Below are 56,146 nucleotides of genomic sequence, written 5' to 3' on the forward strand. Positions count from 1 at the left end.
ACCCCAAGGGCTGGAACCTCAGCACCCCCGAGGCCCCCGACTCCTTCTTCGGTATCCCGAACCTGAGCCTCGTCGGCAACGTCGACCTGTTCGGCGCGTTCACCCGCATCGGCGTGATCGCCGCGACCCTGCTCGTGTTCACCCTCGTCCTCGCGAACTTCTTCGACGCCATGGGCACCATGACCGGTCTCGGCAAGGAAGCCGGCCTGGCCGACAAGAACGGCACCCTGCCCGGCATCGGCAAGGCCCTCGTCGTCGAGGGCACCGGCGCCATCGTCGGTGGCGGCGCCTCCGCCTCGTCGAACACGGTGTTCGTCGAATCGGCCTCGGGTATCGCGGAAGGAGCCCGCACCGGTCTGGCCAACGTGGTCACCGGCGTGCTGTTCCTGCTCGCGATGTTCCTGACCCCGCTGTACGAGGTGGTACCCATCGAGGCGGCCTCCCCGGCACTCGTGGTCGTCGGCGCCCTGATGATCGGTCAGGTCCGCGACATCGACTTCACCAAGTTCGAGATCGCCCTGCCGGCCTTCCTGACCATCATGGTCATGCCGTTCACCTACTCGATCGCCAACGGCATCGGCGTCGGCTTCATCACCTGGGTGATCCTGCACGCCGCCAGCGGCAAGATCCGCACCATCCACCCGCTGATGTGGATCGTCGCAGTGCTGTTCGCCCTGTACTTCTCGGTCGATCCCCTCACGGAACTGCTCACCTAGACGGCCGACGCGTGTTTCGGGCGATGTGACGTATTCTGCACGCCATGATCTCGGATACACGCGCACTCGCCGGTGACCTCTCACTCGCCGTAGTGCGTCTGACGCGTCATTTGCGGGGGAGACGCAGCGATTCCCGAGTTTCCCTGACCCAGATCTCGGCAATGGCCACCCTCGCGCAGGAGGGTGCGATGACCCCGGGGGCGCTGGCGGCGCGCGAACGCGTCCAGCCACCCTCGATGACCAGGGTCATCGCCTCTCTCCACGAGCTCGGGCTCGTCGAGCGGACGCCGCACCCCACGGACGGACGACAGATCATCGTGACGCTGTCCGAAGCCGGGACCGAGCTGCTCGCCGACGAGGCCCAGGCACGCGAAGTGTGGCTGACCGAACGGCTCGAGAAGCTCGATCCCGACTCGCTCGGGACGCTGCGCGGAGCCATCGGAATCCTCACGGCGCTGGTCGCGGAAGACGACTGACGGCACCGCGGTCGAGGGGGATGACCGCACCGCGGTCGAGGGGGATGACCGCACTGCGGTCGTGACGGCCGACCCGGTGCGGGAGGGCGCGTGGACGCTGGGAGAATGTCCCGGTGGTTCACGTCATCGACATCGACGATCCTTCCGACCCCCGGGTCGACGATTTCCGCGGTCTCAACTCCGCGGATCGTCGGCCCGACCTTCCCGGTGGCAAGGGGCTGGTGATCGCAGAGGGTGTGCTGGTGGTCCAGCGCATGCTCGATTCCCGGTTCGCTCCGACGAGCCTGTTCGGGGTGGGTCGGCGGCTGGACGAACTCGCCGACGACCTGCGCGACGTCGACGTGCCGTTCTACCGCACCGATGCGGCGACCATGGCGGAGGTCGTCGGCTTCCACCTCAACCGCGGGGTGCTCGCCGTAGCGCACCGGCCCGAACCGCTGTCGCTCGACGACGTCCTCGACAAGGCGACCACGGTCGCAGTGCTCGAAGGGGTCAACGACCACGAGAACATCGGCTCGATGTTCCGCAACGCCGCCGGGCTCGGCGTCGACGGTGTGCTCTTCGGGAAGGGATGCGCCGACCCTCTGTACCGGCGTGCGGTGCGTGTGTCGATGGGGCACGTCCTCCGTGTCCCCTTCGCGCACGTCGACCGGTGGCCGTCCGACCTGGATCTGTTGCGCAGCAGTGGCTTCCAGCTGATCTCGCTGACCCCGGACCCGCAGGCGATCCCGCTCGCCGAAGCGATGACGGGGGAGAAGGTCGCGCTGCTCCTCGGTGCCGAGGGCCCGGGCCTGACCGAGCATGCGATGCGGGCGACCGACGTGCGCGCCCGCATTCCCATGGCTCCCGGCACCGATTCGCTGAACGTGGCCACCGCTGCTGCGATGGCGTTCTACGAGCGGGTGCGGCTCCCGCGATGAGCCAGGCCCGCGGCCCCGCGCCCACCCCCTGGGCGACGGGGCTCACACTGACGGCATTCTCCTTCGTCGCCACCGTCATCACCGTCGTCGCCTGCGGGCAGGCGCTCGGACGGATCCATCCGGCCCTCGCCGTCGTCGTCAATGTCGTGACGGTCGCGGGAGTCGCGCCGACCGTGTGGTCGTGGCTCCGGGTGCAGGTACTGCGCTGGCTTGCCGCCGGTTTCGTGGCCGGTGTGCCGTTCGGCTGGCTCGCGCTGATCGTGTCCTGACCGTCCCTGCGGAGTATTCCTCCCACGGCAGGCATTCCGCAGAACGTCTCCGAAGCGCACACTCGGAAATGTCGGGTGGGCCGAAAGGAGCATCATGTCCCACGGTGCGCATGCCGAACAAGAGCACATGACGATCGGTCAGGGTCTGGCAGCCGGGATGTCGGTGGGAGCCGCCATCATCCTGACCTTGATCGGCGCGCTGCAGATCCTCCAGGGGATCGCTGCTGTCGCCGGCGACGAGTTGCTCGTCGCCGGGCCGGAATACACGTTCGCGTTCGACCTCACGACATGGGGATGGATCCACATCGTCATCGGGGTCGCGATGGCGGTGGTGGGAATCGCATTGATCGCCGGTGCGACCTGGGCGCGCGTGGTGGCGATCGTCATCGCCGCACTGTCGATCGTGGCGAATTTCCTGTGGCTACCGAACTATCCGGGCTGGGCGATCCTGATCATCGCGCTCGACGTGATGGTGATCTGGGCCATCTCGGCGTGGAACCCCCGAGCGATCTACTCCTGAACGACCCGGTCGTGCGCCGGGCGCACGATCAGCGAAAACAGGTGCCCTTCACTCGTGATGGGCGTATGGTTTATGCGTTCCTTCCGGACGGGAGGGACGGAGGTCGTCATGGCTTGTAGAGACACCCGCCGACGCCGGAGTCGGACAGATGCCACGATTCGATCCGGTGTCGACGAGCGGATGAGCCGTGACTGGTGGTGGTGCCGGCAACGGCACGCCGCAGGGGGAAACAGGATTCGAGATCTTCAATTTCCGGGCGGTTTCGCGGGCATCGTTCCGTCCCCCGGTCCGGCCGAGGAGGTTCGGCTATGGATTCATTCTGGGACTACGTGTGGTACACAGTCGTCGTATTCGCATTCGTGGCATACCTGATCGTCCTGTTCCAAATCATCGTCGACCTCTTCCGTGATCACTCCGTGTCCGGCTGGGTCAAAGCGGTGTGGGTCATCGGACTGGTGATCCTCCCGTACCTCACGGCACTGGTCTATCTGATCGCTCGGGGTCGCGGGATGGCATTGCGGGCGCAGCAGGCCCAAGCGGAGGCGAAGCAGGCCACCGACGAGTACATCCGGACCGTGGCGGTCGGGAAATCCCCGGCCCAGCAGATCGCCGACGCCAAAGCCCTGCTCGATTCGGGTGCGATCACACCCACGGAGTACGAACACCTCAAGGCGCAGGCGCTCGGCAACGTCACGACCGGACGCGACGGCGTGCCCATCGCGTGAACCATCGGTGCGGGGAGGGCATCGAAGGACGGTGCCCTCCCATGGTCGGCTCGTGCGATCGTCGTGTCGCGTCGGGGCAGCCGGCGGTTGAAAATGCAAGGGTGACAGCGTAACCCGCAGCACCCTTGTTCCTCCGAATCGGATCGTGACCGCTCCTCGCGAGGGTCGGTGCACGATCGATGTCTCCTTCGTACACGAGAGGATCGTCATGTCGCATGACGTACGTCCCGACAGAGACGGGATGAGTGTGAAACAGGGCATCGCCGCAGGCACCTCGATCGGGGCCGCGATCATCCTGGCAACGGTCGGCGTCGTCCAGCTCTTCCAGGGCATCGCTGCGGTGGCCGAGGACGAAGTGTTCGTCCGGGGCGTGGAATACACGTTCAAGTTCGACTTCACCACGTGGGGATGGATCCACATCGTCCTCGGTGTCGTGATGCTGGTCGCCGGTCTCGCGTTGATGAGCGGTGCCACCTGGGCCCGTGTCACGGCGATCGTCCTCGCGGCGTTGTCGATCATCGCGAACTTCCTGTGGTTGCCGTACTACCCGTGGTGGTCGATCCTGATCATCGCGCTGGACGCGGTCGTGATCTGGGCGATCTCGACCTGGAACCCGCGCCCCGACTACTACTGACGCGACCGTGCAGGAAGACGGCCGCAGCGTCCGGGGCGATCCGGTCGCGAACGTCGCGGCCGATGACCCCCGATCGCGGACACGACGGAAAGCGCTGCACCTCACACTTCCCGGGTGTTGGGGTGCAGTGCTTTTCGCGTGCCTGTCCTTCACGCCGTCGCTGCTCCCGCGCGGCGGGATCCTGCAGGGGATGATCTGCGGGATCACCGCTGCGATCGGATACGGTCTCGGTGTGCTCGTCGCGTTCGTGTGGCGTGCGTTCGCCGACCGTCCTCCTCGGCCTCCCAAGGCGACGTCGTGGTGGACCTTCGGTGTCTGTGCGGTGGTCCTCTTCGCGGTCTTCTTCGGGCTCGGTCAGTACTGGCAGCACGAGATCCGTACTCTGATGGGGGGTTTCCGAGTACAACCTGGCACTTGCGGTCCTCTCCCCGCTCGTCGCGGTCGTGATGTTCGCTGTGCTGCTGGCGATCGGACGCGGTATCCGCGCTCTGTACCACTGGGCGGCACGGACACTCGACCGGTCGATCGGGCAGCGGGCCGCGAACGTCGTGGGGTGGGTTCTCGTCGCGGGACTCGTGTACGCGATCGTCTCCGGAGTGCTCCTCGGCGGCTTCATCGACGCCGCCAACGCGGCGTTCTCGGCGCGGGACACGAGAACCGAGGAAGGTGTGCAGCAACCGACGACCGCACTCCGCTCCGGTGGACCGGATTCGGTCGTTCCGTGGGATTCTCTCGGGTGGCAGGGTCGGATCTTCGTCGGGCAGGGCCCGACCACCGAGCAACTCGGCGAGTTCGCGGAAGGTCCTGCTCTGGAACCGATCCGGATCTACGCCGGCCTGGCATCGGCGGACGACACCGAGGATCGCGCGTCCCTCGCGGTCGAAGACCTCACGCGGGCAGGTGGATTCGAGCGTGAGAACCTGGTGGTGGTGACGACGACGGGCAGTGGATGGGTGGACCCGGCTCTGGTGGACTCGGTCGAGTACCTCACCGGCGGTGATGTCGCGACCGTGGCGATCCAGTACTCCTACCTGCCCTCGTGGATCTCCTATCTCGTCGACCAGTCGAAGGCGAGGGAAGCCGGACGCGACCTGTTCGACGCGGTCTACGACGTCTGGTCCAAGCTTCCCCAGGACGCCCGCCCCCGACTGCTCGTGGCCGGGGAGAGCCTCGGTTCGTTCGGTGGGGAGACCGCCTTCAGCGGCGAGTACGACCTGCGCAATCGCACGGCGGGCACGGTCTTCGCCGGACCGCCGAACTTCAACGTCCTCTTCCGGGAGTTCAGCGATCACCGTGACGACGGCAGCCCGGAGATCGAGCCGGTCTTCCGGGACGGCCGCACGGTGCGATTCACGAACGATCCGCAGGCGGGGATCCCGCCCGCGGACAGTCCGTGGGAGGGAAGTCGGGTGCTGTATCTGATGCATCCGTCCGACCCGATCGTCTGGTGGAGTCCACGTCTGATCACGAGAGAACCGGATTGGATCGGCGAGGCCCCCGGGCGCGACGTGCTCGAGGACATGGTGTGGATACCGTTCGTGACCTTCTGGCAGATCACGGCCGATCTGCCCTTCTCCACGGGCGTTCCCGCCGGCCACGGCCACAAGTACAGCACCGAGTACGTCGACGCCTGGGCCGTCGTCCTCCAGCCCTCGGACGTCACGACCGAGGACCTCGACTCCCTGAAAAGTATTGTCGGAGAGGAAGAATGAGACGGAAAGGCGAGGAGCCGGGTCAGGGAGAGGTCAGCGCGCCACGAGACGCCGCCACCAACCGGTCTTCGGCTCCGGGACGGTGATCTGCGGGACCGGGGTACGCAACGTGAAACTCCACGTCTCGATCTCGCGCGGGTCCGGCTCGTCGGCGCGACGACCGACGTAGCGGAATCCGAGCCACGCGCCGTGGGCCTCCTCGACGAGCTTGCGCGGGTGGAAGGGGAGGGACTCCGGGGGCGGCGGGATGTTCGGCGGCCAGCGGAGCGGGTGTTCACCCGCCCAGAACGGTCGTTCCCACACGAACGGCAGGCCCTCGTCCTCGAAGAACTCGACCGTGTTCGCCCCGAAGCTGCGCCGCAGCCTGCCGCACTCCCACACGGCGAACGATCCCCACGCGCCGCCCGGATCGGAGGCCAGCAGGCAGGTGCGTTGCGCGGCGGGTGTACGCAACCACATCGCGGGAAGCTCCGACGGGTGGCGCAGGGCGAATCGGTGGCTCGATACGACCGTCACGCCGGGGTAACTGCCGACCCAGAATCGTTCGACCCCGTCCTCGCCGGCTGTGCCCGGCCCGTCGGTACCACCGACCTCGGTCAGCGGTACCCGCACGCCGGGGTCGACCTGGAGATCGGGGAACAGGCGCGACAGAAGTGCTTGCGCCGCATCGCGATCCGGGGCGAACTCACGCAGGACCGCTGCGGGATCGGGTGCGTCGACGTACCAGAGCGTCGACACCGTCGCCGACATCGCCGACGTCTTCCTCAGACGCGTCCGTTACTGCGCACACCGAGCAGCACGTCGTCCCACGAGGGGAGCGCGGGCTTGCCGCGCTTGTCCTTCGCGGGAGCCTGGGACGTGCGCGAAGCGTCGGCGTCGTCGGGCACCGTGACGGCGACGGTGGTCTCCTCGGCAGCGACCGGCTCGGGAGCCGGTTCTTCGGCAGCGGGGGACTCCAGTGCGATCGGGGCGTGACGCTCGGCGTTCTCGGCCTCGGTGGAATCGTCGACGTCGCGCGCCGAGTAGACCGGGGTCAGGTAGCGCAGGGGCCGGCCGCAGTCGGGATCCACCAGGTCGGCCGCGATGTCGTCGAGCGCGGTGATCGTGCCGCCGTGTGCGTCGGGCTGGTACCGCCAGTGGGCGCGGTTCGTGGAACGACCGGCATGCCACCGCAGCTGCGCGACCCAGAATCCTTCGTCGTCGCGCCAGGCATCCCATTCGGCCTCGTCGAGGCTGTGCCCACGGGCGCGGAACGCCTGCGTGACGACTTCCTGGAGGGTCTCGACGGCGGGACCGTCGGGGCGGATGGGATGGCCCTTCTTGGCCATGTCGGCGGCCCGGGACCGCTCGAGCAGGACGGGATAGGCGAACCGTTCGACCTTGGCGACCGGGATCCCGGCCTCGTCGGCCACCTGTTCGACCGAGGCGCCGCCGCGGATGCGGGCCTGGATCTCGCGAGGGCGGAGCTGGCTGGTCGTCTCGATCTGGATCTGCCCGAGACGGGCCAGATCTCCGCGAGCGGCCGCGCGCAGGGTGTCGTCGACGGGAATGCGGAACTTGTCCCCCGTCGTGGGATCGGCGAGCACCACATGCTTAGCATCGGGCTCGAGACCGACCACTCGAAGCTCTCGCACCTTGACCTCCTCGCGCCGATCGCGATTGACCCGCCCGACTGTAACCGACCTGGATATTTTTCGTGGCCGGACACGCCGCGCCACGCCGAGCGACATCGCAAGAAATCCGACGCGGCGCGTTATCGTCCAGGGTTCGCCGAAATGTCTCGATGCGAGGTCGAGACTATGACGACAACGGGGCCGGGTCCGACATCGGACCCGGCCCCGCTGCGCGAGGTGCTCAGAGCTGGGAGACGACCCAGTCGATGCTCTTGGTCAGCTGCGTGACGTCCTCGGGATCGATGGCCGGGAACATGCCGATGCGCAGCTGGTTGCGGCCGAGCTTGCGGTACGGCTCGGTGTCGACGATGCCGTTGGCCCGCAGGATCTTCGCGACCTGCGCCGCGTCGACGGAGTCGGCGAAGTCGACGGTGCCGACGACCTGCGAACGCAGCGACGGATCGGCGACGAACGGCGTCGCGTACTCGGACGCCTCGGCCCACTCGTACAGGCGCGAGGACGAATCCTTCGTGCGCGCGACGGCCCAGTCGAGACCGCCGTTGCTGTTGAGCCACTCGATCTGGTTGGCGAACAGCAGCAGGGTGGCCAGCGCCGGGGTGTTGTAGGTCTGGTCCTTGCTGCTGTTGTCGACGGCGATCGGCAGCGACAGGAACTCGGGGGTGAAGCGACCCGACTCCTTGATCTCGGCGACACGCTCGAGCGCGGCCGGGCTCATCAGCGCGATCCACAGGCCACCGTCGGCGGCGAAGCACTTCTGCGGGGCGAAGTAGTACACGTCGGTGTCGGAGATGTTCACCGGCAGGCCGCCGGCACCCGAGGTCGCGTCGATCGCGATCAGAGCGTTGTCGGAACCGGCAGGACGCTGCACGGGAACCGCGACACCCGTCGAGGTCTCGTTGTGCGCCCAGCCGATGAGGTCGGCCGACGCGTCGGCGACGATCTCCGGAGCCGAGCCCGGCTCCGAACCCACGACGATCGGATCGCCGATGAACGGGTTCTTCTTCGCGACCGTCGCGAACTTCGACGAGAACTCGCCGTAGGTGAAGTGCTGCGAGCGCTCCCGGATCAGACCGAAGGCCGCGGCGTCCCAGAAGGCGGTGGTGCCACCGTTGCCGAGGACGACCTCGTAGCCCTCGGGCAGGGAGAACAGGTCGCGCAGACCCGAGCGGACACGGGCGACGACGTCCTTGACCGGCTTCTGCCGGTGGCTGGTGCCGAACACCGAAGCGCCGACGTCGACCAGCGACTGCAGCTGCTCGGGACGAACCTTGGACGGGCCGCAGCCGAAGCGGCCGTCTGCGGGCTTGAGGTCGGCGGGAATGATCGGTGACGCGTCTGCCATCGGAATGCGTGTCCTAAGAGTCGAGGGACATGGTGCACAGGTAGTCTAGACCGCCCCCTCGGAGCCCCCGCCGGGCGCTGGTCGGCCCGGCAGGGGAAGAGGCATCAGCGATGCGTGATCGAATCCCAGCCCGTGACCTCGGAGGCAGGGCGCGGATCGGGGCCGGTGTAGATCGCCGCGGGACGCACGAGCTTGCCCAGACGCTTCTGCTCGAGGATGTGGGCGCACCAGCCGGCGGTCCGTCCGCAGGTGAACATCGCGGGCATCATCGCTGCGGGGACCTCGGCGAAATCGAGGATCACCGCGGCCCAGAACTCGACATTGGTCTCGATCGCCCGGTCGGGACGACGCTCGCGCAGCTCGGCCAGGGCGGCCTGCTCGAGCGCGGCCGCCGCCTCGAAACGAGGAGCGTCGAGCCGCTGGGCGGTGCTGCGCAGCACCCGGGCGCGGGGGTCCTCGGCGCGGTAGACGCGGTGACCGAAGCCCATGAGCTTCTCCTTGCGGTCGAGGATGCCCTTGACCAGGCCGCGCGGATCGCCGGTGCGTTCGGTCTCCTCGATCATCGGCAGCACGCGCGCCGGGGCGCCGCCGTGCAGCGGGCCGGACATCGCGCCGACCGCGCCCGAGAGCGAGGCGGCCGCGTCCGCGCCGGTCGAGGCGATGACCCGGGCGGTGAACGTCGAGGCGTTCATGCCGTGCTCGGCCGCCGACACCCAGTAGGCGTCGATCGCCTCGACGTGCTTGGGATCCGGGTCGCCCTTCCAGCGGACCATGAAGCGTTCGGTGACGGTGCTCGCCTCGTCGATGCGCTGCTGCGGCACGGCGGGCTGGTAGATGCCGCGGGCGGACTGGGCGACATAGGACAGGGCCATCACCGCGGCGCGGGCGAGATTGTCGCGGGCGGTCGCGTCGTCGATGTCGAGCAGCGGACGGAAGCCCCAGATGGGTGCGAGCATCGCGAGACCGGCCTGGACGTCGACGCGCACGTCGCCGGTGTGGATCGGGAGGGGGAACGGCTCGGCCGGGTGCAGGCCGCGACCGAACTCGCCGTCGACGAGCAGGGCCCACACGTCGCCGAAGGTGACTCCCTTCTCGACGAGCTCTTCGATATCGACCCCGCGATAGCGCAGTGCGCCACCGTCCTTGTCGGGCTCGGCGATGTCGCTCGTGAAGGCGACAACGCCTTCGAGTCCTGCGACGAAATCCTCGGGAACTGACGCGCTCGCTGCCATGACGGTTGGGCTCTCCTCGTTCGAGCACGGCCCGGTCCGGGCCGCGCTGCCGGTGGAATGAGGTCACCGTCAGGTGTGATCGGCGCCCCACTCGGGTCGTCGTGAAAACTGTAGCCTCCGTGGTCCGAGCGCCGCCGCCCGGATGCCGGGAGTACCGTCGTCGTTCGTGCCGTCCGATTTCCCGTTGCCGCGCCCCGAGGGTGACGACCTCGCGCGTATGCGTGTCGACTACAGCCCGGCGGGGCCGACCGACGAGTCCCCGGCCGACCGCGATCTCACTCCCGGCGATGTCGCCGAGGGCTGGCTTCCGCTGTGGCGTACGTGGTTTGCGAATGCGGTCGCCACCGCGGTGCCCGAACCGAACGCGATGGTGCTCGCGACCGTCGACGAGCACGGCCACCCCGCGACCCGCACCGTGCTGTGCAAGAAGATCGACGCCGACGGCCTGACCTTCTTCACCAACTTCGAATCCGACAAGGGCCGTCATCTGGCCGGACACCCCTATGCGTCGGCGACCTTCCTCTGGCTGCCGGTCTACCGGCAGGTGACCGTCCGCGGGCCGGTCGTCCGCGTGTCCGACGAGGAGACCCTGGCGTACTGGCGGACGCGGCCGCGCGGATCCCGCCTGGGCGCATGGGCGTCGCAGCAGTCGCGTCCGGTGGCGGAACGCGCCGATCTCGAGCACGCCCTCGTCGAGGCCGCCGAGCGGTACGAGGTCGACGACGACATCCCGGTACCGCCGTTCTGGGGCGGGTTCCGCATCGTGCCCGAGTCGGTCGAGTTCTGGCAGGGCCGGCCCAACCGGTTGCACAACCGGATCCGCACCCGCCTGGTCGACGGTCGCTGGATCACCGAGCGTCTGCAACCGTGAGGCGCCTGCTCGCCGACACCACACCGCTGCGCAACAAGGACTACGCCCGGCTGTGGTGGGCCGGGATCGTCACCGTCATCGGTGCGCAGATGGCGGTCGTCGCCGTACCCCAGCAGATCTACGAGATCACCCGCAACTCCGCCTATGTGGGGCTCACCGGTGTGTTCGGGCTCGTGCCGCTCGTGGTGTTCGGCCTGTGGGGTGGGGCGCTCGCCGATGCGATGGACCGCCGGAAACTGTTGCTCATCACTTCCACCGGTCTCGGTGTCACGTCGTTGTTGTTGTGGGCGCAGGCCGCGAGCGGACTGAACAACGTGTGGGTGCTGCTCTGTCTCTTCTCGGTGCAGCAGGCGTTCTTCGCCGTCAACCAGCCCACCCGGGCGGCGGTGATCCCGCGGTTGCTGCCGGTCGGGCAGATCGCGGCGGCCACCTCGCTCAACATGACGGTCGTGCAGTTCGGGGCGATCGCCGGCCCGTTGTTCGCCGGCGCTCTCATTCCCGTCGTGGGGCTGCCCACCCTCTACCTTCTGGACGCGATCTTCCTGCTCGCCACGCTGTGGGCGGTGGTCCGACTCCCGGCGGTCCCACCGCTCGGTGAGGTCACCAAGGCCGGACTGCGTGCGGTCTTCGACGGTTTCCGATACCTGTCGGGCCAGAGGATCCTGCTGGCGTCGTTCGTCGTCGACATCGTCGCCATGGTGTTCGGGATGCCGCGCGCCCTGTTCCCGCAGATCGCCCACGAGTCGTTCGGCGATCCGGCGCAGGGCGGCTTCGCCCTCGGCCTGCTGTTCGCGGCGATGTCGGTCGGCGCGGTGGTCGGCGGCGTCTTCTCCGGATGGCTGCCGCGGGTACAGCGCCAGGGTCTCGCCGTGATCGTGTGCATCGTCCTGTGGGGCGTGGCGATGGTCGGTTTCGGCGCCGCGGTGTGGTGGGCCGAGCCCGACCGCGGCGGTCTGCTGCTATGGGTCGCCCTGTTCTTCCTGGCCTTCGGCGGGGCGGTCGACATGGTGTCCGCGGCCTTCCGCTCGACGATGCTGCAGACCGTCGCCACCGACGAGATGCGCGGCCGGTTGCAGGGCGTGTTCATCGTCGTCGTCGCGGGAGGACCGCGCATCGGCGACGTGCTCCACGGCGCCGCCGCAGCGGCTGCGGGCACGGCCGTCGCGGCTGCTGGTGGCGGCGTCCTCGTCATCGTCGGCACGCTCGTGTGCGTCGTCGCCTTCCCGGCCTTCGTGCGCTACCGGGTCTCACGCACTCTCGGCTGACGGGCCCGCGGGGTCGTCCGGCAGGGGAGCCCGCAACTCCGTGACGGCGATGCGCGCGGCCTCTCCGATCGCCGCGTCGACCACCGGCAGTACGGGGTCCGCGCGGGCGGCGCGGGTGAACACCGCGACGGCGATCGGATACTCGCCGGGGAACTCGACGACCGCCACCTCGTTGCGGATGATGCCGATCGTGCCGGTCTTGCCGGCGATCGCGACCCCGCGATGCGGGAAGCCCGATGCGATGCGGTGCGGCCAGATCTGGGCGCGCATCACCTGTTGCGCGAAGGCGGTGCTCTCGGGCGAGAGCGCCGAGCCCGACCACACGGCCTCGAGCAGCCGGGTCATCTCCTCCGGGGTGGTCGCGCTCGTGTAGGCAGGGTCGTACGCCGAGACGGTCCAGGCCGCGTCGATATCGGTGAGCGCCCGGAACGCCTCGACGGTGGTGCGGGTGTCCGTCTCCTCGACGAGGCGCTGATAGACGTCCGCGGTCCCACCGACGATCCGGGTCCGCGTGAGTCCGAGGCGCGTGAGGAGTTCCTCGACGGCGGTCGTGCCGATCTCGCCGAGCAGCACGTCGGCCGCTGCGTTGTCGGACACCGTCATCATCGACGCGGCCACATCGCGTCGGCTCATCGTCACCGGATCCCGGAAGCTCGCGATCCCCGTCGGGCCGGGGGTGCAGTCCGACGGCACGATCCGCAGCTGTCCGGATGCGTCGAGCCGGCCCGCGTCCACCTCCGCGCAGAACGCGAGGAACAACGGAAGCTTGTACACCGACGCGAGGACCACGCGTTCGTCCCCGCGCACCGACAGCATCGCCGCCCGCGGATCCGCACACCGGCGGGCGTGCAGCCATCCCGTGCAGCCCGCATCCGCGAAGACCGCCCGGATCCGGTCGACGGCCGTGTCCCGGCGAACCCCGCCGTTCACCGGACCCGCTCCTTGAACAGGACGCGGTCGAGGGCGTCGACGTGCACACCGACGTCGGCGTCGGCACGTCGCACGATGCGCACCCGCAAGGCCAGCGCGGACGGCGCCCAGTCCAGCCAGGCCACGCCGGGCACCGCGCCGGGCGGCGAGGTCGACACCCCGAAGTGGGTACCGGCGGCCACGGCGGCGAGCACCGCGCGGTCGTCGACCGCCGGGGTGGTGTCGACATCGAGTCCTCGTTCGCGCAGCAGATCCTGCACGGCGTCGAAGGACGCCGGGTTCCCCGCCCGTGGCGGCGCGGCGAACGTCAGGTCGGAGAGCATCGGCAGACGCGGCCGGTCGGAGCGGGCGCTGCGGTGGTCGGCCGGCACGACCAGCCATCGCCGGAGTTTGACCACCGGGCCGGCGTCCAGTCCCTCGGTCAGGGCCGGATGTTCGACGACGGCGAGATCGCACATCCCCGATCGCACGGCGTCGACGAGCTCGACGGTGCTCGCGGATCGCGTCGACACGGTTGCCTCACCGCGTCGGCTCAGAGCTGTGACGCACAGGGTCACCAGGCGGTCGGGCAGCGCGCGGGTGGCCCCCCAGTGCAGGAGCCCCCGGGCGCGGGCGACACGTCCGGCCTCGGCGAGGAAGCGGTCGGCGTCGTCGACGAGGAGACGCGCGCGGGGGAGCAGCTCCGCTCCGGCGGGAGTGAGGACCGCTCCCTGCCTGGTGCGATGCACGAGTTCGGAACCCAGATGTTGTTCGAGTTTCCGAAGTCCTTGTGACAGAGGGGGTTGCGTCATGTCGAGCGCCGCCGCAGCCCGGCCGAAGTGTCCTTCCTCCGCGACGGTGACGAAGAACCGGAGGTGGCGGATCAGGTCCATGGCAGGGATTCAATCAGCACGGGCGGGTGACTCGCCGACCCGGTGTGTCGCGCGGCCGGATCCCGCCCGTCCTCCCCGTTTCGAACAGCGGCGATAGTTTTTCCGACTCGTGCGGGCGGCAGGTGCGTATTGGCGGGGCGATTCCTGTCGGTGGTGTCCTGTCGGCATGACATCCACCGAGTCCCTCTTCCGTAACAGATTGTCGCGCAGGCGTTTTCTCCACTCCACCCTCGCTCTGTCCTCCGTCGCCGCCGCGGCGGCCTGCGGCTCGCAGGACGGTCCCGTCGGCACGGTCCCGTCGACGACGGCCGATTCGGTACCCGATACGCAACTGCTCGCCGCCGGGGTCGACAAGCGTCTGATGGAGATCGAGGACCGCTACGCCGTGAGGCTCGGAGTGTTCGCGCAGTCGCCGGTGACCGGGCGCGTCCACACCTACCGGGCCGACGAACGGTTCGCGATCTGTTCGCCTTTCAAGGTCTACGCCGCCGCGGCGATCCTGCGCCTCGAGTCGGAGGGATCCCTCCGGCTCGACGAGACCTTTCCGATCGACCCGGACGACATCGTCGTCAATTCGCCGGTGACCTCGGAACATCAGGGGCGTGTGCTGCCGCTCGACCGGCTGTGCGAGGCCGCCCTCACCCGCAGCGACAACACCGCCGGAAACCTGATGCTGCACCGGATCGGTGGGCCCGAGGCCGTCACCGCCTTCGCCCGCTCCGTCGGGGACGAGGTCACCCGGCTCGACCGGTGGGAACCCGAACTCAACGAGGCGGCCCGGGGTGACGAGCGCGACACGACCACCGCCGCAGGACTCGCTCACGGATTCCGTGAGGTGCTGCTCGGCTCGGGGCTGCCCGATCCCCAGCAGCGCACACTGCTCGGCTGGATGCGGGCGACCACCACCTCGGACACCCGGATCCGCGGGGGGTCTGCCGCCGGGATGGACGTCGGCGGACAAGACGGGCGGAGGCAACCACGGGACGGTGAACGACGCCGGAGTGGTGTGGTCTCCGGACGGGCAGCCGATGGTGTTGGCGATCCTGTCGGACTCGACCACGGGTGACCCCGACGCCCCCCTCGAGGGCGGACCCGTCGCGGAGACCACCGCCGTGCTGGTCGATGCGCTCTTCGCCGTGCCGTGAGTACAGTGACCGGCGTGGGGCGCCGGATCGACGCAGATCCCCGCGTAACGACCTTGGTGAGACCCGGGTAGTATTGCCGCAGGTTATCGGCGTGTGCCGGCCTTGCGGCACAGTCGCGGAGGGTGCGGGCGAGCGTTCGGAACCCACATGGACGACATACCGATCGAGGACTTTCGGCGGACCCTGCCGCAGCGCATACCCCGCGCTACGGCTAGGTTCTACGTGAATGTCCGGAAGTTTCTCGTAGGTCTGAGCTTGAGAGGGATCCTTCGTGCCCGCTGAGAATGACACCAACCCCACCCTCAGCTACCCCGGTGGCGAACACACGATGTCGATCGCCAAGGCGACGGAAGGCAATGACGGTATCGAGCTGGGCAAGCTCCTCGCGGCGACCGGGTACACCACCCTCGACCCGGGTTTCGTCAACACCGCCTCCACGAAGTCGGCGATCACGTACATCGACGGCGAGAAGGGCATTCTGCGGTATCGCGGATACCCGATCGAGCAGCTCGCCGAGAAGTCGACGTTCATCGAGGTCAGCTACCTGCTGATCTACGGTGAGCTGCCGACTTCGGAGCAGCTCGAGGTCTTCACCGACAAGATCCGCCGCCACACCCTCCTGCACGAGGATCTCAAGCGGTTCTTCGACGGCTTCCCGCGCAACGCGCACCCGATGCCCGTCGTGTCGAGCGCGGTCAACGCCCTGTCGGCGTACTACCCCGACTCCCTCGATCCGGACGACTCCGAGCAGGTCGAGCTGTCGACGATCCGTCTGCTCGCCAAGCTGCCGACCATCGCGGCCTACGCCTACAAGAAGTCTGTCGGTCAGCCCTTCCTCTACCCCGACAACTCGCTGTCGCTGGTCGAGAACTTCCTGCGCATGACCTTCGGCTTCCCCGCCGAGCCCTACGAGATCGATCCCGAGATCGCTCAGGCGCTCGACATGCTGCTCATCCTGCACGCCGACCACGAGCAGAACTGCTCGACGTCGACGGTGCGCCTCGTCGGTTCCTCCGACGCCAACCTCTTCACGTCCATCTCGGGCGGCATCAACGCACTGTGGGGCCCGCTGCACGGCGGCGCCAACCAGGCCGTGCTCGAGATGCTCGACGGCATCCAGAAGTCCGACGGCGACGTCAAGGATTTCGTCCGCAAGGTCAAGAACAAGGAAGACGGCGTGAAGCTCATGGGCTTCGGACACCGCGTCTACCGCAACTACGACCCGCGGGCCGCGATCGTCAAGAAGACCGCCGACCGCATCCTCAAGAAGCTCGGTGCGGGCGACGAACTGCTCGAGATCGCCATGAAGCTCGAAGAGGCCGCCCTCACGGACGACTACTTCATCGAGCGCAAGCTCTACCCGAACGTCGACTTCTACACGGGCCTGATCTACCGTGCGATGGGCTTCCCGGACCGCATGTTCACCGTGCTGTTCGCCCTCGGACGCCTGCCCGGCTGGATCGCGCACTGGCGTGAGATGCACTCGGACCCGACCCTGAAGATCGGCCGTCCGCGTCAGATCTACACCGGTTACACCGAGCGTCCGTACACGTCCCTCGAGGAGCGCTGAACCCTCGTAGCGACCGGAAAGATCGACCGAATCCCGACGAGGAGACATCCATGACAAAGCCCGAAATCGAGTTCCAGGAGGGCCCCGCCCCCACCCAGTTGGTCATCAAGGACCTGGTGGTCGGCGAAGGTGCCGAAGCGGAGCCCGGATCGAAGGTCGAAGTCCACTACGTCGGGGTCGAGTTCGATACCGGTGAAGAGTTCGATTCGTCGTGGAGCCGTGGTGAGTCCATCACCTTCCCGCTGTCCGGTCTGATCGCCGGCTGGCAGGAGGGCATCCCGGGCATGAAGGTCGGCGGCCGTCGCCAGCTGACCATCCCGCCGGAGCTCGCCTACGGTCCCGCCGGATCGGGCCACCGCCTGTCGGGCAAGACGCTCGTGTTCATCATCGACCTGCTCGCCGTGCAGGTGCCGCCGGAGGTTCCGACGGTCGAGCCGGCGACCGGCCCGGCTCCCGCCGATCTCGTCGTCGAGGACATCACCATCGGTGACGGCGACGAAGCGCAGCCCGGCGGTGTGGTCGACGTGCACTACCACGGGGTGGAGTACGACACCAACGATGTGTTCGACTCGTCGTTCGCTCGTGGCGACTCCGTCCGCTTCCCGCTCGGACGGCTGATCCCGGGCTGGCAGGAAGGCATTCCGGGCATGCGCGTCGGTGGACGTCGCAAGCTCACGGTGCCCCCGCAGCTCGCGTACGGACCGGCCGGTTCCGGGCATCCGCTCGGAGGCAAGACCCTGGTCTTTGTGATCGATCTGCTCGGCGTCGGATAAAACCGACCCGCAACGACATTCGAGGCCCGCAACACCGGTGGAAGCACCGGGTTGCGGGCCTCGTCGTCGTTCGGTGCCCGGCTGGCTCAGTTGCGAGTGGCCCCGAGCATCGACAACGCGAGGTCGACGTAGTTGCGGGCCAGATCGTCGACGTCCACGCGGCCGGGCCGGTACCACCGGGCGACGTCGATCCCCAGCGACAGGATCGCCAGGGCCGCGGTGGGCACGTCGCCGACCCGGAACGCACCGCTGTCGACGCCCGAGGAGATGACCTCCCGGACCACGGCGTCGGTGCGTCTGCGGATCTCTGCGATCTCGCGGTAGTGCTCCTCCGAGAGCGCGTGCAGTTCGTACTGCGCGACCCGGCAGGTGGTGTGGTGCACGGCGTGGATCCGCACGAAGCGGTCGACGATGGCGCGGATCCGCTCGATCGGGTCGGTGGAACTCGCGGCGGCGCTCTCGACCTCCTCGAGAACGTGGAGGTGCCCGTTGCGGCCGGCCTCGAAGAGCACGGCCTCCTTGGACGGGAAGTGCACGTAGAGCGCGGCGGGGCTCAACCCTGCGCCGACGGAGATGTCGCGGGTGGTGGTCGCGTGGTAGCCGCGGCGAGCGAAGGACTCCACCGCTGAGGCGACGAGCCGACGCGCGACCTCGGAGCCGCCACCGGGGAGTGCTGCGGCGAGGGAATCGAGGGCAGGGGAGGCGGGGACAGGGGAGCCGGGGGCGGGCGTGTCGGGGGTCTGCTCGGGCGTGTCGGTCACGGGGTCCGTCCTGCGGGGTCGCGGAGAAGGCGTCGTTGACATCATGCACCGTCGTTGGTCTACTGAGTGAGCGCTTAGTTCGTTCCTGCTGAGTTCGTTCCTGCTGCGGCCGATACCCGAGTCGCCCGAAAGGATCCTCGATGCCTTCTCCCGTACTGTCCCGGCGCGACCTGGACTTCCTCCTGTACGACTGGCTCGACGTCGAGTCCCTCACCGCTCGGAGCCGCTTCGCCGAGCATTCCCGCGAGACCTTCGACGCCGTGCTCGACCTGAGCGCCGACATCGCCACGAAGCACTTCGCGACCCACAACAAGAAGGGCGATGCCCAGGAACCCCGCATCGGCGAGGACGGTCGCGTCGAGATCATCCCCGAGGTCAAGGACGCGCTCGACCTGTTCTGCAAGGCGGGACTCCTCGCCGGCGGGTTCGACGAGAAGCACGGCGGCATGCAACTGCCGGTCACCGTGCAGCGCGCATCGATGGCGTGGTTCCAGGCCGCGAACGCCGGCACCTCGGCCTACCCCTTCCTCACCGCCGCGAATGCGAGCCTGCTGGTCACCCACGGCAGCGACGAGCAGATCGGGACCTTCGTGCCGCCGATGCTCGAGGGCCGCTTCTTCGGCACCATGTGCCTGTCCGAACCGCAGGCCGGTTCGTCGCTCGCCGACATCACCACCAGGGCCGTGCCCGCCGCGGACGGCACCTACCGGCTGACCGGCACCAAGATGTGGATCTCCGGCGGCGACCACGAACTCACCGAGAACATCGTCCACCTCGTCCTCGCCAAGATCCCCGGCGGACCGGACGGGGTGAAGGGCATCTCGCTGTTCATCGTCCCGAAGTTCCTCGTCGAGGCCGACGGCACGCTCGGCGAACGCAACGACGTCGCCCTCGTCGGCCTCAACCACAAGATGGGCAACCGCGGTACCACCAACACCCTGCTCAACTTCGGTGAGGGCGTCCACACCCCCGGCGGTGAGGCCGGCGCGGTCGGCTACCTGCTCGGTGAGCCGCACAAGGGCCTGTCGTACATGTTCCACATGATGAACGAGGCCCGGATCGGCGTCGGCTTCCTCGCCACCTCCCTCGGCTACGCCGGGTACCTGCAGTCGCTCGACTACGCCCGTACCCGCGCGCAGGGCCGGCCGCTCGGTGCGAAGGACCCGGCCTCGCCGCAGGTTCCGCTCGTCGAGCACGCCGATGTGCGCCGAATGCTGTTGGCGCAGAAGTCCTATGTCGAAGGCGCACTCGCGCTGGGGTTGTACTGCTCGAAACTCGTCGACGTGCAGCGCACCGCCGAGAGCGACGACGAGCGGACCCGCGCCGGTCTGCTGCTGGACCTGCTCACCCCCATCGCGAAGTCCTGGCCGTCGCAGTGGTGCCTCGAGGCCAACAGCCTCGCGATCCAGGTGCTCGGCGGCTACGGCTACACCCGCGAGTTCGACGTCGAGCAGTTCTACCGCGACAACCGACTCAACCCCATTCACGAAGGCACGCACGGCATCCAGGGCCTCGACCTGCTCGGCCGCAAGGTGATCATGCAGGGCGGTGCCGCTCTCGCGCTGCTCGGCGAAGCGGTGGGAGAGACGATCACCCGGGCGACGCAGGCCGGGGGCGACGCCGCCGCCTACGCGGAGCAGCTGGGCTCGGCCGTGGCGCGCGTCGCGGAAACGACCGCGACGCTGTGGTCCACCGGCGATCCTGCTGTGGCCCTGGCCAACTCGTCGGTCTACCTCGAAGCCGTCGGGCACGTGGTGGTGGCATGGATGTGGCTCGAGCAGCTCCTCGCGGTGGGCGACCGCGAGGGCGACTTCTTCGACGGGAAGCGCGCCGCCGCACGGTATTTCTTCCGCTTCGAACTGCCCAGGACCGGACCGCAGTTCGATCTGCTCGCGAGTCTCGACCGCACGACCCTCGACGTGTCACCGTCGGTTCTGTAGCGACACCTTCCAGGTGACCGTCAGCGACCCGCCGACCGGTAGCGCATGCCACCGGTCGGCGTGGTCGTCGAAGGTGGCCACGATCCGGTCGACCACCGGGGTGACATCGTGCGCGGACACATATGCCGGAAGGCTCTGCGCCAGACCGCGTCGCACCTCCCAGACGGGAACGGCGATGCGCGCCAGTGTCTCCGACCTGATCATGTCGTCCTCTGCGCGCGGCGACATCGCATGCTTCTTCGAGCGCCGACGCCGACCCGCTCTGGTCCGCTCCGCGTTGTCGACGGGCCAGAACATGCCGTTGTCGCCTGCGGCCAACTGCCCGAAGACTCCGAGTTCGATCCCTGCCTCCTTCTCGACCAGCAGGTGCACGAGGTCGTGGGGGAGATAGGGGTGACCGCCCGGGCCGTTGCGCGGAGCGAGCTCCGGACCGGTGTCGCGGTGCACCGCGATCTCGTACCCGATGCCGGGACCCTTCGTGAAGACGACGCGCATGCTCGTCACGTTAGGCCCCGCGGGTAGGAGATCGCATCCGATTTTCAGGCGGACGCGCGCTCGACGAGCAACGACAGGGCGTGACGCACGGTCTTCGCGAGTACCTTCTCGGGATCACCGTCGAAGCGCTGCTCCTCGCTGCGGGTGCCGTCCGGACCGGTCGTCGCGAAGCAGACCGTGCCCGGTGGGCGGCCGTCCTGCGGGTCGGGGCCACCGGCCCCGCTCACGGCGACGACGATGTCCGCGCCCAGAAGGCGGGAGGTGCTCTCCGCCATCGTGCGGGCCGCGCTCTCGCACACGACCGGGCCTTCCGCAACCTCGAGCAGGCCGTACTTGACCTCGCGCGAGTACGCGACGATGCCGCCGCGGAACCAGTCGGAGCTGCCCTTCGCGGCACCCAGGCGGGCTGCGAGCGTGCCCGCGGTGAGGGACTCCGCGCAGCCGAGCGTCAGCTCCTTGTCGGAGGCGAGCTGTGCCAGCTGCTCGATCAACTCGTCGGAGGTGTCCGTCCCCTCCACCACGTCGTCATCGGCCATGCGTGTCTCCTTCCAGAGCATCGGGTCGCACCCAGCGGGTGAGCAGGGTGCCGTCGTCGTCGCACACCAGGTGCGCACGTTGCAGGGGTGTCAGAGCAGCGGTCGGCGAGTGCGCGATACGCGCGGCGTTGCCGGCCGCCAGGACCGGAGCCCAGGTCAGGCACAGCTCGTCGACGACGCCGTCCTCGATCATGCGGCCGAACAGATTCGGTCCGCCCTCGCACAGCACCCGGAGCCATCCCGCCTCGCCGATCGCCGCGAGCAGGGAGGGCCCGTCGATCGCCGCGTCGGCGATGACGCGGACGTCGCCTCCGGCGGCCTCCACCGCGCGCCGGGCGGTCTCGGGGGCCCGTGCGGTCGTGAAGACCACGGGCGGGATCGTCGTGTCGGTGAACAGACGCAGCTCGGGCGGCAGGTCGCACGAGGCGGTCACCACCGCGACCGGCGGTATCGGAGCGAGTCCGGCCTCCTCGCGGCGCGCACGCAAGGCCTCGCCGGTCCGGGCGCCGCCGTAGTTCTCGGCCCGCACGGTGCCCGCGCCCACGAGGATCACGTCGGCGAGTTCGCGCAGCAACCCGAAGACCTTCTTGTCGGCGGGCGAGCCGAGGGCACCGGATCGTCCCTCGACCGCCACGGCTCCGTCGAGGGAGGACACGAAGTTGATCCGCATCCACGGCCGGGACAGATCGTCGGGGTAGGCGTAGAGAGCGCGCAGCGCCGTGTCGTCCACGTGCTGCGCCGCATCGGTGCCGTCGAGTCGTCGCATGTCGCCGATCAGACCACTCCCGCCCGCCGGATGCACGTCACGCGCCGTGCCCGGCGTCGAGATCGCCCACGGACTTGAAGGTCATGAGGCGGTCCAAGTCGCCGCGGAGCTCACCGCGCTCGGGCTCGAGGAGGAAACCCCCGTGGTCGCCGGTCGTGAACGTCTCGAGGATCCGGCCGACGAACCACGCACGCGGACCGTCCAGCACGGGCAGACCGTGGGGTCCCTCGCGCCACGAGCAGCGGTCGAACTTGTCGATGTCGTCGCCGGTGTGCTCGCCGAACAGCGCTGCCAGTTCGCGGTCTGCCGGGGTCAGGACGTGCACGGCGAGGTGCTTCGCCTTCGACGCCACCCGGTAGGTCCGGTTCTTGTTCGACAGCGCCACCAGGAAGCGGGCCGGATCGATCGCGGACTGGGTCGCGAAGCCGATCAGGCAACCGCTGCGTTCCTCGCCGTCGAATGCAGTGACGATGAACATCGGGTAGTCGAGCTGCGAGGCGATGTCCGCGAAACCGTCGGCGGATCCTTCGAGTGGGGCGTCGGCCATGCGCGGAATCGTACGGCCGTCGCACCGCTGCGGCGGTGGTTCGGCCGCCGTGCGGCTGTGAGTTTGGTCGGTGTGTGACGTGGGGTACCCGGCGCAGTATGGACGCCGAGCACAGAGGTGACGGATCGTCGGGTGCCACGCTTGCCCCCGATGACCCGCGCAAACCCGACTCTCCGACCGATCTGTCCACGCCGTCGTGGAAATATGTGCTGCGCAGGACGATTCGGGAGTTCAGTCGAGACCAGTGCACCGATCTCGCCGCTGCACTGACGTACTACGCCGTCCTGTCGTTGTTCCCCGCCCTGCTCGTCGTGGTCTCGTTGCTCGGCGTGTTCGGCCAGGGGCAGACGACGGTCGACACTGTGCTCGGCATGGTCGAGGACCTCGCCCCGTCCTCCGCCGTCGACACCCTCCGAGGACCGATCGAACAGCTCGTGTCCGCACCGACAGCCGGATTCGCCCTGGTAGTCGGTACTCTGGGCGCGCTGTGGTCCGCATCGGGATATGTCGGCGCATTCGGCCGCGCCATGAACCGGATCTACGAGATCGAGGAGGGCCGGCCCGTCTGGAAGCTGCGCCCGCTGATGCTGCTGATCACTGCTGTGGCCCTGGTGGCCGCCGGTGCGACCGCCCTGATGCTCGTGATCAGCGGTCCGGTCGCACGCACGATCGGCGACGTCATCGGCCTCGGCGACACCGCCGTGACGGTGTGGAGCATCGTCAAGTGGCCCGTGATGCTCGCACTGGTGGTCATGATCGTCGCGGTGCTGTACTACGCGACGCCCAACGTGTCCCAGCCGAAGTTCCGCTGGGTCAGCCTGGGATCGCTCATCGCGATCGTCGTGTGGATCGTGGCCTCGGTGGCATTCGCCTTCTACGTCTCGAATTTCGGCAGCTACAACAAGACCTACGGCTCACTCGCCGGCGCGGTGATCTTCCTGCTGTGGTTGTGGATCACCAATCTGGCCCTGTTGTTCGGTGCCGAGTTCGACGCCGAGATGGAACGTGGCCGCCAGCTGCAGGCCGGTATGCCTGCCGAGAAGACACTGCAACTGCCCGAACGTGATTCGCGCGTCAGCGAGAAGAACGCCGCCAAGCTGGAAGAACTCGTCGAGCACGGGCGCAGGCTGCGTGAGGCCCACAGCACCGACAACCCCGACGGCTCCTCCGGAGAGGCGGCCGACCCCGTGGGCCCTACCGGGCCCACGACGGAAAGGAATCCGCGATGACGACACCCGCCGGCAATGCTCGCCCCGTGGCCGAACAACCGAAGAATCTGTCCACGGTCGAGCTCACCGAGCGACTCACCGAACAGGTCTCGACCCTGGTGCGAACCGAGGTCTCGCACGCGCTCGAGGAGGTCAAGTCCAAGGGCACCCGCATCGGTGTGGGCGTGGGGATCTCGGGTGCGGGAGCGATCCTGCTCTTCCTCGGTCTGGCGACACTGATCGCGACGGCCGTACTCGGCCTCGCCACGGCCGTCGAACCGTGGCTCGCGGCCCTCATCGTCGCGCTCGTGGTGCTCGCCATCGGGGGCATCCTCGCCGCGGTCGGGGCCTCGAAGGCGAAGAACGCCGCACCGCCCGTGCCGGAACGCACGGCCGCCAGTGTCCGCGCCGACATCGACGCCGCGAAGGGAGCAACGAAGTGACCGCATCCGACAACGGTGGTCGTCCGGACGAGGTGACCGACATCGAACGTCAACGGGCCGAACTCGCCGCGACCGTCGGTGAACTCACCGACCGGCTCGACGTCCCTACCCGGGTCAAGCAGTCCGCGGCCGAACGTGCCGAGGAGATCCGCAACCGGCCCGATCTGATCGCAGTGGCCGGCGGGGTCGTCGCAGCCGTGCTCGTGCTGGTGCTCGTGAGGCGCAGACGGAGGAAGTGACACGAAAACTGATCGGGCGGACGGAGACGAGGTCTCCGTCCGCCCGATCCGTGCGGGGTTCGATCAGCCGCCGAGCTGTTCCTTCAGCGCGTCGAGCACGGCCGGGTCCTCGATCGTCGACGGCACGGTGTACTCCTCGTGGTCGGCGATCTGCCGCATGGTCTTGCGGAGGATCTTGCCGGAGCGCGTCTTCGGCAGGGCCTGGACCACGGTCACGTCGCGGAAGGTCGCGACCGCGCCGATCTGGTCGCGGACCATCGTGACGAGTTCCTGTCGCAGGGTCTCGGGATCGATCTCCACGCCGGACTTGAGCACCACGTAACCCGACGGGCGCTGGCCCTTCAGTTCGTCGCGGATGCCCACCACGGCGCATTCGGCGACGGCGGGATGCGACGCGACCACGGCCTCCATACTGCCGGTCGAGAGCCGGTGCCCGGCAACGTTGATCACGTCGTCGGACCGGCCGAGGACGAAGACGTAGCCGTCCTCGTCGACGTAGCCCGAGTCGCCGGTGAGGTAGTAACCGGGGAAGGTGTCGAGGTACGAGCGGCGGTACCGGTCGTCGTCCTGCCACAGGCCGGCCAGCGTGCCGGGCGGCAACGGCAGACGGATGACGATGTTGCCTTCGGTGTTCGGATCGACGGGCTTGCCTTCTCCGTCGACGATCTCGACCCGGTATCCCGGCACGGGGACGGTGGGGGAGCCGGCCTTGAGCGGCATCGGTTCGAGGCCGCGCATGTTCGCGGCGATCGCCCAACCCGTCTCGGTCTGCCACCAGTGGTCGACCACCGGGCGGTCGAGCACCTTCGTCGCCCAGTGGTAGGTGTCGGGGTCGAGGCGCTCACCGGCGGCGAAGAGCGTCTGCAGCGAGTCGATGGGGTACTTCTTCAGCTCCTCGGCGTTCGGATCCGACTTGCGTACAGCGCGAATCGCCGTGGGAGCGGTGAACAGGGCCTTGACGCCGTTCTCGGCGATGATCCGCCAGAACGCACCCGCGTCGGGGGTGCCGACGGGCTTGCCCTCGTACATCACCGTCGTCGCACCGACCAGCAGCGGGCCGTAGACGATGTAGGAGTGGCCGACCACCCAGCCCACATCGGAGGCGGTCCACCACACGTCGCCCGGATCGATGTCGTAGATGTTGTGCATCGACCACGTCAGGGCCACGGCGTGCCCACCGTTGTCGCGGACCACGCCCTTGGGCTTCCCGGTGGTGCCGGAGGTGTAGAGGATGTAGAGCGGATCGGTCGCCGCGACCGTCACGGGCTCGGCGGGGGACGCGTCGGCGCACAGCTCGTCCCAGTCGAACCACGCCGCCGAGGACGTCTGGTAGTCGGCCGCCGAACCGGGGATCTGCTCGCGGTTCTTCACGATCACGGTGTGCGGCGGGGTCGGCGACAGACCGATCGCCTGCTCGACGATCGGCAGGTACTCGACCGTGCGGCCGGGTTCGAGGCCGCCGGAGGCGGTGACCAGCACGACCGGCGTGGCGTCGTCGATGCGGGTCGCGAGCTCTTTCGCGGCGAACCCGCCGAACACCACCGAGTGCACCGCCCCGATGCGGGCGCAGGCGAGCATCGCGATGGCGGCCTCGGGGATCATCGGCATGTAGACGATGACGCGGTCGCCGGCAGCCACACCCTGGTCGCGCAGCACACCGGCGAACTTCGCGACCTCGTCGAGCAGTTCGGCGTAGGTGTACGTGCGCTTGGCCGGGACCATCGCCGAATCCCAGATCAGGGCCGGACGGTCGCCGTTCCCTGCCTGTACGTGCCGGTCGAGTGCGTTGACGCTGGTGTTCAGCGTGCCGTCCGGGAACCACTTGTACGACGGTGCCGCCGAGTCGTCGAGGGCTCGCGTCGGCGCGCTCTCCCACTCGACCGCGCGGGCGGCCTCGAGCCAGAATCCCTCCGGATCCTCGGTGCTCCGGCGGAACGCCTCCTCGTACGAGCCCATCGTTCGTGTCCTTCCTCGACGGCGGTTGTGGCGCGAACCACTCTATGTGACCTGCAAGGGGGTGGCTGCAGGTCTGCGTCGGACGGCCACAACCACGCGACGAACGGACGAAGTGCCTACCCTGAGCCGCATGACCTCGATCGCGGAAGACCTGCTGCTCCTGCTGCTCGACGACGAATCGGGAAAGCCTGTCGTCGACGGAGTGAAACTGCCACGCGTTCTCGCGGGTGCGGTGCTCCTCGAGCTTGCCCTCGACGACGTGGTGGCGGTCGACACCGAGGGGGAGCAGGTGAAGAAGGGGCGGATCGCGATACGCACCGAGGCACGACCCGCCGATCCGATCCTCGCCGAGGCGGTCGAGCGGCTCGGCTCGGGCAGGCCGGTGAAGCCGACGGCGGCCATCGAGAAACTGCAGAAGGGCCTGCAGGAGAAGCTTCTCGCGCGGGTCGTCGAGCAGGGCTGGGTCTCGGAGGAGCGCGGGAAGATCCTCGGGGTGTTCCCCACGAAGAAGTGGCCCGCGATCGATTTCACCCACGAACAGCGCGTCCGCGACCTGATCCGCGCGGCGTTGATCGACGGCCTGACCCCGGAGCCACGTACCGCGGCGCTGATCGCCCTGCTGTCGGCGGCGGATGCGGCCCCGAAGGTGTTCCCGGACGCCGACAAGCGAGCGGTGAAGAAGCGGGCGAAGGAGATCGCGCAGGGCGAGTGGGCGGCCAGAGCGGTGCGCGATGCCGTCGCGTCCGTCAACGCGGCCATGATGGCCGCCGTCGTGGCCGGCGGAGCGGTGGCGGGTTCGAGCTGATCCGGATCGCGCCGCGTCAGGACGGCACACCGAGCTTCCGGTACCGCTCGATCCGTCGCCGGTAGCGGTCCTCCGCGGGTTCCTCGGTGAGGATCGCGAGTTCGCGGGCGACCGCGGCACCGACCCGCTTGACGAACGAGACGGGTTCCTCGGTGGCGTCCGGACGCTCGGGGACGACCGCGTCGACGACACCGTTGCGCAGTAGGTCGCGGGAGCGGATCCCCTGATCCTGCGCCATGGCCGGTGCGTGGGTGGTGTCGCGGTGCACGATCGCGCTGGCACCTTCGGGCGGGAGCGGCGCGAGCCAGCCGTGCTGCGCGCACAACACCCGGTCGGCGGGGAGCAGGGCGAGTGCGCCGCCGCCGGTTCCCTGGCCGAGCAGCACCGACACCGTCGGAGTGGGCAGGGTGACGAGATCGGCGAGGCAGCGGGCGATCTCGGGTGCGAGCCCGCGCTCCTCGGCCTCCTTCGACAGCGACGCACCGAGGGTGTCGATGACGAGCACGAGCGGCAGGCGCAGTTCGTCGGCGAGACGCATCGCGCGGCGGGCCTCGCGCAGCGCTCCCGGCCCCATCGTGCGTTCGGGTGACTGTCCCGCGCGGTCCTGACCGAACATCACGCACGAGACACCGCGGAACCGGGCGAGCGAGAGCAGGACGGTGCGATCGGACTCTCCCTCACCGGTCCCGGACAGGGGGACCTGCGCGGAGGCGGCATGACGCAGCAACTGCCGGATACCGGGCCGTTCGGGGCGTCGACTGAGCATCACCGACTGCCAGGCCGGGATGTCGGGCACGTCGTCGACGGTGGTGATCGCCGGACTCGACGTCACCTCGGGCCGGTTCCCCTCGACGAGCACGCGCAGCAACCGGTGCACGACCTGCCGCACACCGCCGATGGGCACGACTCCGTCGATCACGCCCTTGCGGTACAGGTTCTCCGCCGTCTGGACGTCCTCGGGGAAGTTCTCCTGGTAGAGCGCCTTGTAGACGCGCGGGCCGAGGAAGCCGACGAGCGCGCCCGGTTCGGCGGCGGTGACGTGCCCGAGCGACCCCCACGACGCGAACACCCCACCGGTCGTCGGGTTGCGCAGGTACACGAGATAGCCGAGGTGGGCGGCCTTGTGTGCGGCGACGGCGGCGGCGATCTTCACCATCTGTACGAAGGCGAGGGTGCCCTCCTGCATGCGGGTGCCACCCGAGGTGGGCGACGCGAGCAGAGGTAGTCCCTCGGCGGTCGCGCGCTCGACGGCGGTGACGATGCGTTCGGCGGCGGCGACACCGATCGAGCCTGCGAGGAAGGAGAATTCGCACACGATCAGAGCGACCCGGCGGCCGTGGACGGTGCCCGAACCGGTGAGCACGGATTCGTCGACCCCGGACTTCTCGGCGGCCCGCTCCAGATCGGCGAGGTACTTCTCGCCCGCCCCGACATCGATCGGCGGAACGTCCCAGGAGACGAAGCTTCCCGGGTCGAGCACCTTGTCGATGAACTCCTGCGCCGAGATCCTGCCACCGGCCACGTCGCCTCCACCTGTCCTCGTCCGTCGACGTCAACCTATACCGACGCGAACGAGGGGGAGGTTGTGTGCGCGTTCTTGCGACAAACCGCACATATCCTCCCCCTCGTTGCGGGGTCGGTTATCGGCCGAGGGCTTCCTTCCACGTGACCGTCCGGCCGATGCGCAGGATCGATCGCTGGTAGATGCGCGCGGCGATCACACTGAGCACCGCGATGGCGGCGACCATCAGAACGATGGTGCCGACGATCTGCAACGGTGTGGCCACCCCTGCCGCGATACGCAACGGCATGAGGATCGCCGAGAACGGCGGGATCCAGCTCAGCGTGGTGCTCCATCCGGCCTCGGGATCGTCGACCGACGAGAACGCCGCGAAGAACATCGCAAGGATCAGCATCACGAGCGGACCCGAGGTGGAGTTGACGTCCTCCTGCCGCGACACCATCGACCCCGCCGCCGCGTAGAGGACGGCGAAGAACGCGAAGCCGAGGACGAACCAGCCGAGGGTGCCGGCGAGCACGCCGAGGGCGGTGCCGGTGATCGTGAGGGTGTCGGTGGCGAGCGCGGTGCCGACGCCGACCACCCCGTAGGCGGTGAGTTGCAGGAGCCCGACCGCACCGATGCCGAGGATCTTGCCCCACAGCAGCTGCAGCGGACGCAGCGTGGACAGCAGCAGTTCGACGACGCGCGAGGACTTCTCCTCGACGACACCCATCGCGACGTACATGCCGAACATCAGGATCTGCATGTACAGCAGGACCACGGCGATGATCGAGAGGATGATGCGTTGTCCCTGTTCGGGATCCGGCGGGTCGAGGGCGTCGACGGTCACGGTCGCCGCGGACACGTCGGCCGCGACCGCAGTGGGATCGACGCCGCGGTCGGTCAGCGCGGCGACCTGGGCCTGCTGCACGACAGCTGCCTCGACGACGGCGCGGACGTCGGTGTCGAGTTCCGATTCGGTGATCGCCGTGACGGACGCCCCGTCGCCGGGGACGAGCGCGACGTCGAGGTCGCCGGAGGACACCTGTTCGCGGGCGGTGGCGGCGTCGGGCACGTCGGAGACCTCGAGCGGAGTGCCGACGGTCTCGCCGAGCGATTCGATCGTCGTCTGCAGCGCGGGTGCGCCCACGACTCCGACGGTGGGCCGGTCGTCGTCGCCGCCGGACAGGACCGAGGTGGCGACGATGCCGACGACGATCGCGACGAGGATGATCGCGTTGCTGATCAGGAAGCTCTTCTTCTGTACCTGCGTGACGAACTCGCGTGACGCGACGAGACCGACCGCGCGGGCGTTGCTCAACGGGGCGCTCATGCGGAAACCACCTCTCGGAACAGCTCGGTCAGGGACGGGCGCCGGAGCGAGAACTCGTGGACCGGGCCGGTGGCCAGCGCCGCCTTGAGGATCAGCTGGTCGTCGGCGCCGGGGGTGACGGTGAGCACGGTGCGTTCGTCCTCGTACTCGGCGTGGGTGACGCCCGGCAGGCCGTGCGCCCATCCGCGGGGTGCCTGCGGCGCGTGGACGACGAGGAGCGCATCGCCCTTGGACCGCAGGTCGTCGACGGTGCCCACGGCGCGCATCCGGCCCGCGCCGATGATGCCCACGCGGTCGCACAGGCGTTGGACCAGGTCGAGTTGGTGGCTCGAGAACACGACCGGCACACCCTCTTTCGCCTTCTCGAGCAGGACGTCGCTCATGACGTCGACGGCCACCGGGTCGAGGCCGGAGAACGGCTCGTCGAGGACGAGGACCTTCGGGTCGTGCACGAGGGCCGCGGCGAGCTGCACGCGTTGCTGGTTGCCGAGCGACAAGGCGTCGACCGTATCGCCGAGACGTTCGGCGATACCGAGCCTCTCGGTCCACCGCTGCACCGCCTCCGATGCCTCCGACTTCGAAAGTCCGTGCAGCCGGGCGAGATAGGACAACTGCTTGCCGACCTTCATCTTCGGGTACAGGCCACGTTCCTCGGGCATGTACCCGATGTTGCGGCGCATCCCGAGGTCGACCGGTTTCCCGTCGATGCGGACCTCGCCGGAGTCGGCGGCCAGGACGCCGAGGGTGATCCGCATGGTGGTGGTCTTGCCGGCCCCGTTGCTGCCGACGAAACCGAACAACTCACCGGGGCGGACTTCGAAACTCACGCCGTCCAGAGCGATCTTGTCGCCGTAGCGCTTCGAGAGATTGTCGATCGTCAGTGTCACAGCAGGTCCTCCGGATCGTCGTCGGGGCGGGTCCAGGCGAGCAGCACGGCGGGCAGGCAACCGCTGAACAGGATCGAGGCGAGCGCGAGCCCACCCATCGAGTACGCGAGGGCCTGGTGGTCGAGGGAGTCGATCGAGGCGCCGAAGAGCAGGGTGAAGATGGGGATCAGCAGAAGTGCCTGTGCCACCGACAATCCGATCGAGCGGGCACTGTTGCGCTCGGCGATCTCGCGTTCGTCGAGCGCATGGCGGGGAGCGTCCGACTGGCGTCCGGAGACGATCTGCAGGCAGGTCCAGGCGGGCAGGAAGATCAACGCGGCCGGCAGCCACACGATCGCTGCCGCCATGGTGAAGTACGAGGCGATCGCGACGGCGAACATCAACGCGATCAGCGCTACGACGGCGACGGCGAGGATGCGGCGGCGACGTCGGGTACGCCAGTTCGGCATCCACCCCCCGGTGATCTCCTCGTTCTTCAGGAACCTGCGGGTGCGGTATTCCTCGTAGCGGTCGAGCAGGGATCCTGTGGTCATCTCAGGCCTCCTTCCGAGGCTTGTACAGCTCGGTCGACAACGGCGTGAACTCGGTGCGGGAGAAGACGGCCTCGACCGGTAGTCCGAAGACATCGCAGATGCGGAAGGCGAGATCGAGACTCGGATAGTGGTCGCCGCGTTCGAGTGCGCCGACGGTCTGCGGGTTCACGTCGATGAGCGCGGCCAGTTGTGCGCGGCTCATGCCACGCTCCGCGCGCAGCACGCGGATGCGGTTGTAGATGGGGAGAGTTTCCCCACGACGTACCGGACTCATGGAACAAAGTGTTGTGAAAACACAACACTTTGTCAATGGGTGACGACGGATCGATACATCGTGGACTTGTCAGTCGTCGTCGGCGAAGCCGCGAAGACGGTCGAGTTCGCGGCGTTCCTTCTTCGTCGGACGACCCGCCCCGCGGTCACGGCGGGGGAGCGCCGCCAGGACTTCCTTCGGCGGAGGCGGGGGACTGTGATCGATGTAGGCGGTCGCGGCGATCGGTGCACCCACGCGCTTGTTCATCAGCTGGGTGACCTCGACGATCTTCTCCGTACCGTGCGCGCGTACGCGGACTTCGGCGCCGATCGTCACCGGCGTCGACGGTTTGGCCGTTACCCCGTCGACGCGGACGTGCCCGGCGCGGCACGCGCTCGCCGCAGCGGACCGGGTCTTGAACAACCGGACCGACCACGTCCAGCTGTCCACGCGCACGCTTCCACCCATCTACAGCAACTCCTCGCTCAGCTTCCCGTCGTCGAGCATCCATCGACGTGTCGTCCGTGTGGTCTCCAGCATGCGGCGATCGTGCGTGATCAGCAGCAGAGTGCCCTCGAAACTGTCGACGGCCTGCTCGAGTTGCTCGATCGCCGGCAGGTCCAGATGGTTGGTGGGTTCGTCGAGCACCAACAGATTGACGCCGCGTGCCTGCAACAGCGCGAGCCCCGCGCGGGTGCGTTCGCCCGGCGACAGTGACGACGCCGTCCGCAGGACGTGGTGACCCTTGAGAGCGAACTTCGCGAGCAGGGTCCGCACGTCGGCGTCCGGCCAGTCGGGCACGTTGCGACCGAACGCCTCGACGAGCGGTTCGTCGCCCTCGAACAGGCTGCGGGCCTGATCGATCTCGCCGACGAGCACACCCGAGCCCAGCGACGCGCGACCGGAATCCGGTTCGATCGTGCCGAGCAGCAACCGCAGCAGAGTGGACTTCCCGGCGCCGTTCGGACCGGTGACGACGATGCGATCGCCCCACTCGACCTGCGTGGTGATCGGCCCGAGGACGAAGTCACCCCGCCGGACGACGGCCTCGTCGAGGGTCGCGACCACGGTGCCGCTGCGCGGGGCGGCGGCGATGGCCATGCGCAGTTCCCATTCCTTGCGAGGCTCCTCGACGACGTCGAGCCGCTCGATGCGCCGCTGCGTCTGACGCGCCTTCGCGGCCTGTTTCTCGGTGGCCTCCGCGCGGTGCTTGCGTCCGATCTTGTCGTTGTCCTTGGACTTGCGGCGCGCGTTGCGGACTCCGTGTTCGAGCCAGTTGCGTTGCATCCGGGCGCGTTCCTCGAGCTGCGACCTGGTGTCGGCGAACTCCTCGTACTGTTCACGCGCGTGCCGGCGTGCCACCTCGCGCTCGACGAGATACGCCTCGTATCCGCCCTCGTAGACCGAGATCTGCTGTTGCACGGGATCGAGTTCGACGATGCCCGTCACGGTGCGTGCGAGGAACTCGCGGTCGTGGCTGACGACCACCAGTGCCGTGCGCGTCTCGTCGACGAACCGTTCGAGCTGTTCGAGGCCGGCCAGATCCAGGTCGTTGGTCGGTTCGTCGAGCAGGAGCACGTCGTAGCGCGAGAGCAGCAGCGCCGCCAACCCGGCGCGGGCGGCCTGACCACCGGAGAGCGACGTCATCGGAGCGTCGAGCCCGACGTCCAGACCGAGGTCGTCGACCACCTTCTCGGCGCGCTCGGCCAGGTCGGCGCCGCCGAGCGCCAGCCACCGTTCGAGGGCCGGGGTGTAGTCGTCCTCGCCGGAGTCGCCGAGGCGCTCGGCGGCGGCGTTCATGACGCGTTCGGCCTCGGCGACACCGGTACGCCGGGAGAGGAAGCCGAGGATCGTCTCGCCCGGCACCCGCTCGGGTTCCTGCGCGAGGTAGCCGATCGTGGCGTCGGGCGGGCTGAGGATCACCGAGCCGGTGACATCGGCGTCGCCGACCCCCGCGAGGGTGGTGAGCAGCGTCGATTTCCCGGCGCCGTTGGCCCCCACGAGTCCGATCACGTCGCCCGGTGCGACGGTGAGATCGAGTCCGTCGAACAGGACACGTTCCCCACGGGAGGCCGACAGGCCGTCGATACGAAGTGTTGCGCTCACGCTCCGAGTATCCCGGTCGAGGTGGAACCGGGTTCGGGCGCGGGTCCTCCGTGCCACGGGAGCACCGTCAGCTCCGGCACTCCGCGGGGACGACCCCCTCGTCCACCGGGTCGACTTCCGCCCCGTCCACCGGAACGAGTTCGAGCGGATTGTCGATCTCGTCGCGCGGCGTCCGGGCCGCGACGATCACGATCATCGCCGCGACGGCCGGCACGATCCCCGCCACCGCGAAGGTCGGCGCGAGCCCGACCGTGAGGGCGAGCGGCCCGGCCACGGCCATCGACAGCGGCATGAACACGATCGAGACGAAGAAGTCGAGACTCGACACCCGGCCCAGCAGGTGCGCGGGCACCCGCCGTTGCAGCAGCGTCCCCCACACGACGGATCCGGCGTTGAACAGGGCGCCGACGACGAACACCGCCACGATCATGATCAGTACCGATCCCGAGACGCCGATGACGACGAGAGGGATACAACCCAGGCCCCACATCAGGAGCGGGACGGTGAGATAGCGCCTCGGCAGCCGCAGTGACGCCACGAGCATCGACCCGACGGCACCACCGACACCGAAACCGGCCATCACCATCGCGTGCTGCGACGGCCCGCCCCGGTCGCCTCGCGGATCGCGAACGGGATCAGCACCTCGATCGGCCCGAGCACGCACAGGACCGCGACGGAACCGAACAGGAGGGTTCCGAGCAACCACGGCGTGCGCACGGTGAACCGCACACCCTCCGTGAGATCGTCCACCACGGAACGGAATCCGCTCGATTCGTCGCTCTGTGCGTCGTCACGGCGGACCGCGGTCGGGTGCATCGCGAGGATGCACAGCGCACCGACCACCTCGAGGAGTGCGACCGTGCACATGGCGACCGCCGGGGACGAGGCCGCCACGACGGCGCTCGCCGCCGCCGGACCGGCCGCCTGCATGAGCGTCGGCCGGAGCACGCCCTCGACCCCGTTGGCGGCGAGCAGGTCCTGCGGCGGGACGATGGACGGCAACAGCGCCGAATAGGCCGGGAACTGGACCCCGTTGGCGAGCCCCAGCGCGAAACCCACGGCGGTGAGGTGCCAGAAGGTGATCGATCCGTTCACGGCGAGCGCAGCCGTCACCGCGACCAGCACCGCCCGTGCGATGTACGTCGCGAGGAGCAGGGTGCGCTGCGGGATCCGATCGGCGAGCACACCTCCGAGAAGTGCGACGAGGACCATGCCCACCGCCGGCCCCACCGCGACGGACGACAGTTCGGCCGGGCCACCGCCCATCTCGACGACCTGCCACACCACCGCGATGAGCCAGGTGCCCACGGACAGCAGTCCCGCCGCGAGTGCCAGGATCAGCAGGCGGTACTGCGGATGAGCGAACGGCCGCACGGGCCCGCGCGCCAGGCGCGGACGCCGATGCGGCGGTGATGCGGTGTGGTTGCTCATCGTGTTCCCCCGGTCGTCGGACGGTCCGATGAGATCTTGCGACCTCGAGGCGACTCGAGGCGACTCGAGGTCAAGTGTCTTCGCCTCTCGGGCGACCGATCAACCGATTCTCGGTGGACGTCGCCGTCAGCGTGCGGGGCCGGATTCGAGAACGATGTCGGCGGAACGCCTTTCGCCGCTCTCGGTGGTCCACTCGATCGACACGACATCGCCGGGACTGCGACGGAGCAGGCGCTCCTCGAGTTCACCGGTCGACGAGACCCGCTCACCGTCGAACGACACCACGACATCACCGGCGTCGAGACCGGCGTGATAGGCGGGACTGTCGTAGGAGACCCACAGCACTTCGGCCCCGAGATCCTGGCCGTCCCTGCGCGCGGTGGTGACGCTCGCGCCCAGCCGGGGTGTCGGACCCACGTGCACCGACCCTTCGCTCACCCCCGTCCGCACCTGCTCGACGACGGTGACCGCCTCGGTGATGGGCACCGCGTACGCCTCGGGGGTCGTATCGGGCGAGGTGTCGGTGTTCCGCTGCACCGCACCCGCGGTGTTGATGCCCACGACCGTTCCGTACTCGTCGACCAGCGGCCCGCCGGAATCACCCGGCCGGATGGGGGCGTCGGTGCGGATCATCCCCGTGAGGCGGTGGCGCGAACCGTCCGTGGCGTCGCGCACCACCACGTTGCGGTCGAACTCGACGATTGTGCCGGGGGTCGCCACGACGACCCCACCGCCCTGGGAGTTGCCGAAGGCCGTGACCCGGCTGCCCACCGGCGGCAGGTCCTCGGCGATCGTGGCGGCCGGGAGGTCGCTCGCAGTGCCGAGTCGCAGCACGGCGAGATCGCGCTCGCGGTCGTAGCCGAGGACCTCCGCGTCGTGGATCAGGCCGTTCGCGCCGCTCACCGCGCTGATGTCGGTGGCTCCGCTCACCACATGATGATTCGTGACGACCGTGCCGTCGGGAGTGATCACGATCCCGGTGCCCGTCATGCCCGTCCATCCCGCGCTCGCGTCGATCGTCACGACGACCGGCAGGGTGCGCGCGGTGAGTTCGTCGGCGGTCAGCGGCGTCGGGGGCGGAGCGACCGGCACCGGAGGTGGGGGAGGGAGCGCGACGTCGACCAGGGCCGGTGCCGATGCGACGAGGCTGGCGGTGGTCGCGAGCGCGACCAGCAGCACCGATCCGCCCCGCCCGCTCACTGCTGCGGCACCTCGCGGGTGAGATGGTCGAGCAGTTCCCGGGCCGCGGCGCGACCGGCGCGGTTCGCCCCGATCGTGGACGCCGACGGGCCGTAGCCGACGAGATGGATGCGCGGATCCTTCGCGACGCGGGTCGCGAGCCGGCCGTCCATCGTGATGCCGCCACCGGCATTGCGCAACGACAGTGGCGCCAGGTGGTCGAGGGAACTTCGGAATCCGGTGCACCACAGGATGGCATCGACGTCGAGTGTCCGGCCGTCGCTCCACCGCACACCGGTCTCGGTGATCTCGGAGAACATCGGGGACCGCTCCAGCACGCCGCGTTCGCGCGCGGCCCGCAGCGCCGGGGTGAGCGGGAGCCCGGTGACGGAGACGACCGATCCGGGTGGCAGTCCGCGTCGTACCCGATCCTCCACGAGTGCGACGGCAGCGTGACCGCGCTCGGCAGTGAAAGGTTCCTCGCTCCAGGCAGGTTCGCGTCGCGTCACCCAGGTGGTCTCGGTGACGCGGGAGATCTCGCCGAGGAGTTGGACCGCGGAGATGCCGCCACCGACGACGAGTACGTGCTTCCCGGTGAAGTCCTCGGCCGTTCGATAGTCCTTGGTGTGCAGTTGGCGTCCGGTGAAGCGTGCGGCGCCGGGATACCACGGGACGAAGGGGCGCTCCCAGGTGCCGGTCGCGTTGATGATGCCGCGTGCCGCGTAGACGGCCGATTCGGTCTCGACGCGCAGTCGCTCGCCGCGGTCGCACACGACCCGCACGGTGGTGGGGCGGTGGACGGGAAGGTCGAACTCCTTCTCGTAGGCGGCGTAGTACTGCGGTACCGCAGATGCTGCCGGAACCTCACCCGCGGAGGTGTCGACGACGTCCGCGAACGCGAGGCCGGGCAGGTCGTGGACGCCGTTGACGGTGCTCAGTGTCAGTGACGGCCAGCGGTCCTGCCATGCACCGCCGGGGCCGAACGAGCGGTCGAGGACGACGAATCCGGTCTCGGGTGCGACTCCGAAGCGGGTGAGGAAGTAGGCGGTCGACAGACCGGCCTGCCCGGCTCCGATCACGACGATATCGACCGGCGTCGCATCGGCGGTCTGTATCTCGGCCGCATCGAGTGCCTCGTCGGCGAGCATCGCGAGCCTCCCTCTCGGATCGTTGTCCTTCATCATGCCGCGATCGCGGCCGATGCGCGGAAGGAACGCTGTCCGCAACCGTGGAAATGTGATATCACTTTAATATCGCTTTGACTCTGGGAGGTAGGAACATGGATGTCGTGCAATCGCCCGTGACCGTCGAGCGGCCGGGCGGCTCGTCCAACGGCTGGTCGGTGCTGATCGCCGCCCTGGTCGTGATCGCCGTCGGCGCCGGTCTGATCGGCTGGGGAGCGGTGGATGTCACCGTCCCGCTGATCGTCGCCGGAGGTGTGCTCGTCGTTCTCGCCCTCGTGCCGCTCGCCGGACTCGTCCTCGTCGAACCGAACGAGGCCCGCGTCCTCCAGCTCCTCGGCAGCTCGTACACCGGAACCCTGCGCGAACCCGGTCTGCGCTGGATGAACCCGCTCAACACCCGCCGCAAGATCTCCACCCGCATCCGCAACCACGAGACGGGCCGAGCCAAGGTCAACGACGCAGACGGCAACCCCATCGAGATCTCGGCGGTCATCGTGTGGCAGGTCGAGGACACCGCACGGGCCGTCTTCGACGTCGACGACTTCGAGGAGTTCGTCGCCGTGCAGACCGAGGCCGCGGTCCGTCACATCGCCGGTTCGTACCCGTACGACGCTGCGCCGGAAGTGATGTCGCTGCGCCAGAACGCCGACGAGATAACCACCAAGCTCTCGGCAGAGGTCCACGACCGCGTGCAGTCCGCCGGCATCCGCGTCATCGAGACCCGCATCAACCAGCTCGCCTACGCACCCGAGATCGCCCAGGCGATGCTGCGACGCCAGCAGGCCGGCGCCGTCATCGCCGCCCGCGAGCAGATCGTCAAAGGTGCCGTCTCGATGGTCGGCACCGCCCTGGCCCGCCTCGAGGCCGAGCACACCGTCGAGCTCGACGAGGAACGCAAGGCCGCGATGGTCTCGAATCTCCTCGTCGTGTTGTGTGGAGACCAGAGTGCTCAGCCCGTCCTCAACACGGGATCGCTGTACCAGTAGGGATCATGCGGCATGGCCGAACGTAAGAAGGTGCTGCTGCGCCTCGACCCGGCAGTCCACGACGCGCTCGCGCGGTGGGCTGCCGACGAGTTGCGCAGCACCAACGCCCAGATCGAGTTCCTGCTCCGGCGGGCCCTCACCGAGGCCGGCCGGATGCCGCGCGAGGTGGGACGCATGCGCGGACCGGGCCGTCCGCGCGCCGATGCCGACGACGAGGAGTGAGCCGACATGGCCGACACGGCACGACGGAGAAGCGCCGCCGACGAGACGGGTCGCTACGCAGTGCTCCACCCGGCGATCGCCGAGGCGGCCCACCGCGCGGGTGCGACCGCGATCGGCCTGATCGACGTGGGGCGCACCGCGGCCCTGAACCTGTGCGTCGACCGTGTGGGCATCACCTACAGCGACGGCGTCTTCCTGGGCGATCCGGATTCCCCTGTGCAGGAGAGTTGTTCGATCGTCCACGGCGGGTCGGTTCCCGAGCGGGCGATGCCTCCGGTGGTCGCGCGCGCCGCCGTGACGCGGCACCGGCCCGGCGTCGAGGACGCCCTGCTCGCCGAGGACCCACCCGTCCGGTTCTGCGGCGACCTCGTGGACCTGCTGCCCGACGCGATCGCGGCGGTACCCGAGGGTGCTCTGCCCGTCGTGACGACGACCTGGGCGTTGTCGCGTCTGGCGATCCCGCGACGCCCGTCGTTCGTCATCCGCCTCCGCGAGGCGGCCGCGGTGCGAACGGTCGCGTGGGTGTCGGCCGAGGGTGTGGGCGTCGCGCCGTCGATCCCGACGCTCGGTGATCGCCCGGCCTCCGGTCACAGCATCGTCGGTATCGCGTTGTACGAGGGCTCTCGGCAGCGGGTGGATGCGGTGGCGCGCTGCTGGTCGCGCGGGCGTCTCCTCGACTGGTTCCACTGATCCCGATTCCACAGTTTCGGTGGTTCCAGCCCCGCTCAGCGGGGTCGGATCCACCGAAATCGGATCAGGGCGATCAGGGCATGCTCGAACTGATGGAATGATGCGGGGTGTTCGGTGACGAAGGGATGGGGCGACACATGATCGGGATCAGCCGCGACGGCGACGTCGTGACCGTGGAACTGCAACGCGAGGAACGCAGGAACGCGCTCAACACGCAGTTGTGCGTGGAGATCCGCGAAGCCGTGGACAAGGCCGTGGCCGACGACGCGCGCGTCATGGTGATCACCGGGCGGGGCTCGAGCTTCTGCGCCGGGGCCGATCTCTCCGGCGACGTCTACGCCGAAGGGTTCACCGACAGCCTCGCCGAGATGCTGCGCACCATCGTCGAGGCGCCGATTCCGGTGATCGCGGCCGTCAACGGCCCGGCCATCGGTGCCGGCACCCAGCTGACGCTCGCGTCGGACCTGAGGGTCGTGGCGCCCACCGCGCGTTTCTCGGTTCCTGCTGCGCGCCTCGGTATCTCGGTGGACCGCTGGACGGTCCGGCGCCTCGCCTCGCTCATCGGCGGCGGTCCGGCACGCGCCGTCTTCCTCGCCGCCGAACCCGTCCACGCCGAGGAGGCGCTCGCGCGGGGGCTCGCCAACCGCATCGGCGATCTCGCCGCCGCCCAGGCCTGGGCGCACGAGATCGCGAAGCTCGCGCCGCTGTCGCTGAACGCGATGAAGTTGTTCCTCAACGACGACGGCACCCGCGACGAGGCCACACCCGAACAGACTGCCGCACTCGCTGCGGCATGGCTCAGCGAGGACGCCCAGGAGGCCAGGCTCGCTCGTTCCGAGCGCCGCGACCCGATCTTCCGCGGACGATGAACGTCCGGTCCGCGGTCTCGGCCGCGCTCGCCGGAGCGGGCACTCTGTGGGTCGCGCGCGCCGTCAACGGCCTGCCCGGTTCCATCGGCGCCTCGGTCTCCGACATCCGCCCGTACGCCGCCGCGTCGCCCCGCTACCGCGACGGTCGTTTCCACAACACCGACCCGGCGTCCGTGCTCGGCCCCGAGGCGGCGGGCGGTTTCGCGAAGGACCTGCTCACCCGAGGATCGCGGGGCAGACCTCGCACCGACGTGCCGTTGTCGCCCTATCTCGCTCCGGTCGACGCGGCGGAACTCGCCGTGACGTGGTTCGGGCACTCGACCGCCCTCGTGGAGGTCGACGGTTACCGGGTGCTGTGCGACCCGGTGTGGAGCGAGCGCGTGTCGCCGTCACCGACCGTCGGCCCGGCACGTCTGCATCCGGTGCCGGTCGAACTGCAGACCCTGCCGCGCCTCGATGCGGTGGTGATCTCGCACGACCACTACGACCATCTCGACCGGTTCACGATCGAGAGCCTCGCCGTGCTGCAGCCGACCGTCCGGTTCGTCGTCCCACTGGGGGTGGGTGCGCACCTGCGCCGCTGGCGGATCGACGAGGACCGCATCGTCGAACTCGACTGGGACGAGCACGTCGAGGTCGACGGCCTGCGCATCACGTGCACCGAGGCCCGGCACTTCTCCGGCCGGGGCCTGCAGCGCAACATCACGTTGTGGTCGTCGTGGGTGTTCACCGGGCCGGTGCGCCGGGTGTTCTTCGGTGGTGACAGCGGGTACACCCCGCGGTTCGCGGACGTCGGCGAGGCATACGGGCCGTTCGACCTGACGTTGCTGCCCGTCGGCGCCTACGACAAGCGCTGGCCCGACGTGCACATGAATCCGGAGGAGGCGGTGCGCACGCATCTCGACCTCGGTGGTGTCGACCGTCGCGACAGTCTGCTGGTGCCCGTGCACTGGGGAACCTTCGACCTCGCCTTCCATGCCTGGTCGGAGCCGATCACCCGGTTGCTGCCCGCCGCGAAGGAGTCGGAGGTGATCACGGCGGTGCCGATGCCGGGTCAGCGGATCGACGTGTCGAAGTCCGACACGTCGAAGCCCGTCGCACTCGAGCCCTGGTGGCTCGCGTCGAGCTGATCCACCCGCCACGACACCGGTTGTTCGCTTTCGTGCCCTAATCTGGTTCGTCATGGCAGTAGAAGAGCCCACGACGGTGGTGGGAACGGGCGAGGCGCCGGTCCTCGCACCCGACCACGCAGCCAACGGGCTGTCCACCGAGCAGGTCGCCGAGCGTGTGGCGCGTGGCCTCACCAACGATGTCCCCGACCGCGCATCCCGGTCGGTCAAGGACATCGTCCGGGCCAACGTGTTCACCCGCATCAACGCGATCCTCGGGGTGCTGCTGCTGATCGTGCTGGCCACCGGCTCGATCATCGACGGCATGTTCGGTCTGCTGATCATCGCGAACAGCAGCATCGGCATCATCCAGGAGGTGCGCGCCAAGCGCACCCTCGACAAACTGGCCATCGTCAGCCAGACGAAGCCCGTCGTGCGCCGGGACGGCGCCGCCGCGCCGATCGTTCCCCGCGAAGTGGTCCTCGACGACCTCATCGAGCTCGGCCCCGGCGACCAGCTGGTCGTCGACGGCGAGGTGGTCGAGGCCCAGGGACTCGAACTGGACGAGTCGCTGTTGACGGGCGAGTCGGATCCCGTGCACAAGGTGCCCGGTTCGACGGTCATGTCGGGCAGCTTCGTCGCCTCCGGTTCCGGCTCCTACCGCGCGACGAAGGTCGGCCGCGACGCCTACGCGGCGCGGCTCGCGGAAGAGGCCAGCAAGTTCACGCTCGTGAAGTCGGAGCTGAACGCGGGCATCAACAAGATCCTGCGCTTCATCACCTACCTGATGATCCCCGCGGGTCTGCTCATCATCTACAACCAGCTCTTCTCCAGCGGCGAGTCGCTCGGCCCCGCGCTGAGCGGCATGGTCGCCGCCCTCGTGCCCATGGTGCCCGAGGGCCTCGTGCTCATGACCTCCATCGCGTTCGCGGTCGGTGTCGTCCGCCTCGGGCGACGCCAATGCCTCGTGCAGGAACTGCCGGCGATCGAAGGCCTCGCGCGCGTCGACGTGGTGTGCGCCGACAAGACCGGCACGCTCACCGAGAACGGCATGCGCCTGTCCGACCTCGAAGCCGTCGACGGCAGCGACCTCGACGAGGCCCGCGCCGCCCTGGCCGCGCTCGCGGCCGACGACCCGCGCCCCAACGCCAGCGTCCTCGCGATCGCCGAGGCGTTCCCCACCGCCCCCGGCTGGGGCGAGCCGACGGCCGTCGCGCCGTTCTCGTCGGCGAAGAAGTGGAGCGGTCAGTCGTACGGCATCCACGGCAATTGGCTCCTCGGCGCACCCGACGTGCTGCTCGACCCCGGCACCGACGCGGCGCGACGCGCCGAGGAACTCGGCTCGAACGGACTGCGGGTGCTGCTGCTCGCGCGCAGCGACCGTCCGGTCGACGACGAACTTGCTCCCGGCACGGTCACGCCGGCGGCGCTCGTCGTCCTCGAACAGCGGGTACGCCCGGACGCGAAGCCGACCCTCGAGTACTTCGCCGGCCAGCAGGTCGACGTCAAGGTCATCTCCGGCGACAACGCGATCGCCGTCGGTGCGGTCGCCTCGTCGCTCGGCCTGCCGGGCAGCGCGTCCCCCATCGACGCGCGTTCCCTGCCGGAGGGCGGGAACGAACTCGCCGACGTCGTCGAGGGCTCGACGACCTTCGGCCGGGTCCGTCCCGACCAGAAGCGCGCGATGGTCGGAGCGCTGCAGTCGCGCGGCCACACCGTCGCGATGACCGGCGACGGCGTCAACGACGTGCTCGCCCTCAAGGACGCCGACATCGGAGTCGCGATGGGATCGGGCAGCCCCGCCACCCGTGCGGTCGCGCAGATCGTCCTTCTCGACAACAAGTTCGCGACGCTGCCCTACGTGGTGGCCGAGGGTCGTCGGGTCATCGGCAACATCGAACGCGTCTCCAACCTGTTCCTCACCAAGACGGTGTACTCGGTGCTCCTCGCCTTCCTGGTGGGCGTGTCGGGTGTGCTGTCGCAGGTATTCGACTTCGAGCCGTTGCCGTACCCGTTCCTGCCGCGCCACGTGACGATCGCGGCGTGGTTCACCATCGGCATCCCCGCCTTCCTGCTGTCGCTGGCACCGAACAACGAGCGGGCACGCTCGGGCTTCGTCTCCCGCGTGATGCGACTGGCGATCCCCTCGGGCGTCGTGGTCGGTGTGGCGACCTTCGTCTGTTACGTGCTCGTCTACGGCGGTCCGGAGCAGACCGAGCAGCAGAAGATCCAGGCCGGTACCTCGGCCCTGATCACCCTGCTGATCATCGCGCTGTGGGTGCTCGCGGTGGTCGCCCGCCCGTACCAGTGGTGGAAGATCGTGCTGCTCGCCGGTTCGGTGCTCGGCTACGTGATCCTGTTCTCCGTACCGTTCACCCGCGAGTTCTTCGCGCTCGACCCGTCGAACGTCGGGTACACGACGATCGCGGTGACGTGCGGGCTGATCGGAGTCGTCCTCGTCGAGGCCCTGTGGTGGGTGTCGGGGCGTCTGCACGGGGAACGCCGGCGCCTGTTCGCTGCCCACGACGATCTGCTGCCGGGCGTACACTGACCCGCAGCGCACGGATGGGTGCGACCGAACCTCACGGCGATCCGACGAGGGAAGGACCGAACGATGGGTTTCATGGATTCGGTGAAGGGCCTTGTGAACAAGGGCAAGGACTACGCCGCGAAGAATCCCGACAAGGCCGACCAGTTCATCGAGAAGGCCGGCGACCAGGTGGACGGACGTACCGGCGGGAAGTACGCCCAGCACGTCGACAAGGCGCAGGACGCCGCTCGTCAGCATCTGGGTACCACCGACAATCCCGCACCGGGCACGCAGCCCGAACCCGGCGGTGAGCCGGGCCCCGAGGGCGGTCCGGGCCCCGAAGCACAGCCGGGTCCGCGTCAACCCTGATCACGGCAGATACGGAAGTACCGTGTCGCCGAAGGTGTCGATGAACGGGCGCTGATCCGGCCCCACATGGTGCAGGTAGATCTCGTCGAAACCGAGTTCGGCGAATTCGCACAGGCGGTCGACGTGTTCGGCGGGATCGTCGGACACGATCACTGCGCCCTCGAGGTCGCCGTCGTCGAGTTCGGCGGCGCGGGCCTCGAATTCCTCGGGCGTGGCGAGTTCTGCCATGAGGTCCGGCGGTAGGGCGTTCGTCGCCCACTGTTCCCGCGCGATCTCCCGAGCGCGCTCCCGCGTGGGCGCCCAACTCAGATGGACCTGCAGCACGGTCCGTCCGCGTCCGCCCCCGTCGCGGTAGGCGCCGAGGATCCGCCGCAGGTCCTCGAGCGGGGCGTTCACGGTGACGAGACCGTCGACCCGGTCGGCGAAACGACCGGCCGTTTCGGGAGTCAATGCAGGAAGCAGGATTTCGGGAGGGATCTCCGGCCGGTCCCAGACCCGTCCGCGGTCGACCCTCACCGCGCCGTCGTGGTCGACGACCTCGCCCGCGTGCAGGCGTCGCACGATGTCGAGGTTCTCGCCGAGGAGTTGCTGCCGTTCCTCCTTGGGTGGCCAGGAGACTCCGGACATCCGTTCGTTGCAGTGCTCGCCGCTGCCGAGTGCGAACCAGAAGCGGTGCGGGAACATCGATGCCAGAGTGGCGGTGGCCTGGGCGGTGACGACGGGGTGGTAGCGGAAGCCGGTCGCGGTGACGACACCGAAACGTAGGTCGGTGGTGGCCAGGGCCGCTCCGAGCCACGACCACGCGAACCCCGAGTGTCCCTGGCGGTGCGACCACGGCTCGATGTGGTCCGAGCACATGGCCGCCCCGAAGCCGGCCGCTTCCGCGAGCCGGACGTCCTCGAGCAGGCGGGATGGGGACGCCTGTTCGTGTGAGGCGTGAAAACCTATCAGCGTCATACCTGTCCGCTCCTCCGGTCGATCGGCGATCAGTACTTCTCGATGAGTGTGAGTGCAGCCGTCATGAGCGCGAGGTGGCCCAGTCCCTGGGGGAGATTGCCGAGGAAGGTACCGTCCTCGGCGATCATCTCCGAGTACAGGCCCACGTCGTTGGCGAGCGGTACGAGTTCGCCCATCAGTTCGGTGGCTTCGTCGGTCCGTCCCGTCTCGGCCAGTGCGGCGACCATCCAGTACGCGCAGGCGACGAACGTCCCTTCCTCCTTGTCGGCACCGCTGTACCGGTAGAGCAGCGGTCCGCGGCCGAGTTCCCGTCGCAGGGCATCGCAGGTGGCCTGCATGCGCGGACCCCGGTCGTACCCGCCGACGGCTCCGAGCAGGACGGACGCGTCCAGGCGATCGGTGCCGGGATAGGCGGTGTAGCAACCCTGTTCGTCCGACCAGCAGTTCTCCTCGATCCAGTCGCGGATGAGATCGCGTTCGCGTCGCCAGCGATCCGCCGTTCCCGGGATCTGCCCGACCTCGGCGAGGTGGACGGCGCGGTCGAGCGCGTGCCAGCAACTCATCTTCGAGTTGGTGTAGTGCTCGCGTTCGAGCAGTTCCCAGATGCCGTGATCGGCCTGCTGCCAGACATCGCAGGTGTGGTCGGCGATGCGGGCGAGCAGACGCGCGGTCGCGATGTCGAGCACGTAACCCTCACTGCTGTAGAGGGTCACGATCTCGAACAGGTCGCCGTAGATCCCGAGCTGCAATTGGCCTGCGGCCCTGTTCCCCTCGACCACCGGGCCGATTCCGCGCCAACCCGGAACGTCCAGTCGCCGTTCGTCGTCGGGCGTTCCGCCGTCGAGCCGGGTGAACACCTCCGCATCGGCGCCCTGATCGCGCACCACGCGGAGCAACCAGCTCATCGCGGCGTGCACCTCCTCGCGATCGCCGAGACGGATCAGCGCGTGCAGGGTGTAGGCGGCGTCGCGCACCCATGCGAAACGGTAGTCCCAGTTCTTCTCGCCGTCCGGGTTCTCCGGAACGGACGTCGTCGCCGCCGCGGCGATCGCGCCCGATCGGTTCTGCAGCAGTTTCAGTGCGAGCGCGCTCCGGATCACCGCGTCGGCCCAGGGGCCGTCGTAGTGCAGGAGCGTCGACCACTGCTTCCATCGGTCGACGGTGCGGTCGATGTTGGCATCGATCGCGTCGGCGTCGGGCAACGGCAGGGGCTCGTTCTCCGTCGACAGCACGGCGATCAGGTGCCGGGACCCGGCCGAGGTGGTGAAACCGCCACCGATCGAGCGGTGCTCGACCACGGGTTCACCCGTGCCGGACGTGCGCACCCCGATGCTCACGGTGCCCACCCGCAGGACAGGGCCGTGCTGGGTCCGGTCGCACCAGGGCTGGTACCGGCCCAGTCCGGTGCCGGGCGCGACCGTCCAGCGCATCGCGACCTCGCCGTCCAGACCTTCGACGCGGCGGGCGAGCTCACCCCAGGGCAACCGCCCGGCGACACCCGTATCGATCGAGTCGGTCACCCGGACCCGGCCCTGTGCGGTGGTGAAGACGGTGCTCAGCACGTTCGTGCCCGGCACGTATGCGCGTTCGACGGTGAACTCGTCGACCGGCCGCAGTTCGACGGAACCGCCCGCCGGTGCATCGAGCAGTCGCGCGAAGACGGGGTGCGAGTCGAGGTGCGGTACCGGATACCAGTCCACCGACCCGTCCTCGGCGACGAGGGCGACGGTGTCGCCGTCGCCCAGTGCGGCATAGGAGCGCAGGTCCGCGTAGCCGTCGTCGTCGCGGGCTGGGATCACACGCACTCCTCGCTGGGCCGGGTACACGGCGGTCGATCGGTTGCATACCCCGGCCGGGTCGGGGCAAACGACCTGCACGTTCGCGACGGCCGACCGCCGGCTGTGTCACCATCACACCGTGAACCGGACGCCTGGCACGGTGCCGTCGCGATGAACGGCGCGTGGATCCTGCTGGTCGTCATCGCCGGGATCGCGGTGACCGCCGTCGCGTCGCGCCGCGACCTGCAGGCCCCGCTCGTGCTCGTCACCGTCGGAGCGCTGGTGTCGTTCGTGCCGGGCCTGCCGAGGCTCGAACTGGATCCGGAGATCATCCTCGGGGTCGTCCTGCCGCCGCTGCTGTATTCGTCGGCCCTGCGGTTCTCGGTTCCCACCTTCCGGCAGTACCTGCCGTCGATCCTGCGGCTCGGCATCTACGCCGTGCTCGTCACGGCGTTCGTCGTGGCGTGGACGGCATCCGCGATGATGGCGGCGCTGACCTTCGGTGCGGCGCTCGCTCTCGGCGCCGTCGTCGCACCGACCGATGCGGTCAGTGCCGTCGCCGTGGGCCAGCGACTCGGACTGCCGAAACGGGTCATCGCGGTGCTGACCGGGGAAGGGCTGGTCAACGACGCCACCGCACTGACCCTGTTCACCGTGGCGATCTCGGCCGTCACGGGCACACACATCCTCGCCGATTCGCCGTTCCTGTTCTTCGTCTACGAGGTCGCGGGTGGCATCGCCGTCGGTCTGGTGCTCGCGTACGCCGTCCACCTGATCCGTGCCCGGATGTACGACTCGCCGCTCGAGACCGTGCTCGGGCTGGTGCTGCCGTTCGCGGCCTATCTCGCCGCCGAGGAGATCCACGCCTCGGGAGTGCTCGCCGTCGTCGCCGCCGGACTGTTCATCGGGCACCGGGCCACCGAGGTCTCGGTGAGCACGCGACTGCAGGAACGCGCGGTGTGGAAGAGCGTCGACGTGGTGCTCGAGACGTTCGTCTTCGCCTACATGGGCCTGCAACTGCGGTTCGTCCTCGACGAGGTCCGTGACAGCGGCACCGATCTGCGCCTCGCGTTGCTCGGTGCGGTGGTGATCCTGCTCGTCGTCATGATCGTGAGGCCCGCGTGGGGTCTGCTGCACTGGGGGCGGCGCGCGCTCGTGCGACCCGCCGGATCCGAACGCCTCGGCCGCGACCAGCTGAACTTCCGGGAACACGTCGTGGTGTCGTGGGCGGGTATGCGCGGGGTCGTCACCCTCGCCGCGGCCGGTGGGGTGCCGGTGGCGATCGCGTCGGGTGCTCCTTTCCCCGGACGCGAGATGATCCAGATCTCCGCGCTGGTCGTCGCCATCGGCACCCTCCTCATCCAGGGTGCGACGATGCCGTGGCTCATCCGCCGACTCGACGTCACCGACCCCTACGAGCGGCTGCGGACCGAGGAACAGATGGCGGTGGCCCGCAGGATCTCGGCCGAGTCGAGCGATCGGGTGCTCACCGAACTCGCCACGCATCCACCCGAGGGCGTGGACCCGGAGATCTACGACAAACTTCTGGCCAAGGCGCGCAAGTCGCTCCGGTCCCGGCAGGAGGCGGAGACCGTCGAGGACACGGCGGAGGACGCCGGAACGCGACTGGCCGCGCTGTTCGACGACATCCGGCGGGCGTCCCTGCAGGCGCGACGCCAGGCCCTCATCGACGCCCGCGACCGCGGTGAACTCGACGACGAGATCCTCCGCGACGTGCTCGAGAGCCTGGACATCGACGAAGCAGCGGTGGAGGAGCGCATCCGCCGCCGGCGTCGGGACGACGGTGCCCGAGGTCGGGACGACGATGTGCAACGGTAGGGACGACAGGGCGCAACGGTAGAATTTCCGCAAGTGAACACCCCGCACGGCCCGGAACAGGTGCCGCACGATCCCCGCACCGAAGTCTCCGTCCGATTCGCTCTCCGGTCGCCTGCTCGTCTGAAGACCGAACTCCTGGCCGGCCTGGTCGTGGCGCTCGCCCTGATCCCGGAGGCCATCGCCTTCTCCGTGATCGCCGGTGTCGACCCCCGGGTCGGGCTGTTCGCCTCGGTGACCATGGCGATCACCATCGCGATCGTCGGGGGACGGCCCGCGATGATCTCGGCGGCGACCGCGGCGGTGGCGCTCGTGATCGCCCCGGTGTCCGAGCAGTACGGGGTGGACCACCTCATCGCGACGGTGATCCTCGGGGGCATCTTCCAGGTGCTGCTCAGCTTCCTCGGCGTCGCCAAACTCATGCGGTTCGTGCCGCGCAGCGTCATGGTCGGCTTCGTCAATTCGCTCGCGATCCTCGTCTTCGTCGCCCAGATCCCGCACCTCGTGGACGTGCCGTGGATGGTCTATCCGCTGGTGGCAGCAGGTCTGCTGGTGCTCGTGTTCCTCCCGAGGATCACCGAGGCCGTGCCGGCTCCGCTCGTCACGATCGTGCTCCTCACCGTCGTGACGGTGGCCTTCTCGCTGAACGTGCCCGACGTTGCGGACCAGGGTGAACTGCCCGAGAGCCTGCCCTCGCTCTTCGTCCCGGACGTGCCGATGACCTTCGAGACCCTCCGGATCCTCGCGCCCTACGCGCTCGCGATGGCCCTCGTCGGCCTCATGGAATCGCTGATGACGGCCAAACTCGTCGACGACATCACCGACACGCGGTCGGACAAGACCCGCGAGGGCTGGGGTCAGGGCATCGCCAACATCGTGACCGGATTCTTCGGTGGCATGGGCGGTTGCGCCGTCGTCGGCCAGACCATGATGAACGTGAAGGTCTCCGGGGCGCGGACCCGTCTGTCCACCCTGGCGGCAGGCGTGTTCCTGCTGATCCTCGTGGTCGCGCTCGGCGACATCGTCGGGCTGGTCCCGATGGCTGCCCTCGTCGCCGTGATGATCATGGTGTCGATCGCGACGATCGACTGGCACAGCGTGCATCCGCGGACGCTGCGGCTGATGCCGCTCAGCGAGACCGTCGTCATGGTCGTCACCGTCGTGGCCACGGTGAGCACCGGCAATCTCGCGATCGGAGTGTCGCTCGGAGTGCTCACGGCGATGGTGCTGTTCGCCCGTCGCGTCGCGCACATGACCACCGTCGAGAAGATCGCCGATGCCGACACCGACGGGGACGGAGGAGTGGACACGCGCACCTATCGGGTGACCGGTGAACTGTTCTGGGCGTCGAGCAACGACCTCGTCCACCAGTTCGACTACATCGGCGACCCGGAGAACGTCGTCATCGACCTCACCGACGCCGACATCTGGGATGCGTCCACCGTCGCCACCTTCGACGCGATCCAGCAGAAGTACGCAGCCAAGGGCAAGACGGTCACCATCGTCGGACTCGACGGTGCGAGCCTCGAACGCCTCCGCAGGCTCTCCGGCCGACTCGGTGGGGAGAACTGACCGCGCATACCGGGAGCGGTGGGTCGATTCGACGTAACGTGAGCGCATGATCGCGATCGAGCTCGCCGCGGTGGTACTGCTCCTGGTGCTGGTCGTGGTCTCGGTGGTGCTGTGGACCCGGCGGGTGGTCACCACACCCGCCGAACGCGCGGTCCACGCGACCCTGCACACGGCGTCCCTCGCGGCGCGCCCCCTGCGCGCCGGGCTCGACGCGTCGTCGGCGAAGGAAGCGGCCCCGCACCTGCGGATGCTGTTGGCCGAAGCACGCGCGGTGGCGCTGCTGGACGAGAACGGTGGCCTGCTCGCCTGGGACGGCCCGTTCGAGGAACTGACGGACGAGATGATCGCCGCCGCGGGCCGGGCCGTCGCAGACAAGCGCCGCGTGCTCGTCGGGCACCACGACCTGCGGCGAGGCCACGGCGACCTAGCGGCCCGCGCACTGATCGCCCAGCCGCTCGTCGTGGAGGACATGGGTGTCGCAGGGGTGCTCGGCGTCGTGACGACCGTCGAACCCGGCCCGGCGCTGCTCGGCGCGATCACCGAGGTGGCGCGGTACGCGTGCAGTCAGATCGAGCTCGCCGAGCTCGATTCCTCCCGTGCCCGGCTCGACCGTGCCGAGGTCCGCGCGCTGCGCGCCCAGATCAGTCCGCACTTCATCTACAACGCGCTCAACACGGTGGCGTCGTTCGTCCGGACCGACCCCGACCGGGCCCGCGAACTGCTGCTGGATTTCGCCGATTTCACCCGCTACTCGTTCCGCGCGGCCGGCGAGTACACCCTGCTCGCCGACGAACTGCGTAACATCGACCGGTACCTGACGCTCGAACGTGCCCGCTTCGGCAATGCCCTCGAGGTGCGCCTGCAGATCGCGCCCGAGGTGCTCAATGTGACGTTGCCCTTCCTCGCTCTGCAACCGCTCGTCGAGAACGCCGTGCGGCACGGGATCGCGGGCAAGGACACCCGCACGGGCACGATCACCATCACCGCGGCCGACGAGGGCACCGACTGCGTCATCAGCGTCGAGGACGACGGCATCGGCATGGACCCGGAACTGCTGCGCTCCGGCACGCTCGACGCGATCGCCGAGAGCGACCACGGCAGCGGAGTCCGCGAGTCCGCGCACGTGGGCCTCGCCAACGTCGACGACCGGTTGCGGGCGGCCTTCGGCAACGACTACGGCCTCGTCATCGAGACCGCGCCGGGGGCAGGCACCCGGGTGAGCATGCGCGTGCCGAAGTTCAGGGCGGGTATCCGGCCGTGAGGAACACCCGGCATGGCACGATGGATTCGCCGTGAACGAGATCACAGACAACCTGACCGTGCTGGCGGTCGACGACGAACCGCCGGCCCTCGACGAGCTGGCCTACCTGCTGCGCGCGCAGGAGGAGATCGGCGTCGTACACACCGCGGGAGACGCGACGACCGCTCTGCGTGTGCTGCGCGACGGAGGCATCGACGCGGTCTTCCTCGACATCAACATGCCCGGGCTCGACGGCCTGGAAATCGCGGGCATCCTGCGCAATTTCGCGGTGTCCCCGGCCGTGGTGTTCGTGACCGCGCACGACGACCGCGCGGTCTCGGCATTCGACCTCGGCGCCGTCGACTACGTCCTCAAGCCGCTGCGGGAGGAACGACTCGCCGAAGCGGTCCGGCGGATCGCCGAACGCAGCCGACCCGCCGCGCAGGCGACATCCGAGACCGGCCAGAGCGACGACGTGATCCCGGTCGAGCTCGGTGGGGTCACCACGCTCGTGCCGCGCTCGTCCGTCCACTGGGTCGAGGCCGAGGGCGACTACGCGCGACTGCACACCGCGACCGGTTCGCACCTGGTGCGTATCCCGATATCGACGCTCGAGAACCGCTGGGCCGACGCCGGCTTCCTGCGGGTGCACCGCTCCTATCTCGTGGCGTTGCCGCTCGTCACCGGTATCCGCAGTGTGGGTTCGGGTCTGGTCGTGTGCCTGCGCGGCGACAGCAACTCCCCGCCCGTCGAACTGCCCGTCAGTCGCCGGCACACGCGGGAACTCAAGGACCGGCTCATCCGCGGTCCGATGCAGTCGTGGACGTCCCGATGAGCACCACCGGCGGCCCGCCCCCGCCGCGTCAGAAGGTCGTCCTCGCCGAACGGCGCGGGGCGCGCATGGTCCGCACCCGGGTCGAGGTGCAGCAGCAGACCGAGGTGGGCGACGCGATGGTGCGCGGGCTGGTCCGGGCTCAGCTCGGGCTCGCCCTGCGCGTCGCACTGTTCACGGTGTGTCTGCTGGGCGCCGTTCCGGTGCTGTTCCACCTCGCTCCCGGTCTCGCGGCGGTGACGGTCCTCGGGATCCGCCTGCCGTGGGTGTTGCTCGGTGTGGTCGGTTATCCGATCCTGCTCGGTATCGCGTGGGTGTATCTGCGCCTCGCCGAACGCAACGAGCAGGATTTCACCGACCTCACCGACGATTGACGACCCATGAGCGGATCGATTCCCGTCGTCACCGTCGTCGGTCTTGTCGCCGCGGCGATCGCCACCGTCGCGATCGGTGTGTACGGCGTGCGGATGGCGCGCACCACCTCGGATTTCCTCGTCGCGTCCCGCAGCGTCGGCCCGCGCTGGAACGCCGCGGCCATCTCCGGCGAATATCTCTCGGCGGCATCCTTTCTCGGGGTGGCCGGACTCGTGGCGAAGTTCGGTGCCGACGCCCTGTGGTATCCCGTCGGTTTCACGGCCGGTTATCTGGGTCTGCTGCTGTTCGTCGCTGCGCCGCTGCGACGTTCGGGTGCCTACACCGTCCCGGACTTCGCGGAGTTCCGGCTGGGGGAGAAGTGGCTGCGCACGCTGTCGATGATGGTCGTGGCGATCATCTGCATCCTGTACCTGGTGCCGCAGTTCCAGGGTGCGGGCCTGACGCTCAACATCCTTCTGGGAGTGCCCGACTGGGTGGGCGTTGCGGTGGTCGGGGTGATCGTGGTGGCCAACGTGGTCGGCGGCGGGATGCGGTCGATCACATTCGTGCAGGCCTTCCAGTACTGGCTCAAACTCACGGCGGTCGCTCTGCCGGCCCTGGTCCTCACGCTGCATTTCGTCGGTGACGCCCGGGGCGTCGACGAACCCGTGCCGCCCACCGTCACCGAGACCACCACCGTCGACGTGACGATCGACGTGGTCGTGCAGGTCGCCGAAACGCTTCCCGTCGTGGCGACCGGGGAGATCGACGGCCGGCCGGTCGCGGGTGTCTTCGAACTCGAACCGGGGGAGCACGTCCTCGGGGCCGGAACCGAACTGGTCCTCGACGCCGGGTCGCCGGTGCCGGTGGTGGCCGGTGCGCCGACCGACAACGACACCTGGGCGTCGCCGGGAGCCGGGTTGGGGGCCAGCAGCGAACATCCGCTGTTCCAGGTGTATTCGCTGATGCTCGCGACCTTCCTGGGCACGATGGGGCTGCCCCACGTGCTCGTGCGCTTCTACACCAATCCCGACGGACGGGCGGCGCGCATGACGTCGTTCGCCGTCATCGGCCTGCTCGGGTTGTTCTATCTGTTCCCCACGCTGCTCGGGGTGTTCGCGCGCCTGTACGTCCCGCAGCTGCTCATCACCGGACGTTCCGATGCGGCAGTGCTGTTGCTGCCGGGATCGGTGCTGTCGGGTTGGGGTGGGCAGTTGCTCGCGGCGCTGGTCGCCTCGGGTGCGATCGCGGCCTTCCTGTCGACGTCGTCCGGACTGCTGGTGAGTGTCGCGGGTGTGTTGTCCACGGACGTGTTGCGCGGCCGGGTGCGCGACTTCCGGGTGGCCGCGGTGCTCGCCGGTGTGGTGCCGCTCGTGCTCGCGCTGTCGGTGACCTCCCTCGACCTGTCGCGTTCGGTCGGGCAGGTCTTCGCGATCGCCGCGTCGACGTTGTGTCCGCTGTTGGTGCTGGGGATCTGGTGGCGTGGCCTCACCGCGATCGGTGCCGCGGCGGGGATGGTCGTCGGCGGATTCGTCGCGGGCAGTGCGGCCCTGGCGACCGTGCTGCTGCCGGTCGATCCGTCGGTGGCCTCGGGATGGCCGACGGTGCTCTCCGCCTATCCGGCCGCGTTGAGCGTGCCGTTGGCATTCGTCACGATGATCGCGGTGAGTCTGCTGACGCGTCGCCGGATTCCCAGGGATGTGGGTAGGACGTTCTCCCGCATGCACGTACCCGAGCGGCTCGGCATGGGCCGCGACCGCGAACTCGGCGCGTTCGGTGAACGCGGCCGCGGTCCCGGGGAGAGTCGCCGTTCGTCGCGGTGACGCGACCGTTCGTCGCACGAGGGCACCCCTCGTCGTTCCGCCTCTTGTCTCCTCTGTTCGTGTGACAGCCGTCTCATTAGCGTTGTGATCATCCTCAGCTCACACGACTATCAAGGAGTCGGCAGTGACCACAGCACCACTCAGCGAGAGTGGCGTACCCCAGCAGCGGCGGATACCGACGCCGCAGGAGTTCGTCACGATGCAGGAGAGCCCGGAGTTCCAGGAACTGCGCAGCCGTCTGCGCCGGTTCGTGTTCCCGGTGACGGCGTTCTTCCTGGCCTGGTACGCCCTGTACGTCCTGCTGGCCACCTACGCGGACGAGTTCATGGCGACGAAGGTGATCGGCAACATCAACGTCGGGCTGATCCTGGGTCTCGGCCAGTTCGTCACGACCTTCGTGATCACCGCCGTCTACGTGAAGTTCGCCGGGCGTGAGCTGGATCCGCGTTCGGCCGCGATCCGTGAGGAACTGGAAGGACCGCAGCAGTGACCGTTCTCGCGCAGGGTGGGGCCGACGTCGGTAACCCGATCCTCAACATCGCCATCTTCGTCGCGTTCGTCGTCATCACGATGGGTCTGGTCATCAAGGCCAGCCGCACGACGAAGAAGGCCTCCGACTTCTACACCGGCGGCGGCCAGTTCTCCGGTCCGCAGAACGGTTTCGCCATCGCCGGCGACTACCTGTCGGCCGCGTCGTTCCTCGGTATCGCCGGTGCGATCGCCGTCTACGGATACGACGGATTCCTGTACTCGATCGGCTTCCTCGTCGCATGGCTCGTCGCCCTGCTGCTCGTCGCCGAACTGCTCCGCAACACCGGCCGGTTCACGATGGCCGACGTGCTGAGCTTCCGGCTCAAGGAACGCCCCGTCCGCATGGCGGCGGCGCTCTCGACCCTCGCGGTGTCGCTGTTCTACCTGCTCGCGCAGATGGCCGGCGCCGGCGGACTCGTCGCGCTGCTGCTCGACATCGAGGGCAAGGTCGGTCAGGCCATCGTCGTCGCGGTCGTCGGTGTGCTCATGATCGTGTACGTGCTGATCGGCGGCATGAAGGGCACGACCTACGTGCAGATGGTCAAGGCCGTGCTGCTCGTCGCCGGCGCGGGCCTGATGTTCGTGCTCGTCCTGTTCGCGGTGCGGGGCAACTTCTCGCAGCTGCTCGCCGATGCACAGGCGATGGTGTCGAGTTCGTCGAACGAGGCCGTCGCCCAGCGCGACGTGCTCGCTCCCGGTGCCAAGTACGGCATCAGCAACATGACGCAGATCGACTTCC

At 68.8% G+C, this 56,146-nt stretch carries 58 protein-coding genes and 3 pseudogenes (2 of these 61 only partly in view); 36 read left to right on the forward strand and 25 right to left on the reverse strand.

Going from position 1 to position 56,146, the window contains the following annotated elements:
* The 9 genes and pseudogenes from CKW34_RS04555 to CKW34_RS24580 all read left to right on the forward strand — a co-directional run.
* Nucleotides 1-716, forward strand: the 3' end of a protein-coding gene (locus CKW34_RS04555) for an NCS2 family permease (RefSeq protein ID WP_059381803.1). It extends 754 nt beyond the left edge of the window; only the last 716 of its 1,470 coding nucleotides appear in the window; the start codon falls outside the window, past its left edge; the stop codon is at nt 714-716.
* A 44-nt stretch (nt 717-760) separates the two neighbouring features.
* Nucleotides 761-1,192 (forward strand): Rv0880 family HTH-type transcriptional regulator, encoded by a 432-nt coding sequence (locus CKW34_RS04560; RefSeq protein WP_059381802.1) that lies wholly within the window; start codon nt 761-763, stop codon nt 1,190-1,192.
* Between the two features lie 113 nt (nt 1,193-1,305).
* Nucleotides 1,306-2,112 (forward strand): TrmH family RNA methyltransferase, encoded by an 807-nt coding sequence (locus tag CKW34_RS04565; protein ID WP_059381801.1) that lies wholly within the window; start codon nt 1,306-1,308, stop codon nt 2,110-2,112.
* Nucleotides 2,109-2,381: a DUF2537 domain-containing protein gene (locus CKW34_RS04570; protein ID WP_059381800.1), complete on the forward strand. Its 273-nt coding sequence runs from the start codon at nt 2,109-2,111 to the stop codon at nt 2,379-2,381. Before CKW34_RS04565 ends, CKW34_RS04570 begins: the two co-directional genes overlap by 4 nt.
* Nucleotides 2,382-2,475: 94 nt before the next feature.
* Nucleotides 2,476-2,901, forward strand: coding sequence for a DUF7144 family membrane protein (locus tag CKW34_RS04575; protein WP_059381799.1), 426 nt, complete (start codon nt 2,476-2,478; stop codon nt 2,899-2,901).
* A 308-nt stretch (nt 2,902-3,209) separates the two neighbouring features.
* Nucleotides 3,210-3,626, forward strand: a complete 417-nt coding sequence (locus CKW34_RS04580) for an SHOCT domain-containing protein (RefSeq protein WP_059381798.1) — start codon at nt 3,210-3,212, stop codon at nt 3,624-3,626.
* Nucleotides 3,627-3,834: 208 nt separating this feature from the next.
* Nucleotides 3,835-4,260, forward strand: coding sequence for a DUF7144 family membrane protein (locus CKW34_RS04585; RefSeq protein WP_059381851.1), 426 nt, complete (start codon nt 3,835-3,837; stop codon nt 4,258-4,260).
* Between the two features lie 190 nt (nt 4,261-4,450).
* Nucleotides 4,451-4,591 (forward strand): annotated as a pseudogene (locus tag CKW34_RS24760) (alpha/beta-hydrolase N-terminal domain-containing protein); the annotation flags it as partial.
* Nucleotides 4,592-4,706: 115 nt separating this feature from the next.
* Entirely contained in the window at nt 4,707-5,972 is a 1,266-nt protein-coding gene (locus tag CKW34_RS24580; RefSeq protein ID WP_255247727.1) for an alpha/beta hydrolase, read from the forward strand.
* A 33-nt stretch (nt 5,973-6,005) separates the two neighbouring features.
* On the opposite strand, the gene CKW34_RS04595 is transcribed toward CKW34_RS24580, so the two are convergent.
* From CKW34_RS04595 to CKW34_RS04610, 4 genes are all read right to left on the reverse strand, one after another.
* A complete protein-coding gene (locus tag CKW34_RS04595; RefSeq protein WP_059381797.1) occupies nt 6,006-6,722 on the reverse strand; it encodes a DUF6928 family protein in 717 nt (238 codons plus the stop codon).
* 14 nt (nt 6,723-6,736) lie between these two features.
* On the reverse strand, nt 6,737-7,606 hold the full coding sequence (gene sepH, locus CKW34_RS04600; protein ID WP_167388351.1) for a septation protein SepH: 870 nt from the start codon (nt 7,604-7,606) through the stop codon (nt 6,737-6,739).
* A gap of 220 nt (nt 7,607-7,826) precedes the next feature.
* Nucleotides 7,827-8,948 carry a phosphoserine transaminase gene (gene serC, locus CKW34_RS04605; protein WP_059381795.1) on the reverse strand — a complete coding sequence of 374 codons (1,122 nt, stop codon included), beginning with the start codon at nt 8,946-8,948 and terminating at the stop codon, nt 7,827-7,829.
* Nucleotides 8,949-9,052: 104 nt separating this feature from the next.
* Complete coding sequence (locus CKW34_RS04610; RefSeq protein WP_059381794.1) at nt 9,053-10,180, reverse strand: citrate synthase 2; 1,128 nt, start codon at nt 10,178-10,180, stop codon at nt 9,053-9,055.
* Nucleotides 10,181-10,364: 184 nt separating this feature from the next.
* Here CKW34_RS04610 and pdxH point away from each other — a divergent pair, with 184 nt between their 5' ends.
* Nucleotides 10,365-11,051: a pyridoxamine 5'-phosphate oxidase gene (pdxH, locus tag CKW34_RS04615; protein ID WP_174479599.1), complete on the forward strand. Its 687-nt coding sequence runs from the start codon at nt 10,365-10,367 to the stop codon at nt 11,049-11,051.
* Nucleotides 11,048-12,316, forward strand: coding sequence for an MFS transporter (locus CKW34_RS04620; RefSeq protein WP_059381793.1), 1,269 nt, complete (start codon nt 11,048-11,050; stop codon nt 12,314-12,316). Before pdxH ends, CKW34_RS04620 begins: the two co-directional genes overlap by 4 nt.
* On the opposite strand, the gene CKW34_RS04625 is transcribed toward CKW34_RS04620, so the two are convergent.
* Nucleotides 12,299-13,246, reverse strand: coding sequence for a serine hydrolase (locus tag CKW34_RS04625; RefSeq protein ID WP_059381792.1), 948 nt, complete (start codon nt 13,244-13,246; stop codon nt 12,299-12,301). The two genes, CKW34_RS04620 and CKW34_RS04625, sit on opposite strands and share 18 nt — an antisense overlap.
* Nucleotides 13,243-14,118 carry a LysR family transcriptional regulator gene (locus tag CKW34_RS04630; RefSeq protein WP_059381791.1) on the reverse strand — a complete coding sequence of 292 codons (876 nt, stop codon included), beginning with the start codon at nt 14,116-14,118 and terminating at the stop codon, nt 13,243-13,245. The genes CKW34_RS04625 and CKW34_RS04630 overlap by 4 nt, the downstream gene beginning before the upstream one ends.
* Nucleotides 14,119-14,479: 361 nt before the next feature.
* Here CKW34_RS04630 and bla point away from each other — a divergent pair.
* From bla to CKW34_RS24590, 5 genes and pseudogenes are all read left to right on the forward strand, one after another.
* Nucleotides 14,480-15,067, forward strand: a pseudogene (bla, locus tag CKW34_RS04635) (class A beta-lactamase); the annotation flags it as partial.
* Nucleotides 14,949-15,263 carry a serine hydrolase gene (locus tag CKW34_RS24765; protein WP_255247726.1) on the forward strand — a complete coding sequence of 105 codons (315 nt, stop codon included), beginning with the start codon at nt 14,949-14,951 and terminating at the stop codon, nt 15,261-15,263. The pseudogene bla and the gene CKW34_RS24765, both read left to right, overlap by 119 nt.
* Nucleotides 15,264-15,534: 271 nt before the next feature.
* The gene (locus tag CKW34_RS04640) at nt 15,535-16,833 is read left to right on the forward strand and encodes a citrate synthase (protein WP_080968201.1); all 1,299 of its coding nucleotides are present in this window, start codon (nt 15,535-15,537) and stop codon (nt 16,831-16,833) included.
* Nucleotides 16,834-16,883: 50 nt separating this feature from the next.
* Nucleotides 16,884-17,234, forward strand: a pseudogene (locus CKW34_RS24585) (FKBP-type peptidyl-prolyl cis-trans isomerase); the annotation flags it as partial.
* 6 nt (nt 17,235-17,240) lie between these two features.
* Nucleotides 17,241-17,606 (forward strand): FKBP-type peptidyl-prolyl cis-trans isomerase, encoded by a 366-nt coding sequence (locus CKW34_RS24590; RefSeq protein ID WP_229580578.1) that lies wholly within the window; start codon nt 17,241-17,243, stop codon nt 17,604-17,606.
* A gap of 86 nt (nt 17,607-17,692) precedes the next feature.
* Here CKW34_RS24590 and CKW34_RS04650 read toward each other — a convergent pair whose 3' ends face one another.
* The gene (locus CKW34_RS04650; RefSeq protein WP_059381789.1) at nt 17,693-18,367 is read right to left on the reverse strand and encodes a TetR/AcrR family transcriptional regulator; all 675 of its coding nucleotides are present in this window, start codon (nt 18,365-18,367) and stop codon (nt 17,693-17,695) included.
* A gap of 140 nt (nt 18,368-18,507) precedes the next feature.
* Between CKW34_RS04650 and CKW34_RS04655 the strand changes: the two genes are divergently transcribed.
* A complete protein-coding gene (locus CKW34_RS04655) occupies nt 18,508-20,307 on the forward strand; it encodes an acyl-CoA dehydrogenase (protein ID WP_059381788.1) in 1,800 nt (599 codons plus the stop codon).
* Here the strand turns inward: CKW34_RS04655 and CKW34_RS04660 are convergent.
* The 4 genes from CKW34_RS04660 to CKW34_RS04675 are packed head-to-tail and all read right to left on the reverse strand — an operon-like array spanning nt 20,290 to nt 22,651.
* Nucleotides 20,290-20,802 carry a hypothetical protein gene (locus CKW34_RS04660; protein WP_064059821.1) on the reverse strand — a complete coding sequence of 171 codons (513 nt, stop codon included), beginning with the start codon at nt 20,800-20,802 and terminating at the stop codon, nt 20,290-20,292. The two genes, CKW34_RS04655 and CKW34_RS04660, sit on opposite strands and share 18 nt — an antisense overlap.
* Before the next feature lie 44 nt (nt 20,803-20,846).
* On the reverse strand, nt 20,847-21,338 hold the full coding sequence (locus CKW34_RS04665; RefSeq protein ID WP_059381786.1) for a CinA family protein: 492 nt from the start codon (nt 21,336-21,338) through the stop codon (nt 20,847-20,849).
* Nucleotides 21,328-22,104: a pyrimidine reductase family protein gene (locus CKW34_RS04670; protein WP_059381848.1), complete on the reverse strand. Its 777-nt coding sequence runs from the start codon at nt 22,102-22,104 to the stop codon at nt 21,328-21,330. The genes CKW34_RS04665 and CKW34_RS04670 overlap by 11 nt, the downstream gene beginning before the upstream one ends.
* Nucleotides 22,105-22,141: 37 nt before the next feature.
* Complete coding sequence (locus tag CKW34_RS04675) at nt 22,142-22,651, reverse strand: flavin reductase family protein (RefSeq protein ID WP_059381785.1); 510 nt, start codon at nt 22,649-22,651, stop codon at nt 22,142-22,144.
* 98 nt (nt 22,652-22,749) lie between these two features.
* Between CKW34_RS04675 and CKW34_RS04680 the strand changes: the two genes are divergently transcribed.
* The 3 genes from CKW34_RS04680 to CKW34_RS04690 are packed head-to-tail and all read left to right on the forward strand — an operon-like array spanning nt 22,750 to nt 24,541.
* A complete protein-coding gene (locus CKW34_RS04680) occupies nt 22,750-23,880 on the forward strand; it encodes a YihY/virulence factor BrkB family protein (protein WP_059381784.1) in 1,131 nt (376 codons plus the stop codon).
* Nucleotides 23,877-24,302 (forward strand): phage holin family protein, encoded by a 426-nt coding sequence (locus CKW34_RS04685; protein WP_059381783.1) that lies wholly within the window; start codon nt 23,877-23,879, stop codon nt 24,300-24,302. Before CKW34_RS04680 ends, CKW34_RS04685 begins: the two co-directional genes overlap by 4 nt.
* On the forward strand, nt 24,299-24,541 hold the full coding sequence (locus CKW34_RS04690; protein ID WP_059381782.1) for a DUF3618 domain-containing protein: 243 nt from the start codon (nt 24,299-24,301) through the stop codon (nt 24,539-24,541). The genes CKW34_RS04685 and CKW34_RS04690 overlap by 4 nt, the downstream gene beginning before the upstream one ends.
* A 63-nt stretch (nt 24,542-24,604) precedes the next feature.
* Here the strand turns inward: CKW34_RS04690 and CKW34_RS04695 are convergent, their stop codons facing one another.
* Nucleotides 24,605-26,497 (reverse strand): propionyl-CoA synthetase, encoded by a 1,893-nt coding sequence (locus tag CKW34_RS04695; RefSeq protein ID WP_059381759.1) that lies wholly within the window; start codon nt 26,495-26,497, stop codon nt 24,605-24,607.
* A 130-nt stretch (nt 26,498-26,627) separates the two neighbouring features.
* Here CKW34_RS04695 and CKW34_RS04700 point away from each other — a divergent pair, with 130 nt between their 5' ends.
* Nucleotides 26,628-27,302: a GOLPH3/VPS74 family protein gene (locus CKW34_RS04700; protein ID WP_059381758.1), complete on the forward strand. Its 675-nt coding sequence runs from the start codon at nt 26,628-26,630 to the stop codon at nt 27,300-27,302.
* 16 nt (nt 27,303-27,318) lie between these two features.
* Here the strand turns inward: CKW34_RS04700 and CKW34_RS04705 are convergent, their stop codons facing one another.
* The 11 genes from CKW34_RS04705 to CKW34_RS04750 all read right to left on the reverse strand — a co-directional run bounded on the left by CKW34_RS04705 (nt 27,319) and on the right by CKW34_RS04750 (nt 37,673).
* Nucleotides 27,319-28,824: a carboxyl transferase domain-containing protein gene (locus CKW34_RS04705; RefSeq protein WP_059381757.1), complete on the reverse strand. Its 1,506-nt coding sequence runs from the start codon at nt 28,822-28,824 to the stop codon at nt 27,319-27,321.
* Nucleotides 28,825-28,942: 118 nt separating this feature from the next.
* Complete coding sequence (locus CKW34_RS04710; protein ID WP_059381756.1) at nt 28,943-30,136, reverse strand: ABC transporter permease; 1,194 nt, start codon at nt 30,134-30,136, stop codon at nt 28,943-28,945.
* Nucleotides 30,133-31,023, reverse strand: coding sequence for an ABC transporter ATP-binding protein (locus CKW34_RS04715; RefSeq protein ID WP_059381755.1), 891 nt, complete (start codon nt 31,021-31,023; stop codon nt 30,133-30,135). The genes CKW34_RS04710 and CKW34_RS04715 overlap by 4 nt, the downstream gene beginning before the upstream one ends.
* On the reverse strand, nt 31,020-31,556 hold the full coding sequence (locus CKW34_RS04720; protein WP_059381754.1) for a hypothetical protein: 537 nt from the start codon (nt 31,554-31,556) through the stop codon (nt 31,020-31,022). The genes CKW34_RS04715 and CKW34_RS04720 overlap by 4 nt, the downstream gene beginning before the upstream one ends.
* A gap of 1 nt (nt 31,557) precedes the next feature.
* Nucleotides 31,558-31,830, reverse strand: a complete 273-nt coding sequence (locus tag CKW34_RS04725; RefSeq protein ID WP_016934131.1) for a helix-turn-helix transcriptional regulator — start codon at nt 31,828-31,830, stop codon at nt 31,558-31,560.
* 69 nt (nt 31,831-31,899) lie between these two features.
* A complete protein-coding gene (locus tag CKW34_RS04730) occupies nt 31,900-32,277 on the reverse strand; it encodes an RNA-binding S4 domain-containing protein (RefSeq protein ID WP_059381753.1) in 378 nt (125 codons plus the stop codon).
* Nucleotides 32,278-33,915, reverse strand: a complete 1,638-nt coding sequence (locus tag CKW34_RS04735; protein ID WP_059381752.1) for an ABC-F family ATP-binding cassette domain-containing protein — start codon at nt 33,913-33,915, stop codon at nt 32,278-32,280. It lies immediately after the preceding gene.
* Between the two features lie 67 nt (nt 33,916-33,982).
* Nucleotides 33,983-34,495 (reverse strand): MFS transporter, encoded by a 513-nt coding sequence (locus tag CKW34_RS24595; protein ID WP_231921795.1) that lies wholly within the window; start codon nt 34,493-34,495, stop codon nt 33,983-33,985.
* Nucleotides 34,495-35,346: an MFS transporter gene (locus CKW34_RS24600; protein ID WP_231921796.1), complete on the reverse strand. Its 852-nt coding sequence runs from the start codon at nt 35,344-35,346 to the stop codon at nt 34,495-34,497. The genes CKW34_RS24595 and CKW34_RS24600 overlap by 1 nt, the downstream gene beginning before the upstream one ends.
* 126 nt (nt 35,347-35,472) lie before the next feature.
* Nucleotides 35,473-36,546, reverse strand: coding sequence for a S1C family serine protease (locus CKW34_RS04745; RefSeq protein WP_059381751.1), 1,074 nt, complete (start codon nt 36,544-36,546; stop codon nt 35,473-35,475).
* A complete protein-coding gene (locus CKW34_RS04750) occupies nt 36,543-37,673 on the reverse strand; it encodes an NAD(P)-binding domain-containing protein (protein ID WP_059381781.1) in 1,131 nt (376 codons plus the stop codon). Before CKW34_RS04750 ends, CKW34_RS04745 begins: the two co-directional genes overlap by 4 nt.
* Nucleotides 37,674-37,804: 131 nt before the next feature.
* On the opposite strand from CKW34_RS04750, the gene CKW34_RS04755 reads away from it, so the two are divergent.
* The 7 genes from CKW34_RS04755 to CKW34_RS04785 all read left to right on the forward strand — a co-directional run bounded on the left by CKW34_RS04755 (nt 37,805) and on the right by CKW34_RS04785 (nt 44,484).
* Nucleotides 37,805-38,695 carry an SPFH domain-containing protein gene (locus CKW34_RS04755; RefSeq protein ID WP_016694988.1) on the forward strand — a complete coding sequence of 297 codons (891 nt, stop codon included), beginning with the start codon at nt 37,805-37,807 and terminating at the stop codon, nt 38,693-38,695.
* A gap of 12 nt (nt 38,696-38,707) precedes the next feature.
* Complete coding sequence (locus CKW34_RS04760) at nt 38,708-38,917, forward strand: type II toxin-antitoxin system antitoxin (RefSeq protein WP_059381750.1); 210 nt, start codon at nt 38,708-38,710, stop codon at nt 38,915-38,917.
* 6 nt (nt 38,918-38,923) lie between these two features.
* Nucleotides 38,924-39,607, forward strand: a complete 684-nt coding sequence (locus CKW34_RS04765) for a DUF2332 family protein (RefSeq protein ID WP_059381749.1) — start codon at nt 38,924-38,926, stop codon at nt 39,605-39,607.
* A gap of 137 nt (nt 39,608-39,744) precedes the next feature.
* Nucleotides 39,745-40,476, forward strand: a complete 732-nt coding sequence (locus CKW34_RS04770; protein ID WP_059381780.1) for an enoyl-CoA hydratase — start codon at nt 39,745-39,747, stop codon at nt 40,474-40,476.
* Nucleotides 40,473-41,606: an MBL fold metallo-hydrolase gene (locus CKW34_RS04775; RefSeq protein WP_059381748.1), complete on the forward strand. Its 1,134-nt coding sequence runs from the start codon at nt 40,473-40,475 to the stop codon at nt 41,604-41,606. Before CKW34_RS04770 ends, CKW34_RS04775 begins: the two co-directional genes overlap by 4 nt.
* A 52-nt stretch (nt 41,607-41,658) precedes the next feature.
* Nucleotides 41,659-44,136 (forward strand): HAD-IC family P-type ATPase, encoded by a 2,478-nt coding sequence (locus CKW34_RS04780; protein WP_059381747.1) that lies wholly within the window; start codon nt 41,659-41,661, stop codon nt 44,134-44,136.
* Between the two features lie 63 nt (nt 44,137-44,199).
* A complete protein-coding gene (locus tag CKW34_RS04785; protein WP_059381746.1) occupies nt 44,200-44,484 on the forward strand; it encodes an antitoxin in 285 nt (94 codons plus the stop codon).
* Here the strand turns inward: CKW34_RS04785 and CKW34_RS04790 are convergent, their stop codons facing one another.
* Nucleotides 44,485-45,441 (reverse strand): TIGR03885 family FMN-dependent LLM class oxidoreductase, encoded by a 957-nt coding sequence (locus CKW34_RS04790; RefSeq protein ID WP_059381745.1) that lies wholly within the window; start codon nt 45,439-45,441, stop codon nt 44,485-44,487.
* Between the two features lie 29 nt (nt 45,442-45,470).
* On the reverse strand, nt 45,471-47,240 hold the full coding sequence (locus CKW34_RS04795) for a glycoside hydrolase family 15 protein (protein ID WP_226950076.1): 1,770 nt from the start codon (nt 47,238-47,240) through the stop codon (nt 45,471-45,473).
* 150 nt (nt 47,241-47,390) lie between these two features.
* On the opposite strand from CKW34_RS04795, the gene CKW34_RS04800 reads away from it, so the two are divergent.
* From CKW34_RS04800 to CKW34_RS04835, 8 genes are all read left to right on the forward strand, one after another.
* Entirely contained in the window at nt 47,391-49,058 is a 1,668-nt protein-coding gene (locus CKW34_RS04800; protein ID WP_059381743.1) for a Na+/H+ antiporter, read from the forward strand.
* Between the two features lie 33 nt (nt 49,059-49,091).
* The gene (locus CKW34_RS04805; protein ID WP_059381742.1) at nt 49,092-50,627 is read left to right on the forward strand and encodes a SulP family inorganic anion transporter; all 1,536 of its coding nucleotides are present in this window, start codon (nt 49,092-49,094) and stop codon (nt 50,625-50,627) included.
* A 46-nt stretch (nt 50,628-50,673) separates the two neighbouring features.
* Nucleotides 50,674-51,888 carry a sensor histidine kinase gene (locus CKW34_RS04810; RefSeq protein ID WP_059381741.1) on the forward strand — a complete coding sequence of 405 codons (1,215 nt, stop codon included), beginning with the start codon at nt 50,674-50,676 and terminating at the stop codon, nt 51,886-51,888.
* 31 nt (nt 51,889-51,919) lie between these two features.
* Nucleotides 51,920-52,702, forward strand: coding sequence for a LytR/AlgR family response regulator transcription factor (locus CKW34_RS04815; protein ID WP_059381740.1), 783 nt, complete (start codon nt 51,920-51,922; stop codon nt 52,700-52,702).
* A complete protein-coding gene (locus tag CKW34_RS04820; protein WP_059381779.1) occupies nt 52,699-53,073 on the forward strand; it encodes a hypothetical protein in 375 nt (124 codons plus the stop codon). The genes CKW34_RS04815 and CKW34_RS04820 overlap by 4 nt, the downstream gene beginning before the upstream one ends.
* 6 nt (nt 53,074-53,079) lie before the next feature.
* Nucleotides 53,080-54,876, forward strand: a complete 1,797-nt coding sequence (locus CKW34_RS04825) for a sodium/solute symporter (protein ID WP_059381739.1) — start codon at nt 53,080-53,082, stop codon at nt 54,874-54,876.
* A 124-nt stretch (nt 54,877-55,000) separates the two neighbouring features.
* Entirely contained in the window at nt 55,001-55,366 is a 366-nt protein-coding gene (locus CKW34_RS04830) for a DUF485 domain-containing protein (protein WP_019289889.1), read from the forward strand.
* Nucleotides 55,363-56,146: the beginning of a solute symporter family protein gene (locus CKW34_RS04835; protein WP_059381738.1), read on the forward strand. Its footprint extends 851 nt past the window's final position; only the first 784 of its 1,635 coding nucleotides appear in the window; its start codon is at nt 55,363-55,365; its stop codon lies off the right edge, out of view. Before CKW34_RS04830 ends, CKW34_RS04835 begins: the two co-directional genes overlap by 4 nt.

It is taken from the genome of Rhodococcus rhodochrous, assembly GCF_900187265.1.
Lineage (GTDB): Bacteria > Actinomycetota > Actinomycetes > Mycobacteriales > Mycobacteriaceae > Rhodococcus > Rhodococcus rhodochrous.

Coding starts and splice junctions, on each gene's coding strand:
- CKW34_RS04680 (WP_059381784.1), top strand. CDS start 22,750: ATGGACGCCGAGCACAGAGGTGACGGATCGTCGGGTGCCACGCTTGCC.
- CKW34_RS04655 (WP_059381788.1), top strand. CDS start 18,508: ATGCCTTCTCCCGTACTGTCCCGGCGCGACCTGGACTTCCTCCTGTAC.
- CKW34_RS04780 (WP_059381747.1), top strand. CDS start 41,659: ATGGCAGTAGAAGAGCCCACGACGGTGGTGGGAACGGGCGAGGCGCCG.
- CKW34_RS04695 (WP_059381759.1), bottom strand. CDS start 26,497: ATGGGCTCGTACGAGGAGGCGTTCCGCCGGAGCACCGAGGATCCGGAG.
- CKW34_RS04580 (WP_059381798.1), top strand. CDS start 3,210: ATGGATTCATTCTGGGACTACGTGTGGTACACAGTCGTCGTATTCGCA.
- CKW34_RS24600 (WP_231921796.1), bottom strand. CDS start 35,346: ATGAGCAACCACACCGCATCACCGCCGCATCGGCGTCCGCGCCTGGCG.
- CKW34_RS04630 (WP_059381791.1), bottom strand. CDS start 14,118: ATGGACCTGATCCGCCACCTCCGGTTCTTCGTCACCGTCGCGGAGGAA.
- CKW34_RS04660 (WP_064059821.1), bottom strand. CDS start 20,802: ATGCGCGTCGTCTTCACGAAGGGTCCCGGCATCGGGTACGAGATCGCG.
- CKW34_RS04785 (WP_059381746.1), top strand. CDS start 44,200: ATGGGTTTCATGGATTCGGTGAAGGGCCTTGTGAACAAGGGCAAGGAC.
- CKW34_RS04595 (WP_059381797.1), bottom strand. CDS start 6,722: ATGTCGGCGACGGTGTCGACGCTCTGGTACGTCGACGCACCCGATCCC.
- CKW34_RS04610 (WP_059381794.1), bottom strand. CDS start 10,180: ATGGCAGCGAGCGCGTCAGTTCCCGAGGATTTCGTCGCAGGACTCGAA.
- CKW34_RS04760 (WP_059381750.1), top strand. CDS start 38,708: ATGGCCGAACGTAAGAAGGTGCTGCTGCGCCTCGACCCGGCAGTCCAC.
- CKW34_RS04665 (WP_059381786.1), bottom strand. CDS start 21,338: ATGGCCGATGACGACGTGGTGGAGGGGACGGACACCTCCGACGAGTTG.
- CKW34_RS04685 (WP_059381783.1), top strand. CDS start 23,877: ATGACGACACCCGCCGGCAATGCTCGCCCCGTGGCCGAACAACCGAAG.
- CKW34_RS04810 (WP_059381741.1), top strand. CDS start 50,674: ATGATCGCGATCGAGCTCGCCGCGGTGGTACTGCTCCTGGTGCTGGTC.
- CKW34_RS04820 (WP_059381779.1), top strand. CDS start 52,699: ATGAGCACCACCGGCGGCCCGCCCCCGCCGCGTCAGAAGGTCGTCCTC.
- CKW34_RS04800 (WP_059381743.1), top strand. CDS start 47,391: ATGAACGGCGCGTGGATCCTGCTGGTCGTCATCGCCGGGATCGCGGTG.
- CKW34_RS04765 (WP_059381749.1), top strand. CDS start 38,924: ATGGCCGACACGGCACGACGGAGAAGCGCCGCCGACGAGACGGGTCGC.
- CKW34_RS04790 (WP_059381745.1), bottom strand. CDS start 45,441: ATGACGCTGATAGGTTTTCACGCCTCACACGAACAGGCGTCCCCATCC.
- CKW34_RS04575 (WP_059381799.1), top strand. CDS start 2,476: ATGTCCCACGGTGCGCATGCCGAACAAGAGCACATGACGATCGGTCAG.
- CKW34_RS24595 (WP_231921795.1), bottom strand. CDS start 34,495: ATGGCCGGTTTCGGTGTCGGTGGTGCCGTCGGGTCGATGCTCGTGGCG.
- serC (WP_059381795.1), bottom strand. CDS start 8,948: ATGGCAGACGCGTCACCGATCATTCCCGCCGACCTCAAGCCCGCAGAC.
- CKW34_RS04710 (WP_059381756.1), bottom strand. CDS start 30,136: ATGAGCGCCCCGTTGAGCAACGCCCGCGCGGTCGGTCTCGTCGCGTCA.
- CKW34_RS04570 (WP_059381800.1), top strand. CDS start 2,109: ATGAGCCAGGCCCGCGGCCCCGCGCCCACCCCCTGGGCGACGGGGCTC.
- CKW34_RS24580 (WP_255247727.1), top strand. CDS start 4,707: ATGTTCGCTGTGCTGCTGGCGATCGGACGCGGTATCCGCGCTCTGTAC.
- CKW34_RS04700 (WP_059381758.1), top strand. CDS start 26,628: ATGACCTCGATCGCGGAAGACCTGCTGCTCCTGCTGCTCGACGACGAA.
- CKW34_RS04675 (WP_059381785.1), bottom strand. CDS start 22,651: ATGGCCGACGCCCCACTCGAAGGATCCGCCGACGGTTTCGCGGACATC.
- CKW34_RS04775 (WP_059381748.1), top strand. CDS start 40,473: ATGAACGTCCGGTCCGCGGTCTCGGCCGCGCTCGCCGGAGCGGGCACT.
- CKW34_RS04755 (WP_016694988.1), top strand. CDS start 37,805: ATGGATGTCGTGCAATCGCCCGTGACCGTCGAGCGGCCGGGCGGCTCG.
- CKW34_RS04720 (WP_059381754.1), bottom strand. CDS start 31,556: ATGACCACAGGATCCCTGCTCGACCGCTACGAGGAATACCGCACCCGC.
- CKW34_RS04750 (WP_059381781.1), bottom strand. CDS start 37,673: ATGCTCGCCGACGAGGCACTCGATGCGGCCGAGATACAGACCGCCGAT.
- CKW34_RS04725 (WP_016934131.1), bottom strand. CDS start 31,830: ATGAGTCCGGTACGTCGTGGGGAAACTCTCCCCATCTACAACCGCATC.
- CKW34_RS04670 (WP_059381848.1), bottom strand. CDS start 22,104: ATGCGACGACTCGACGGCACCGATGCGGCGCAGCACGTGGACGACACG.
- CKW34_RS04770 (WP_059381780.1), top strand. CDS start 39,745: ATGATCGGGATCAGCCGCGACGGCGACGTCGTGACCGTGGAACTGCAA.
- CKW34_RS04730 (WP_059381753.1), bottom strand. CDS start 32,277: ATGGGTGGAAGCGTGCGCGTGGACAGCTGGACGTGGTCGGTCCGGTTG.
- CKW34_RS04585 (WP_059381851.1), top strand. CDS start 3,835: ATGTCGCATGACGTACGTCCCGACAGAGACGGGATGAGTGTGAAACAG.
- CKW34_RS04560 (WP_059381802.1), top strand. CDS start 761: ATGATCTCGGATACACGCGCACTCGCCGGTGACCTCTCACTCGCCGTA.
- CKW34_RS04825 (WP_059381739.1), top strand. CDS start 53,080: ATGAGCGGATCGATTCCCGTCGTCACCGTCGTCGGTCTTGTCGCCGCG.